Annotated in this window: 40 protein-coding genes, 3 tRNA genes and 1 pseudogene (1 of these 44 cut by a window edge); 24 read left to right on the forward strand and 20 right to left on the reverse strand. The window is 43.5% G+C overall.

Annotated features, from left to right (window positions below):
* Together WCW_RS09270 and WCW_RS09275 are read right to left on the reverse strand one after the other, a co-directional pair.
* Positions 1-19 carry the 5' end (the start) of a hypothetical protein gene (locus tag WCW_RS09270; protein ID WP_143876385.1) on the reverse strand. It extends 1,067 nt beyond the left edge of the window, so only the first 19 of its 1,086 coding nucleotides appear in the window; the start codon lies at positions 17-19; its stop codon lies off the left edge, out of view.
* 88 nt (positions 20-107) lie between these two features.
* Positions 108-3,461 (reverse strand): penicillin-binding transpeptidase domain-containing protein, encoded by a 3,354-nt coding sequence (locus WCW_RS09275; RefSeq protein WP_041941620.1) that lies wholly within the window; start codon positions 3,459-3,461, stop codon positions 108-110.
* A gap of 110 nt (positions 3,462-3,571) precedes the next feature.
* On the opposite strand from WCW_RS09275, the gene WCW_RS09280 reads away from it, so the two are divergent.
* The 9 genes from WCW_RS09280 to WCW_RS09320 all read left to right on the forward strand — a co-directional run bounded on the left by WCW_RS09280 (position 3,572) and on the right by WCW_RS09320 (position 8,861).
* Positions 3,572-3,642 (forward strand) — tRNA-Gly (locus WCW_RS09280).
* Between the two features lie 98 nt (positions 3,643-3,740).
* A complete protein-coding gene (rpsB, locus tag WCW_RS09285) occupies positions 3,741-4,568 on the forward strand; it encodes a 30S ribosomal protein S2 (protein WP_049767170.1) in 828 nt (275 codons plus the stop codon).
* A gap of 2 nt (positions 4,569-4,570) precedes the next feature.
* The gene (gene tsf, locus WCW_RS09290) at positions 4,571-5,407 is read left to right on the forward strand and encodes a translation elongation factor Ts (protein WP_013182962.1); all 837 of its coding nucleotides are present in this window, start codon (positions 4,571-4,573) and stop codon (positions 5,405-5,407) included.
* Positions 5,408-5,541: 134 nt separating this feature from the next.
* Entirely contained in the window at positions 5,542-6,276 is a 735-nt protein-coding gene (pyrH, locus tag WCW_RS09295; protein ID WP_079891183.1) for a UMP kinase, read from the forward strand.
* Positions 6,277-6,280: 4 nt separating this feature from the next.
* Positions 6,281-6,832, forward strand: coding sequence for a ribosome recycling factor (frr, locus tag WCW_RS09300; RefSeq protein ID WP_013182964.1), 552 nt, complete (start codon positions 6,281-6,283; stop codon positions 6,830-6,832).
* A gap of 57 nt (positions 6,833-6,889) precedes the next feature.
* A tRNA-Glu gene (locus WCW_RS09305) sits at positions 6,890-6,964 on the forward strand.
* Positions 6,965-6,973: 9 nt separating this feature from the next.
* Positions 6,974-7,046: transfer RNA gene (locus tag WCW_RS09310), tRNA-Lys, on the forward strand.
* A 200-nt stretch (positions 7,047-7,246) separates the two neighbouring features.
* Positions 7,247-7,801 carry a UvrB/UvrC motif-containing protein gene (locus tag WCW_RS09315; RefSeq protein ID WP_013182965.1) on the forward strand — a complete coding sequence of 185 codons (555 nt, stop codon included), beginning with the start codon at positions 7,247-7,249 and terminating at the stop codon, positions 7,799-7,801.
* Positions 7,794-8,861, forward strand: a complete 1,068-nt coding sequence (locus tag WCW_RS09320) for a protein arginine kinase (RefSeq protein WP_013182966.1) — start codon at positions 7,794-7,796, stop codon at positions 8,859-8,861. Before WCW_RS09315 ends, WCW_RS09320 begins: the two co-directional genes overlap by 8 nt.
* Positions 8,862-8,979: 118 nt before the next feature.
* On the opposite strand, the gene WCW_RS09325 is transcribed toward WCW_RS09320, so the two are convergent.
* The 3 genes from WCW_RS09325 to rpsT all read right to left on the reverse strand — a co-directional run bounded on the left by WCW_RS09325 (position 8,980) and on the right by rpsT (position 11,555).
* Positions 8,980-10,605: a CocE/NonD family hydrolase gene (locus WCW_RS09325; protein WP_143876386.1), complete on the reverse strand. Its 1,626-nt coding sequence runs from the start codon at positions 10,603-10,605 to the stop codon at positions 8,980-8,982.
* Between the two features lie 152 nt (positions 10,606-10,757).
* A complete protein-coding gene (locus WCW_RS09330) occupies positions 10,758-11,207 on the reverse strand; it encodes a hypothetical protein (RefSeq protein WP_013182968.1) in 450 nt (149 codons plus the stop codon).
* 60 nt (positions 11,208-11,267) lie between these two features.
* A complete protein-coding gene (gene rpsT, locus WCW_RS09335) occupies positions 11,268-11,555 on the reverse strand; it encodes a 30S ribosomal protein S20 (RefSeq protein ID WP_013182969.1) in 288 nt (95 codons plus the stop codon).
* Positions 11,556-11,710: 155 nt separating this feature from the next.
* Here rpsT and WCW_RS09340 point away from each other — a divergent pair, with 155 nt between their 5' ends.
* The 4 genes from WCW_RS09340 to WCW_RS09355 all read left to right on the forward strand — a co-directional run bounded on the left by WCW_RS09340 (position 11,711) and on the right by WCW_RS09355 (position 15,177).
* On the forward strand, positions 11,711-12,565 hold the full coding sequence (locus tag WCW_RS09340; protein ID WP_013182970.1) for an RluA family pseudouridine synthase: 855 nt from the start codon (positions 11,711-11,713) through the stop codon (positions 12,563-12,565).
* Positions 12,562-12,996, forward strand: coding sequence for a hypothetical protein (locus tag WCW_RS09345; protein ID WP_013182971.1), 435 nt, complete (start codon positions 12,562-12,564; stop codon positions 12,994-12,996). The genes WCW_RS09340 and WCW_RS09345 overlap by 4 nt, the downstream gene beginning before the upstream one ends.
* 7 nt (positions 12,997-13,003) lie before the next feature.
* Positions 13,004-13,906: an aldose epimerase family protein gene (locus WCW_RS09350; protein ID WP_013182972.1), complete on the forward strand. Its 903-nt coding sequence runs from the start codon at positions 13,004-13,006 to the stop codon at positions 13,904-13,906.
* Positions 13,907-13,986: 80 nt separating this feature from the next.
* Positions 13,987-15,177: a hypothetical protein gene (locus WCW_RS09355; protein ID WP_041941621.1), complete on the forward strand. Its 1,191-nt coding sequence runs from the start codon at positions 13,987-13,989 to the stop codon at positions 15,175-15,177.
* Here the strand turns inward: WCW_RS09355 and WCW_RS09825 are convergent.
* On the reverse strand, positions 15,152-15,955 hold the full coding sequence (locus WCW_RS09825; protein ID WP_013182974.1) for a competence protein CoiA: 804 nt from the start codon (positions 15,953-15,955) through the stop codon (positions 15,152-15,154). The genes WCW_RS09355 and WCW_RS09825 overlap by 26 nt on opposite strands.
* A gap of 190 nt (positions 15,956-16,145) precedes the next feature.
* On the opposite strand from WCW_RS09825, the gene WCW_RS09365 reads away from it, so the two are divergent.
* The 5 genes from WCW_RS09365 (at position 16,146) to WCW_RS10305 (ending at position 21,673) form a co-directional block, all read left to right on the forward strand.
* A complete protein-coding gene (locus tag WCW_RS09365; protein WP_013182975.1) occupies positions 16,146-17,813 on the forward strand; it encodes an RNA polymerase sigma factor in 1,668 nt (555 codons plus the stop codon).
* Positions 17,814-17,828: 15 nt separating this feature from the next.
* The gene (locus WCW_RS09370; RefSeq protein ID WP_013182976.1) at positions 17,829-19,952 is read left to right on the forward strand and encodes an ATP-dependent DNA helicase; all 2,124 of its coding nucleotides are present in this window, start codon (positions 17,829-17,831) and stop codon (positions 19,950-19,952) included.
* A 242-nt stretch (positions 19,953-20,194) separates the two neighbouring features.
* Positions 20,195-21,046, forward strand: a complete 852-nt coding sequence (locus WCW_RS09375) for a hypothetical protein (protein WP_143876387.1) — start codon at positions 20,195-20,197, stop codon at positions 21,044-21,046.
* A 196-nt stretch (positions 21,047-21,242) separates the two neighbouring features.
* Positions 21,243-21,494, forward strand: a complete 252-nt coding sequence (locus WCW_RS09380; protein ID WP_013182978.1) for a hypothetical protein — start codon at positions 21,243-21,245, stop codon at positions 21,492-21,494.
* Between the two features lie 5 nt (positions 21,495-21,499).
* Complete coding sequence (locus tag WCW_RS10305; protein WP_013182979.1) at positions 21,500-21,673, forward strand: hypothetical protein; 174 nt, start codon at positions 21,500-21,502, stop codon at positions 21,671-21,673.
* Between the two features lie 14 nt (positions 21,674-21,687).
* On the opposite strand, the gene WCW_RS09385 is transcribed toward WCW_RS10305, so the two are convergent.
* Together WCW_RS09385 and WCW_RS09390 are read right to left on the reverse strand one after the other, a co-directional pair.
* Positions 21,688-23,265, reverse strand: a complete 1,578-nt coding sequence (locus WCW_RS09385; protein ID WP_013182980.1) for a 4-alpha-glucanotransferase — start codon at positions 23,263-23,265, stop codon at positions 21,688-21,690.
* 203 nt (positions 23,266-23,468) lie between these two features.
* A pseudogene (locus WCW_RS09390) lies at positions 23,469-24,445 on the reverse strand (IS256 family transposase).
* 55 nt (positions 24,446-24,500) lie between these two features.
* Between WCW_RS09390 and WCW_RS09400 the strand changes: the two are divergent.
* Positions 24,501-24,719 (forward strand): hypothetical protein, encoded by a 219-nt coding sequence (locus WCW_RS09400; RefSeq protein WP_013182986.1) that lies wholly within the window; start codon positions 24,501-24,503, stop codon positions 24,717-24,719.
* Positions 24,720-24,837: 118 nt separating this feature from the next.
* Here WCW_RS09400 and WCW_RS09405 read toward each other — a convergent pair whose 3' ends face one another.
* The 12 genes from WCW_RS09405 to WCW_RS09450 form a co-directional block, all read right to left on the reverse strand.
* Positions 24,838-25,092: a hypothetical protein gene (locus WCW_RS09405; protein WP_013182988.1), complete on the reverse strand. Its 255-nt coding sequence runs from the start codon at positions 25,090-25,092 to the stop codon at positions 24,838-24,840.
* Entirely contained in the window at positions 25,089-25,262 is a 174-nt protein-coding gene (locus WCW_RS10310; RefSeq protein WP_013182989.1) for a hypothetical protein, read from the reverse strand. The genes WCW_RS09405 and WCW_RS10310 overlap by 4 nt, the downstream gene beginning before the upstream one ends.
* Positions 25,259-26,551 carry a cbb3-type cytochrome c oxidase subunit II gene (locus WCW_RS09410; protein WP_013182990.1) on the reverse strand — a complete coding sequence of 431 codons (1,293 nt, stop codon included), beginning with the start codon at positions 26,549-26,551 and terminating at the stop codon, positions 25,259-25,261. The genes WCW_RS10310 and WCW_RS09410 overlap by 4 nt, the downstream gene beginning before the upstream one ends.
* Positions 26,548-27,972 carry a cbb3-type cytochrome c oxidase subunit I gene (locus WCW_RS09415; protein ID WP_013182991.1) on the reverse strand — a complete coding sequence of 475 codons (1,425 nt, stop codon included), beginning with the start codon at positions 27,970-27,972 and terminating at the stop codon, positions 26,548-26,550. Before WCW_RS09415 ends, WCW_RS09410 begins: the two co-directional genes overlap by 4 nt.
* Positions 27,947-31,822, reverse strand: coding sequence for a c-type cytochrome (locus WCW_RS09420; protein WP_013182992.1), 3,876 nt, complete (start codon positions 31,820-31,822; stop codon positions 27,947-27,949). The genes WCW_RS09415 and WCW_RS09420 overlap by 26 nt, the downstream gene beginning before the upstream one ends.
* A gap of 11 nt (positions 31,823-31,833) precedes the next feature.
* Positions 31,834-33,159, reverse strand: a complete 1,326-nt coding sequence (locus WCW_RS09425) for a cytochrome b N-terminal domain-containing protein (RefSeq protein WP_013182993.1) — start codon at positions 33,157-33,159, stop codon at positions 31,834-31,836.
* A gap of 21 nt (positions 33,160-33,180) precedes the next feature.
* Positions 33,181-33,693, reverse strand: coding sequence for a QcrA and Rieske domain-containing protein (locus WCW_RS09430; protein WP_013182994.1), 513 nt, complete (start codon positions 33,691-33,693; stop codon positions 33,181-33,183).
* Between the two features lie 11 nt (positions 33,694-33,704).
* The gene (locus WCW_RS10060; protein ID WP_013182995.1) at positions 33,705-33,836 is read right to left on the reverse strand and encodes a cbb3-type cytochrome oxidase assembly protein; all 132 of its coding nucleotides are present in this window, start codon (positions 33,834-33,836) and stop codon (positions 33,705-33,707) included.
* Positions 33,836-35,671: an FAD-dependent oxidoreductase gene (locus WCW_RS09435; protein WP_013182996.1), complete on the reverse strand. Its 1,836-nt coding sequence runs from the start codon at positions 35,669-35,671 to the stop codon at positions 33,836-33,838. The genes WCW_RS10060 and WCW_RS09435 overlap by 1 nt, the downstream gene beginning before the upstream one ends.
* 162 nt (positions 35,672-35,833) lie before the next feature.
* Positions 35,834-36,115, reverse strand: a complete 282-nt coding sequence (locus WCW_RS09440) for an acylphosphatase (protein ID WP_041941625.1) — start codon at positions 36,113-36,115, stop codon at positions 35,834-35,836.
* Positions 36,102-37,082: a tRNA dihydrouridine synthase DusB gene (gene dusB, locus WCW_RS09445; protein WP_013182998.1), complete on the reverse strand. Its 981-nt coding sequence runs from the start codon at positions 37,080-37,082 to the stop codon at positions 36,102-36,104. Before dusB ends, WCW_RS09440 begins: the two co-directional genes overlap by 14 nt.
* On the reverse strand, positions 37,083-37,343 hold the full coding sequence (locus tag WCW_RS09450; protein ID WP_041941626.1) for a YggT family protein: 261 nt from the start codon (positions 37,341-37,343) through the stop codon (positions 37,083-37,085).
* A 194-nt stretch (positions 37,344-37,537) separates the two neighbouring features.
* Here WCW_RS09450 and WCW_RS09455 point away from each other — a divergent pair, with 194 nt between their 5' ends.
* The 5 genes from WCW_RS09455 (at position 37,538) to recA (ending at position 42,850) form a co-directional block, all read left to right on the forward strand.
* On the forward strand, positions 37,538-39,256 hold the full coding sequence (locus WCW_RS09455; RefSeq protein WP_013183000.1) for a type IV pilus biogenesis protein PilM: 1,719 nt from the start codon (positions 37,538-37,540) through the stop codon (positions 39,254-39,256).
* 3 nt (positions 39,257-39,259) lie between these two features.
* Positions 39,260-39,880, forward strand: coding sequence for a hypothetical protein (locus WCW_RS09460; RefSeq protein WP_013183001.1), 621 nt, complete (start codon positions 39,260-39,262; stop codon positions 39,878-39,880).
* A gap of 65 nt (positions 39,881-39,945) precedes the next feature.
* Positions 39,946-41,163 (forward strand): toxin-antitoxin system YwqK family antitoxin, encoded by a 1,218-nt coding sequence (locus tag WCW_RS09465; RefSeq protein ID WP_162268180.1) that lies wholly within the window; start codon positions 39,946-39,948, stop codon positions 41,161-41,163.
* Complete coding sequence (locus tag WCW_RS09830) at positions 41,160-41,696, forward strand: 5-formyltetrahydrofolate cyclo-ligase (protein ID WP_013183003.1); 537 nt, start codon at positions 41,160-41,162, stop codon at positions 41,694-41,696. Before WCW_RS09465 ends, WCW_RS09830 begins: the two co-directional genes overlap by 4 nt.
* Before the next feature lie 101 nt (positions 41,697-41,797).
* Positions 41,798-42,850: a recombinase RecA gene (recA, locus tag WCW_RS09475; RefSeq protein WP_013183004.1), complete on the forward strand. Its 1,053-nt coding sequence runs from the start codon at positions 41,798-41,800 to the stop codon at positions 42,848-42,850.

The following is a 42,850-nucleotide window of genomic DNA, read 5'->3' on the forward strand; positions in this document are numbered from 1 at the left end:
GAATGCAAATTGATCTCATAATATCATCCATAAATTTTACAAATTTAGGAGAAAAATTTACTAAATTTTGAAAAACTTTTCAAGAATATTCGATAGATTCAGGTTTATTATGATCGGGATAGATGTTTGGATTTGATCTCGCGCCATTTTTGAGCAACTTGAGCCGCCAGCGGAGAAGCATCCTTGCCCCAGGCTCCAAATCGCAAATACACAACAACAACTAACTCCGGCGTGCCAAAGCGATCATTAAATACAAATGTTTTTGGTTCACTTTTTTGATCCGGAGTGTAAAGGATTCCTCCAAACCAAATATGGTTATACAGATTGGTCCCTAAATTTTGATCCAGATCCAGCTGTTCCATCGACTCCGCCGTACTGCTTTTGCCAACCAGTTGATTCTTTAATTCAATAAAATCACTGATCGCTTCCGGATAATTTTCATAGAGATGGGAAAGACTTCCCAAACTAGCTGTTTGCGAGCGGAAGACTGCACGGTACATCCCTTCCAAAAGAACTTCACGCACAGCATCAGGCATAAAGATCCGATTGTTGACGACCGGATCGAAAGAGAGAATCGTTCCTTCGTTCTTTTCATTTTTACCCACAATCATATTGACGATTTTAGGTTTAAGCACTTTCCCTCCATTCGCAACCGCCGACAACATCACTGCAGTTTGCAAAGGAGTGACGACCAGCGAGTGCTGACCGATCGCCATTGCATACAACCCATTGCGGTTGACAGAGAGATCGTATGGAATTTGACCGGGAATTTCCGCAGGAAGGTCGATCCCTGTTTTTGAGCCAAATGAGAAATCCCTCGCAGCTCTTGCCAAATCCTCCGGATTAGCAAGAACATCAACAGCAAGAAGGGAAAAATAGGGATCGCTAGACATTTCTATAGCTCTAACAAGATCCATTTTCCCCATTCCGCTTCGATGGCTGCGAGGAATCCTTCCTCCCTTATAGAACTGCGGAATCGGCTTCCCATTCTTATCATATCCAACAAAAGTCGCTTTGCCACTCTTATAGATGTCGTCAACCATAATCAGAGGATTTAAATGAATCTCACCCGCCTGCTTTCCCTGAAACGCATTAAATGTTTGCACAAGCGCTTCATAAGCTGTGACGATTTTAAAAATAGATCCTTGCACAGCAGCCTGGCGATAAGCGTGCGATCGAGCAAAACCGTATCCATAATTCGGATAAAATCCAGCAGCCAAATGTTTTTCAAGCTGCTGACCATCTTGAGAACGCAGATGACGGTAACGCCCAAGCAGGGATCGATTCAACCTGTCAAACCCCCGAAGACCTGCCAAATAATCCTGCACCATTTCCGGAGATAACCCATCCACCGACTGGTGTAATTTCCAATAAGACCGACTCCAAGAAAGCGCTTGGTGAGCTCCTCCTTTCAGCTCTTTTTCCCAGCTTGCCAACATTTCCTGATACGGTTTGATTTCCGGATAATCCTGAAAACTTACTCCCGTCATAAAAGTCGCAAGAAGGGCATACCGATGCTGCTCCCAAAATTCCTGGAACATCAGCAATTCCTGCTGCTCCAACAAATCAAGGTAGGGCTTGGCGTAGCGCACCTTATTGATCTTCTCCTCCCGCCGTTTCTGTTTCAAAAATTCCTTTTGATAGAGATCCCTCCATCTTTTAAAATGCACCTCTCTGAACAACTCCCAGATCATCTGACGCACAGTTTCCTCTATCAGGACAAATGCCGACTGCGCATTGCGGTACTCTACCAAGGACTGGCTGCCAATCTCCTTTAATAGAGTGTCCGAAATCCGTTCCGGGTCAACCACAATACGCACCAAATCTAAGAACATCACCTTGTCATAATTGCTTTCCAGCCCATTAAAAAAGGGATCAAGCGCTTTCTTATGAAATTGCACAGTTTCCCTGTGCTTTTCAACCGCTTCTTCCAAATGCTCCTGCTGCACAGCCGGCAAACGTCTTCCATACAGCTGATGGGGAGGATCGGAATAAAGTTGATTAAATAGCGCATAAGCGGACTGAGACGGAGAAAACACAAGCAATTTTTCCAAATGTTTTTGGATAATGACAGCATTTTTCACGCTCCCAACGCGATTGAGCGCTTCAATGATAGGGGAGTCAATCGGAAGAATCATTTCGAGATATGTTTGCCAATCCACCCAAATCGCCTCTTCTGCAATCTGCTCAGTCTTCAAATCGAAAAATTCCCGATCCAAAGGGCGTTTCTGATTCCAAACGTCAGCAATGTATTCTTCAGTTTCAAACCATTTCCGGATATTAGCGGTTTTTCTCGCTCTTTCCTCCCCGTTTCCCGAAGAGATAAAATCGTTCGGATCACACCGAGGATAAGAGGCTAGTGCCAGCACGTCTCCGGAAAAAGGATCCATTGCAACGATTGCGCCCCCTTTGATCCAGTGCTGCTTCTCTTCCAGTTTTTTCCTCGACTGGGCATTGACACGCGATACTCTTGGAACCCGCACAGCCTCATTTTGAATAAGCAATTTTTCAGCATATTCCTGCAATTCCTGCGAAATCGTCAACAAGACGCGGCTGCCGGACTGCGGCTCTTTTCCTTCGAGCAGTTCCTGGATGATATTCCCTTGCGCATCGGAAGCAAATGCTTTTTTTCCATGATATCCACGCAACACCTCCTCAAATTTTCCTTCAATCCCCATTTTTCCAACGTAGTCATTGATGGAATAGGCATGCTCAACCATTTCTTTATACCGCTTCTCGACCCCCTCTACCGTTTCTATGCCTTCGGGAAGCTCGGGATCTTGACCCATCTCATATTTTCCCAGCCATTCTTCAAGAGATTTGATCTCCTGGACAACCGACTCGTATTCCTGTCGGCTGATCGCCCCTATATAGCCGATCATTTCTCCGCCAACTTTCCCATATGGGTAATAACGCTTGGGTACAGACTGTGTATGCAATCCGGGATAATCTCTTTCCAACATCTTCAAACGGTAATATTGCCCTTCCGAAATATCCTCTTTCACCACGTAGGGTAGATGATGAAACAGAGCTGCCTTCGAGTAGATCAGATCTTCAACGTAGTCGGGATCCAAATGCAGCTCTTCCCCAACCACAGCAGATAATTTTTCAATGTATTCCCGCCTTATATAGCGTTTAACCTTTTTCCCATTTTCCTTTTCCCAAACAACTCCGGGAATTTGACGGATTTGCGCATAGGAAATCGCAAGGTTGTACTGCATTTTGTTGATCGCCAAAGGGATATTAAAACGATCGCGGATCGTTCCCCTTTTTGAAGATTCGATCACGACCCGTTTTTGCGGCCGTCTGGCCTCCTCCAACTTTTCTTCGTGTAAAATAACGGAAAGATGCCACGATCTAAGTGTAATCAGAAGAAATCCGATGAACACGAGGTTCAACACTTTAGCAGCTTTTTCCTCGATCGTAAGCCTAGGTCTTGCGCGTCGTCTCCGTTTTGGCATGGGCATTTATTTTAGAAGTTCAACCGACTGTTGAGATAAAGTGTAGGCATTTATTTGTTTATTGGCCATTGCAAAAAAAACAGAAGGTATGGCAGTATGTATGCACAAATGCGCCTGTAGTTCAATGGTAGAACAGTAGCCTTCCAAGCTACGAGTGTCAGTTCGATTCTGATCAGGCGCTATCAAACTATTATTAACCAAGACCAAAATCCTGCCGCAGTTAAAATTTCCATTTTGATCGAAAGGCAGGATGCCGTCGTCAACCAGGAGGGACAAGGCTTGGCTGAAATCACCATTAAAAATTTATTAGAAGCCGGCGCTCATTTTGGGCATCAAACGAGCCGTTGGAACCCAAAAATGAAACGATTCATTTTTGAGGAGCGCAATGGGCTGTACATTATTGATTTGGCAAAGACTTTGCAGCAGGTCAGAAATGCTGCTGAAATTGTCAAAGAGTGCGTCAAGAAACATAAATCCATTCTTTTTGTCGGAACAAAAAAGCAGGCAAAAGGGGTGGTTAAAGAACTTGCTGAAGAGTGCGGCGAGTTTTACGTTTGCGAAAGATGGCTGGGAGGCATGTTGACCAACCTGTCAACCATCCGCCAATCCATTAAAAAACTTGATCGCATTGAAAAGCAGATCGCTGCAGGCGGCGAAGGATTGACCAAGAAAGAGCTTTCGCTGCTGACTAAAGAGCAGCTCAAGCTAGACAAGAATCTTTCGGGCGTACGCTCCATGCGCAAGCTTCCGGGTCTCGTGGTTGTTGTCGACCCTTCCAAAGAGCACATTGCTGTTGCAGAAGCGAAAAAATTGGGCATTCCTGTGATGGGACTTGTCGACACGAACTGCGATCCCGATCCTATCGACTACGTTATCGCTTGCAACGATGATGCTCTCAAAAGTATTAAATTGATTATCAATACTTTGACAGATGTCATTGCGAAAGAAAAGAATGAGATGCGCCTCGTTTCCAGAAAAGAGGGATCCGAAGAAGAGGACAAGAAGATCGGCGAAGAGATCGCTGTCGGCAAAGTCGACCTCGCCAAAAGCGGGAAAGAAGATGCTGAGTTGAAAAAAACCGCAGGCGCTGCAAAAGAGGAAAATTAATCATGACCATTACCCCCCAACTGATTAAAGAGCTTCGCGATCGCACAGGCGTTGGCATTGGAAAATGCAAAGAGGCATTGGAAGAAGCAAACGGCGATCTTGAAATAGCTATTGAAAACCTCAGAAAATCGGGCATGGCAAGCGCTGTAAAAAAAGAGGGGCGCGCCGCCAACGAAGGGATGATCGCCATTGCAGAATCGGGAAGCCGGGTCGCTTTGGTTGAAATCAACGCGGAAACGGATTTCGTTGTTAAAAATGAGCGCTTTCAACAATTCCTACAGGAAGTTGCTCAGGAAATTGTTGAAACAAACCCCGTTTCACTTGAAGATTTTCTCGCACAGAAATTTTCTAAAGATCAAAACATGACTATCGATGAGTACAGAGCAACGATTGTCCAGGCGATCGGAGAAAATATCCAAGTGCGTCGTTTGAAGGTGTTTGAAAAAAGCAGTGATTCCTCTCTGGGTGTTTACTCTCACTTGGGTGGAAAGATCGTCACCATGGTCAAAATCGACGGTTCGGGAGATGCAGAAAATCTCGCCAAAGAGATAGCCATGCATGTCGCTGCGGCACACCCTGAGTACATCAGGCCGGAAGATGTTCCAAGCAAAGTGATCGATCAGGAGAAAGAGATTGCCAGAACACAAATGGCAGGAAAGCCTGACCACGTCATCGAAAAAATTCTGGAAGGAAAAATTTCCAAATATTTCGATGATGTGTGCCTAAACAAACAATTTTTCATCAAAGACGACTCACTCAAAATCGAAGATCTGGTCAAAAAACACGGCGACAACCTCGCCATCAGCCACTTCGAAAGATGGACAGTAGGTCAAGGCTAGCCTTCTAGACAACATCCTTAAAGAAAAAGCGGATAGGGAAATTGATCCTTCTCCGCTTTTTTTGTTTCAATTTGCTTGCAAACGGCATAATTTATGATAGAATTTTATTCGCATTAAGGAACCAGTACCCAACTATGTCATTGCCAAACAACCCCTACAAGCGAATTCTCTTGAAAATTTCAGGAGAGACTCTGATGGGATCTCAACATTTTGGAATTAGCCAGGAAGCATGCGAACAATTAGCAAAATCGATTGACAAAATGCGAAACAGCGGACTGCAAGTAGCAGTTGTGATCGGAGGAGGAAATATCTTCCGAGGAATTCATCTGGAAAACTTGGGATTAGAACGAACTCCGGCTGATCAGATGGGCATGTTGGCGACCATGATCAATGGCATCGCCCTTCAGCAAGCTCTTGGGCAAATTAATTGCAAAGCAATTGTCATGAGCTCTTTAAGCTGCCCAGGCCTCGTCGACAACTTTGATCTTAGGCGTGCTATCGATCACCTGGAAAACGAGAATGTGATCATCTTTGTCGGAGGGACCGGCAACCCCTATTTCACAACTGATACCGCCGCCGCCCTAAGGGCCAGCGAAATCCAGGCAGACATTATTCTTAAGGCAACAAAAGTAGACGGCGTCTACGACAAAGATCCCATGATCCATGAGGACGCAAAAAAATTCGAAACGCTTACCTACTCAAAAGCCTTGTCGGATAATCTCAAGGTCATGGACGCCACAGCAATCGCGATGTGTAGAAATTCCAATATTCCCATCTTTGTTTTCAATATGAAGCATTTGACTGAGGATAAAATTTTATCAGCCCTCTCCCAAGAAGGCTTGGGAACGTTAGTTAAAGGAGAAATGTAAAGCCATGTCAATTATTGATCAAACTGAACAGAAAATGAAAGCGAGTATCGATCACTTAACGGATGAACTCAAAAAAATCCGTACAGGCCAGGCGAATCCAGCAATGCTGGAAAATGTCACTGTAGAAGTTTACGGCACCAGCATGAAGCTGCGTGATGTTGCATCCATCACAACTCCCGAACCTAGACAGCTGCTCGTTACACCATACGATGCCAACAACACTCAGGTGATCGGAAAAGGGATTGAAAAGGCTAATTTAGGATTTAGACCTATCGTTGATGCCAATGTTGTTCGGATCACTATTCCTCAAATGGACGAAAGCGTTAGGCAAGAAATGGTAAAACTCTGCCATAAAAAGAGGGAGGAAGCTAAAGTCAGCATCCGCAACGTCCGACGTGATTCGAATGAAGCTGTTCGCAAGCAAAAAACAGATGGAGAGATCGGAGAAGATATGGAGAAAAAATTTGAAAAAGATATTCAAATCCTTACAGATAAGTACTGTAAGATAGCCGATGATGTTTCATCTGTTAAAGAAAAGGAGGTTTCTACAATTTAGGCATTGCAATTTAAGATCCTAAATTGTAAGATGGTAGCTCTTAAACGAAAGATAACCGGCCCCATCGTCTAGTCAGGCCTAGGACACCGGATTTTCATTCCGATAACAGGGGTTCGAATCCCCTTGGGGTCAGTATAGTGTGAGCCTTTAGCTCAGTCGGTAGAGCATCTCACTTTTAATGAGAGGGTCGTTGGTTCGAGTCCAACAAGGCTCACATCTTTTTGTTATGATTCGTCATCAAGTGCTCCACAAAGGCATCTGATTTTCGACATGCCTTATCTAATCTTAAATCCTTAACTGTATTTTTTTTAGAAAAATCTCTGGTCTGTTTTAAGTTGATGTCCTATGATTCAGATATGGGAGTAGTCATCTGACAAACCGTTATATTTTGAATAAAAAAAGAGCAGAAATCACATGGAAATCCATCCACGAAAGGAAAACGTTCATCCTGACCGACCTCTTGAGTGCAGCGAATGCAAAAATCCAATCACCGTCCACTACACAGAAATTGTCGGAGGAAAATGCACCAATACAGGGATGTGCGACACGTGCCCTCAGTTACAAAAGAAACTCAAAGGGATCCCTTTTGAAGAGCATGAGTCTCCGACAAAAGAGGGAACCGGACTTGTTTGCGGCGAGTGCGGAACAACTTTGGCTGATGTCAAAGTCAGCCATCGTGTTGGTTGCACAAATTGCTATTCCGTCTTTGGAGATGTCTTGATTAATGAACTGATTGCGGCGCACGCTCTTTTTCCCGGCATTGTCAAGCAAGGAAAATCCGTTCCTATGCATGTGGGACGCGCTCCAGGAGAAACTCACGAGATCAGTCCATCCTTGAAATTGATCGCTCTCAATGAAGCTTTAGAGGAAACGTTAAAAAAAGAAGATTACGAGCAAGCCGCCTTGCTCAGAGATCAAATCAAGGAACTGACAAAAGAATCTAAAAAAACAGAAGATAAAAATGATTAGGAAAACTCAATCCCATTCAGCCTTATATCAAAACAAGCCTTGGGCAAACAACGAAAATAATATCTGGCTGGCTTCAACTATTTCGCTATTGAGAAACATTGACAAATACCCTTTTCCCAGAAAACTGGAGGGAAACAAAAGGGGGCAAATCATTTCTCTTGTTAGCCGCCCTATCCTACAATCCTCCCATTTAAACAAGCCTTTCATGATTAAATCGGAAGATGCCAGCCCTGTTGAAAAGGAATATCTAGTTGAACACTTCCTCAGCAGCTCCAGTTTTCAGCAGGCACACTCCGGAGAAGCTTTCATCTTAGACCACTCAGGAAAATTCTTAACGACAATTAATGTCGACAATCACATTAATTTCGAACTGATTGACTGCGAAGGGGAATTGGAAACAGCCTGGAACAAAATGATTAAAATCGAAACTAGCTTGGGGCAAGCAGTCAATTACGCTTTTTCTAGAAAATTTGGCTTTCTCACTTCCCATCCAGTTCAATGCGGCACGGGATTTATTTTGACAGTGTATTTGCAGCCCTCCGCTTTGATCCATTTGGATTTATTGGAGGAGAAACTCGTGAAAATGAAAACCGATGGGATCCAAATTACCGGCCTTCAAGGGAACCCTAATGAAGTTATCGGCGATATTTTGGCAATTAAAAACAATTATACCCTGGGACTGACTGAGGAAAACATTATTTCAACTCTAAGGCTATTTGTCACCAAGCTGATGGTTGAAGAGAATAATGCACGCGCTCACCTGCGAGCAGCTCCCGAACCGCATTTAATGGACAAAGTCAGCCGCGCCTATGCAATTTTAGCTCATTCCTATCAAATGGAAACCATTGAGACTCTCAATGCTCTCAGCTTATTAAAGCTTGGATCTGCCTTAGAGTGGCTTTCAGGAGTCACTCCTCATGAATTGAACCGATTATTTTTTGATTGCCGGCGTGCTCACCTTTTAGCACGGTTCAATGAAGAGATTCCCAAAGAGGAGATCGCACATCGTCGAGCAAAATTCATTCATGAAACCTTGAAGAAGGTGAAATTGAAAATTTAGTAAATGTTGAATCATGGTCAGTATTTTGAGCCAGACGAAGCGGGCGGGTCAATCAGCGTGAGCCTGAATAGGCTCCCGCGATGCAAGCGGGTCTCAAAATCAAAGGTTAACGATGACGTCAAAAACCGAATCTTGAAGTTGATTCGGTATATACAGGCAATAAAATCTGCGAGGGATACTCTTCACTCATATATAAGCAATTGCGGGCAACCGCATACCGTCCTTTATGTGCACCGACAAACCCCAAATGACAATTTAGATCATATTTTGGATAGTTAGAACCGGAAACTGAAATTCGAATCCGATGCCCCTTTCCAAAGACAATGCTTGTCGCTCCCAAATCCACATCAAGAGCAAAAGGAACTTCCGCTTCATGCGTTCCCATACCTGTTCGATACATGCCGTCAGAAATCAAAAGACTTTTCCCATCGGGATACACATCCGTCAGCCGCACAACAACATCTGTATCGCTACAGCTAGAGGAAAAAAACAGACGCGCTGTCACATGTCCAGTCACCTCTAAATCCTCTTCTAGAGGCGGAGAAGTGAAAACAAGGACGTCTTTTCTTTTCTCAATCTCTTGCTGATCCTTAGGCCCTGATTCGATGAATAAATTCCTTCCCCCCACAGTTGGAACAGGATCGCGCGGATCACTCATATAGGTTAATGTTTTTCCCTTTCTGTTAGGACGAAAAAAAGAGGTCAGCTCGCCGTCTACTGTCAGAAAATAAGGCGTCATCTTGCTTGGCGGCGGCCATCTGTCTGCAAAACGCCAAAAATTTCCACTGCCATGCGACTCGTCGAATGCTCCCATTACGTAGTAAACGACTGTCGGCATCTTCTCAACACTGTTTTTTATTCCTTTCAAGTGATAATCAAACCAAGCAACACAACTCATATCGATTGGAGGCTGTTGTCCTCCTGGGGGGATAGAAAAATCTCCTAAACGATTGGATTCCGGCCAAAAATGGGTCCAAGGGCCAATCACCAACTTTTGCGTCCCTTTTGCTCCCTCGCCTCCTTTTTCATTTCTTGAGAGAAAACCATCGATCGTACCTTGCAGAAAGGTATCGTACCATCCTCCATAGTGAAGAGCCGGCACTGTCACTTTCTCTGCTTGTTTCACCGTATTGAAACCCTCCCAAAAATGATTGTAGAATGGGCGGGTATAGGCAAACGCATGCACACCGGTATCTTTGGCATAGAGCCCCAACCATCCTTCAACCTGATCTTTAAGGATTTCCCCTCCGGGCCGCAATGCATGATGGTACATGCTGGATGCTGCTACTCCAATATATTGACATTTTAAAGAGGGGGGAGCTGTAGGGGCAAGGAGATATTGGGTAATGCCAAGAGCAGAAACGCCTGTTGTTCCTATCTTTCCATTCGAATAAGGGCTGGCAGCAAGCCATTCAACCGTATCGTATCCGTCTTGCAGAGCTCCCCAACCATCGCTTAACCCCGGAAAAATTTTTCCCTCTTTATCGATAGCGCTTCTCGTATCCTGAATAGCCACCACATATCCATACTGAGAAATCGCTGCATAACGGACTGCGTAAGAATTTTTTCTTCCTGCAGGACTTCTCAACAGAACACAAGGACAATTTTCCACAGCCTCATTCGGAGGAAAATAAAGATCTGTTGACAACATGCACCCATCCCGCATGGGAATCTGCACAGTTAACGTCGGCTCAAGAGCGTTAACGGAAAATAGACTCAATAGAAATAAACAAATGAGAATCATAAAAGTTTCTTTCAAATTGAATGATCATTCGAAAGAGAAAAATGTATCAAAAATTTAAATCGAAAGAAATGTAAAAAAACGAAGCGGGCGATTCTTCCCGCTTCGATCAGGAAATCAATTTAGTCCTTAAAATCTTCTTCTTTCGAATCAACTTAGTCTTCGTTAACTTCTATAGAGGGTTCATCAATCTTCCGCTGATCTTTCAGTTCAATCCCTTCTTCCTCATTGGATCGGACCGTCATCACTTTCTTGTCCGCCCAATCTGCTATAGTCGGACTGATCACTCCAAGGAACCCTTTCAACGCAGAAACCAAGTGATCGCCAAAATCTTTCCAAGATTGTACAGCAAAGTGACGAGCCTCTTTATCTGTAAAAAGCTTTCCTGCAGTCATTGACCATAACGTATGGAAAATGGCTGAAGCCAAAGAATGGATTGCAGCAACCTGCGCTTCGTATGCAGCAACAGCAAATCTTTCCCGCGGCTCAATCCAACTACCGGAAAATTTGTGCACTTTTCCTAAAACACGACTTTTTGTATGGCATTCGTACTCATAATTTAAAGCCGAAGCCAGCGAATTGTGAACAGACAGTGTATTCGCCATTTCTTTCTCCTTGTAGGTAATTCTTGCAGGCCAAACTGCAAGGATTTAATAAATAAGGAATTACTTTGCCCTAGCAGCTTTTGCAGCTAAACGGGATTTTGTACGGCTAGCCATATTCAACTTATACAGCCCTTTCTTCACCCCTTTGTCCATGAGGGCATAAACAACGCTAAGCGTTTCCGCAACTGATTCCTGTTCATTTTTCGCAACAACTTCCTCAAAACGGCGAATCGCTGTTCTCACACGTGACTTAAACACACGATTATCCGCCCTTTTTTTTCGATTTTGAAGATCTCGCTTAAACGCGGTGGATCTTTTTTCTTTCTTTTTTGCTTCTTTTTCAGCCATTGTTCCTCTGCTACAATTTATCGAACCTTCAGGAAATGCTCTCCCGGAGTTCCACTACTTTTTAGTTGAGCAGTATACAACGTCTTGGGGGATTTCGTCAAAAAGTATATGGGTGTCAGAAAAATACAAGATCAATTATAGTGATTTCTCCGTTTATGAAAAAGATGATTGACCAGGATCAACCTCTGCTCGAAGCTCTCCGGCTACTTTATCCGGATTCTTCAAAAACTACTCTCCGCTCCTTATTGAAAGAGGAGCGGATCAAAGTGGATGGACAAACATGCAAACTTGGAACCCTTTCATTAAAAAAAGGACAAATTCTCGAGGTTGTCAAAAAGCAGAACGTGATCGCTGAAGGGGTGAAGATCCTTTACCAAGATCCTCACCTTGCAGTTGTCTTCAAACCTTCCGGCCTATTAAGCGTCGCAACTGATTTTGAAAAAAATCTTACTTTACACAAAATTCTCAAAGAGCATTTTCAGCCGAAAACTGTCGAAGTGGTGCACCGCCTGGATCAGGACACCTCGGGAGTGATCGTTTTTGCATTAGACAAACAAACCTGTTTGAAGTTGAAAATTTTATTTGAAAAACATGAAATCGAAAGATGCTATACAGCCATTGTCGAAGGGAAGTTGACACCTCGAAGCGGCTCTTGGCGCTCTTATCTCCACGAAGATGAAAATTATGTTGTGCATAGCACAGACAACGCTAGAAAAGGGAAGCTGGCTATTACCCATTACGTCGTCGAAGGCTATTCAAAAAAATTCACACGGTTGAGGCTAAAATTGGAAACGGGCAAGAAAAATCAAATACGAGTTCACTGCAGCGATGCAGGACATCCGATTGCGGGAGATACTAAGTATGGCGCGTCATCAAATCCCGGAAAGCGGTTGATGCTGCACGCTGACCATCTGGGATTTATCCATCCTGTGAAAAGAAAAAAAATGCAATTTACCATTGACCCTCCGGAAAGTTTTGATAAAGTCGTACTCAAAAAAAGAAATCCATGAAAAAAAAGCAGCTATGGGTAACATTCCTTTCTTGCATTGCATTGGTTGTTCTTTGGCTCTCCTTCGATGCCGGCTATAAAACCTACCAATGGGCCATGCAAACACGCTCTACGCATCCTATATCGATAGAATGGAAGATCGAACAACAGGCAAGCGACCGGTTTGCGCTCTCAGCAAACTATATTTTTTTGCACAAAGGTCAAAAAGCCGAAGGAAGCACAACGTTTCAAGCCGAACGGTACCGCAACAGAGAAGCTGCCAATCATTTTTTAAATCAGCATAAGGAAAAGGAATGGGTTGTGCGGTATTCTCCTTCGCAGCCCCAAAACTCAACGATTAACCGGCATTTTCCATTGAAATCCAGCATCTATACCGCTATTGTGTGGTGCATACTGATTTATTTTATTTGGCTAAAGCGTGCCATTACATAGGAAAGCAATGAAAACGGTCACATTATCTACCCAAACTGAAGAAGGAACGGCTCTGGAAGCTACTTTTCTTCCCGATAAGGGAATGACACTTGCAAGCTACAAACTGGGCGCTATTGAAACGATCGATCAATCCACAAAAGAAGACTTTAATCAATTCCGCAGCGGACTAGGCGCACTCATCGGCCCTCACTTCTACGAAAGGGCAGCCCGCCTTGTTCCCAAAATCAATCACGAATTTGCTCATGAAAAAGCGATGCGGGAAAAGAAAAAAAGCGACGTTTTTTCTCATGGCGTCGGACGCTACGCTGCCTGGAATGCAGAAATCAACGGAAATTCTATCCACGCCGAGCTATCAGGAAAAGACTTGCTTGAGGGCATCCCTCTTTCTGAAATCGAAGGGCAAAATTTTAAAATGATTTTCGATATTCTCTTGGATCCGAAAGGGTTGAAACTTAACTTATCTGTTTCCAGCGACACCGATTCCGTCGTCGGCTTTCATTATTATTATGCAATCGGCAAGGAAGAATCGGCCTGTGTACGCGCCGCTGTGCAAAAGACCTACTTAGACAACCTAAACGGCAATAAACAACAGCCCCTTCCTTCGGACTGGAACGTTGATTCTCAGAGGGTCTTGACCTATCCCCTTGCTCAAGAAACTGACTGCACATTCCATCCCTATCCGGACCTCTTGGCAGGGAAAATTGTCCTGGAAACAGAATCCCATTCGCTAACCATCAACACCTCATGCCCTTCGGCAGAAAACAGCTGGCAAGTTTGGCATCCCAAAGGAGCATCTTTTGCTTGCATCGAGCCAATCAGCTCCCAGAATCCCCGTCGACCCAATCTAACAGTTAGCCAGATATCGGCAGCGTTAGAGATCTCAAAAAAAAACCGATCTAACTCAAACTAAATAGATTGGGTATTAAAATTAGAGATTGGCAACGACGCCGAAAACTAAGTTTTGAGTTCATTTCAGTATAAAGAGGAAAGTTGTATAATGATCTTTTATACCAAATTAACTGTTATTTTCTAATGCTGTTAGCGTTGCGTCGACGACTACAATTATCAGGATTAATCATAGCTCTCTACTTTGCTTCGATCCTGATTATCTCGATTTATCCTGACGCCAGCCTGCTCAAATTTGTTTTTGGATTGTTCATCGCATCAGTAGGATCGATTCTCGCTTTTCTATTGCTAAGACAATGGGAAAAGTCCAAACTTGCAGAGCAGCTTCCTCTTCCCTCTTCCCCCGAACCGATGCAAAACGCGCCCTCTTTTTCCAGCCCGGAAAATATCGGGGAACTGGAGCAGGCCTTAAAAGATGCGCAATCAAAAAACCACGACCTCATCCAAAAACAGAATCAACTGGAAGAAACACTGCATAAGCACGAACAGGAGAAAGCGCAGTTCGAGTTGAAACTTCAGGATATCCAGCATCAAATAGAAGCTCAATCATTGGAAGCGGATGAAGAGATCAGACGCAAGACCACTTTGCTAAGCGAGTACCAGGAAACAATCAACCAACAGCGGGAAGTGATCAAGAAAAAGCAAGAACAGATCAGCGAGCTAGAAAGCAAGGTGCGCGATCTCAACTACGAAGTCAAAACACTTCTTCAGCTAGCAGAAATCGGGAATTCGAAAAAAGAGTCTGCTTACTCGGAAGAAAAAGAAAATGAGCAACCTTCGTCATCTTACGTCTATGGAGGATCGATGGTAAGAAGTCCGGAGGAGGCCTCCGTGCTTCTTGGAAGGTGCATCAATATCGCACAAAAAATTACAACTTCTAACCGTTTCAACAGCAACAGCCGCTTCCATCACATGCCTCTTGATAGTTCCGCTCTTGATTTCAGACGGCTGTATGACAGCTTACGCAGCGAAACATCAAGCGGCATCATTGTCTATTCCCTCAAAGAAAACAGATTAATCTTTGCAAACGACCAGATAGAAATGATCATGGGCTGGAATTCGGAAACGTTCACCAGAAATTTTTCCGAAATCATTAGAGAGGGTTATGAAGAATGGAACGCTGCTTTAGGGCAGCTCTCTCCACATACCGAATCTAAGGCGCGCATGCTGTTCAAAACAAAAAACGGTCAAAATATTTTGATCAACTGCCATCTGAAAATTATTCCCACCGGCATCTTCCGCCATTACGTCATCGGCACCCTTTACCCTGCGTAGAATTTTCCTCTAACAAAAGTCTCAGAAGATTGAGATACCATCTTTTCAATTCGTGCATCGGCCTGAATTTATAGGAGGGAAACTGCTGTTTTTTCCTTTTTTCCCATTGGTTCCAAACATCGAGAGCGCAAGGGTCGCGCAACATCAGTCTGTATTTCCAATCTCCTTCAAAAGCAAACTTTCCCTTCACCTTTGAAGGCAAGGAAAGATTGACTGCTGTTTTTTTCGAAGAATAGCTTCTAAACCCGCCGCTGAATAAATGAAGCTGGTCATAAATTTCACCTCTCCCTTCTTCGTCAAAATTGGTGTAGTAGCAAAGATGATCTTTCAGCCACTCTTCTGCGGCAGCGACCTGTTTCCGGACAAACCGTCTTTCGTGCAAAATCCACACAACTTCATATCCAATGCTGGCATAATCCCGGTTTCTTTCCTCTACCTCCCTTTGGGAAATTGGAGAACATTGCACCTCAAAAATGAGCTTGCGCCTCTCCCATGCCACATCAGCAATGCGGGAAATTTCAGGAAACCTCCTCTCTAAAACAACCTCATCATCGGGAAGAAGATGAAAAAGATGCCATTGGACCTGCAAGTGATTTAAACTTTTTTGGCTTTGACGGCAGCTAGGGTCGGGATTTAAATGATAAAAATGATCCTGGCGATGCCGTCCTCCTCTAAGTCGAACAGGCTTACTGCATTCCATGCAGTAATACTCGGTTTTTTTCACCGCATCTACTGCAGCAACAACCTCTTTTTCAACGGTTAAAGCAAAAAGTTGCATTTAGGACTTGTGGAAAAGATAAAAGTATTCTAATAATTAAACGAGCTTGACAAAAACAAGATCCTTAGAGGACAATTGTCGTACCCTTTATTCGGCTTTTTCTATGTTCTTAAACACTATCATGTTAATCAATTTCGCGCACCGAAATTTTTGACGCAAGTCTTGCCACCACCGAACATCTTAGGAGAGAATGAAAAATAATAGCACCCCTAAAGAAGCGATTTCCCAACAACATCAGCAAAAGATTGACGAGTTGGTTGCAATCGCAAAAGACCAAGGTTTCATCACTTACGAAGAGATCAATGATGTCCTTCCAATGACAATTGACACCGCGGATCAGATCGACCAGATCTTGATTTTCCTAAGCGGTATGGACGTTCAGATCTTGAACCAATCCGAAGTTGAGCGCCAAAAAGAAAAAAAGAAAGAGGCAAAAGAGCTTGAAGGGCTGCCTCGCCGGGTGGAAGGCACACCTGACGATCCTGTCCGGATGTATCTTAAGGAAATGGGATCCGTCCCTCTTCTTACCCGGGAAGAAGAGGTTGAAATTTCAAAGAGGATAGAAAAAGCGCAGCACCAGATCGAAAGAATCATTATGCGCTTTCGCAACTCGTCAAGAGAAACGATTGCGATCTGTTCCGCTCTCATCAATAACAAAGAGCGGTTCGACAAGTGCATCACAGAAAAGGAAATTGAAAACAAGACGGAATTTCTAAAATTGCTGCCCCGTCTTAGCGACCTTCTGCAAAAAGATGATCAGATCCTTGAGAGCCACTTGATCGAACTCGAAAATCCCAAACTGACAAAGGCAGAGCGCGCTTATTATCTGGAAGAGATTGAAAAAGCCAGGATCAGAACGCAAGCCTATCTGAGAAGGCTGCACCTGCGCCATAACATTATCGATGATTTCGGCGAGGTGATCATGGAATCCTATGACAGATTCCTTCAGCTGGAAGAAGAGATTCTTGAGCTCACCCCGCGTGCAGAAAGAAACAAGTACGCTGGATTGAAATTGGCAGCGGCCAAGCGGAAGTTAAAAAAGAAAGAGCTAGCAGCAGGACGTTCTCTGGAAGAGTACAAAAAAGACGTGCGCATGCTGCAGAGGTGGATGGACAAAAGTCAGGAAGCCAAAAGAGAGATGGTCGAGTCCAACCTCCGCCTCGTCATCTCTATCGCTAAAAAGTACACCAACCGAGGCCTTTCCTTCCTCGATTTGATCCAGGAAGGGAACATGGGGCTGATGAAGGCGGTGGAAAAATTCGAGTACCGCCGAGGATACAAATTCTCTACATACGCGACATGGTGGATTAGGCAAGCCGTTACCCGCGCCATTGCCGATCAGGCGCGCACCATCCGCATTCCAGTCCATATGATTGAAACCATCAATAAAGTCCTTCGCGGAGCGAAAAAGCTGATGATGGAAACTGGCAGAGAGCCCACTCCGGAAGAGTTGGCAAACGAATTGGGACTTTCTGCTGAAAGAATCAGAGAAATTTACAAAATCGCTCAACACCCGATCTCTCTTCAAGCTGAAGTCGGAGATGGCGGCGAAAGCCAGTTTGGCGATTTCCTGGAAGATACAGGCGCGGATTCCCCTGCGGAAGCTACAGGCTATTCAATCTTGAAAGACAAGATGAACGAAGTTCTCCTGACGCTCACTGATCGCGAACGGAAAGTTCTGATTCAACGTTTCGGACTGAATGACGGCAAGCCAAAAACTCTCGAAGAAGTTGGTGTAGAGTTCAATGTAACGCGCGAAAGGATCAGGCAAATTGAGGCGAAAGCTTTGCGTAAAATGCGCCATCCGACACGATCAAAGCAGCTCAAAGCGTTTCTTGACCTCCTTGAAGTGGAATGATTTGCATTGCATGACGTGCTTCAGAAAATTTTATCTCCTGAAGGTTCGCTCAGCCAGCTGATTCCAGGTTATGAAGAGCGCAAACCTCAGCAGGAGATGTTGATTGATGTACTTGAAGCTTTCGAAAGCAGAAAAATTGCTGTGATCGAAGCAGGCACGGGGGTGGGAAAAAGCATAGCTTACCTGCTTCCCAGCCTTCTTTGGGCAATCAAGCATAAAGAGCGCGTTGTCATTTCCACCAATACAATCACTTTACAAGAACAGCTGCTGTTTAAAGATCTCCCGCTGGCGCAAAGAGCACTCGGATCCGATATTAAAGCCGTCCTGGTTAAAGGGATGTCAAACTACCTTTGCCTACGCAAACTCGAAGAGGCAAAAGTTGAAAAGCGCACGCTGCCGGATAAAGAATATGAGCAGCTGTCCCATATTGAAGACTGGGCAGAATTGACAGCAGACGGCACACTTTCAGACCTTTCGATCACTCCTTCATACCATGTTTGGGAAAAAGTATGCGCGGAAGGGGATACATGCAGCTTTCGCAAATGTCCCTATTACAAAAATTGCCACTTTTTCCGCGCACGCAAGGAAGCAGAAACAGCGCAGGTGCTCATTTCCAATCATAGTTTGCTTTTCGCAGACCTTGCGATTCGGGAAGGAGGAGGGTTGATGCCTGAATATAGAAGAGTTGTTTTGGACGAGGCCCACCGTATTGAAGATGCTGCCACAAATTTTTTTGCCGATCGCGTATCCTACATTTCACTCATGCGTTTAATGGGAAGATTGGGAACAGACAGACAGGGAAAACTCGCAGCTCTTAAAGACCGCATCATGCTCCACTATTTGAAGCAGACACCGCCGGAGATCACACCGATTCTTTCCCGATTAAACATCGATTTGCCTAGCCTAAGAAAAGATCTACAAATCCATCTTGCCAATTTTTTTACGGTCCTGATTTCATTCGCACAAAGGCAGAAAAGTGATGAAGAAGCCAAAATTCGCCTGATTCCCAGCCATTATCTCCAATCTGACTGGAAAAATGGGATCGTTCCATTGACAACAACCGTTCTAGACAGCAGCAAAAAATATATCCAAAGCGCAAATCAACTGCTCAACGAACTTTTGCACATTGATGACGCTCAGCTGCAAGAGAAAACAGAAGGGCTTCGACTAGAAATTCAAGCACTTTTAAACCGGCTGATCCAAGCTTCCGAAATCATTGGAACAATCATTCTTAAAGAATGTCCTTCAACGAAAGTGCGTTGGATCGAAACAAATCGTTTAAAAACATCCACAAATATCCATTTAATTCAAGCCCCGTTGGAAATCGGAGAATTGATGGCGCAAAAATTATTCTCTTCTTTGGAGACAACGATTTTAACTTCTGCAACCATCTCAACAAATAAAAATTTCCATTTTTTTCAAGAAAGGATCGGTTTAAAAGAGTCGCTGTTAGACGGGAAAGGGATGATCGAAAGACAGTATCAGTCGCCATTCGATTACGAAACCCAAGCAAAGCTGATTATCCCCCAAGATATGCCCGATCCACAAGATCCCTCCTTTTTTGACCAAGCTGTGGCTGCGATTTGGAACGCAATCACAGCAAGCCAAGGAAACGCCTTTGTGCTTTTTACTTCGTATGGCATGATGGAAAAGTGCGCTGGTGCACTCGAAAAACGGTTGCAAGAATCTCGATATCCCTTATTCAAACAGGGGACAACCAGCCGTAAAGAGATTCTCGATCAATTCAAAAAGACAAAATCCTCTGTTCTCTTTGGCACAGACTCTTTTTGGGAAGGGGTAGATGTAGCAGGAGACGCGCTTCGTTGCGTGATTCTTGTCAAGCTTCCGTTCCGGGTTCCCAGTGAACCTCTGCTTCAAGCGCGGACTGAGTTCATTAAGGAAAAAGGAAACAATCCCTTCTACAGCTATCATCTCCCTTCTGCCATTGTGAAATTCAAACAGGGATTCGGAAGACTCATTCGTCATAAAAAAGATCGCGGCTGCATCGTTTGCCTTGATTCCCGGCTGATTACCCGTTCCTATGGGAAGCAATTCTTAAGCAGCCTCCCGCCTTGCAACTATTCCATTATACGTTTAGAAGAAATCAATAAAGAAATGAAAAGTTTTTATAAAGAATAAACACATATCATTTGATTTAAAAAACAGATATAAATATAATTTAAACTTAATAAACTTTTAATAAAACTTGGGTTTAAATGAATATTGAATTAAACGATATGAGTTTCACGTCTCCAGCTTTCATGGGGACAACGGAAAAAAAATCTCATCAACTTTGGAAAAAAGTCGATACTTTATTCACTAAATTCCGCGATGTTCTTTGGAGCTACATAAGAAACAGCTATCAAATTGCAAGAAGAGGAATGAAGATCATTGCGATTAAAATTCCTAAATTTCAGCCGAAAATGCTAAAAGCCATTGCGGCTTTAGGGCTGGCACACGCCGTTAACGCGGTATTAATTTTGAGTCAATATCCATCGGACATAAAAAAATTTTTACAAAATTTATCGATTCATGATATCGAGGGACTGGTGTTAAGTGGATTTTCACTATTGACGACCCCTTTGAGTGCTTTGGATTCGGCAATCACTTTTTTTGAGTCTGCTAGCACTTTAAAACTTTTTCCTGTAGTAACGGCATTCAGCGTAATCGCACTGCCAATCGCCATCACTTTGCTTGGTTACGCTTCAATTAGAGGAATCTACGACCTCATTAATAAAGGCATACAAAAACATCAAATTCCTAAAGAAGTCAAAACGATGCACGATCTTCGAAAGCTTAGAGAGGATTTGGAGAAAAAACTACGGGTCACATTGGAAGAACAGAATAAAATTGAAGAAAAATATTCAGGAAACTCCGAAAAAATTCAGCGCAAAATTGAAATATTGAGAACGAAAAAGATCAACAAAGTAAAAAGACACACCGACGAAAAAATCTTGAAGATCATGACCCAATTACTCGATCAGTTAGAAAAAGGATCTAATTTAACAAAAACAAATCAAAAGCTTTCCGATATTCATTTGTTAATGAATAGAAAAATCACAGTGGGTGTGATTGGAACAGCCTCGAATATCGCAATGTTAACGACTCTGGCGATTGCTATCGTATTTCCAATCAGTGCTTTGGCAATTCCAACTATTGCATTAATAAAGCATACAATTAATATTTCCCAACAATTATATATGGAAAATTTTTACACAAAAGGAATAATTTAAATTATTATTTAATCTTTATTATTACTTAATAAAACAGTGTTAATATAAAACTTAATCAAAAGATAAAAAGTTCCTCCTATCCTCCTCCTAGGGCCCTTATCTATAAAAGGGCCCGTTTTTTTTTTAATTTGATTATATAAATAATTTTAAATATAATTAAATTGAGAAAGTTTTAATAAATTAAGAGGAGGGAGAAATGAGTTTTACCGACAATCAAAAATGGCATCTAGACAGGATCATCATGGAATGGTGGGATGCAGAGTCTCGGGATGAGAAGCGTTCAATCGAGCTTGAATGCTACAAAGAATTTAAAAAGATGGATTTCGACGGCACCTTCGTTGATTACCTGAGAAGCAACAACGCGAAAGCGTTAGCAGACGAAATGGAACATTTTCTGGATATCTATGGCAGGGTTCCTCATACGCACGAAAAGCACAAGGTTGCATAAGAGCTATGAACCTATCCCGATATTGCTATTTGTGCAAATATTTTTTCTTTTTATTTCTCATGCTGACTTACCCGCTTTTTTCAAGCGATGTCCGCAATAGCAATGAGATCCAAATCAGGAACGGACAGCTCTACCTCAATGAAGAGCCGTTCACCGTTAAACCTGTGATTGCGCCCTAATACCCGGACAAACTTCAAGAACGAATAGATGAAATTTCCTGCATGACTTTTTGCAACTCTTGATGCGACCTGATCTCCTCGATTGTCGGCCGCAAACGATAAGTCCAGTTGTCGGCCGAATCCACTCCAGGGGTATTGATCCGCTCATCCGCAGGGTCAGAATGGGACAACTCATCAAATAGGCTAAGATATTCCTGAATCAGATTGATATGAAACAGACTTGGGGTCGCATGGCATGCTTTGAGAACGTGCAAATGACGCGCAAATGTCAGCTCCGACTCATCTTCCCATCCCATAAAAAGGGAGAAATTGCGCGCATCTTCCCTGTGCGTCTTCCACCAGGAAGCCAACGTTTCCGAATCGTGAGTCGACAACGTAGACATGCTCAAAGGCTCATACTCTTCAAAAGGGATGTATTTACCCGATGCTTCAGTTTCCCAGCGCAAGACTTTAGTTCCGCAAATGCCCAAGTGTTTCAGAGACTTTTTAACTTCTTTTGGCACAGTGCCCAAATCCTCTCCAATGGGAAGTAAATCACTGCTCTCTAACAATATCTTTAATCGACTTTCACCATCAGAAATCCACACAGAAGAATCCTCGGGTATAAAACCGCTTTTGCCCTCACTCCATTTTGCCCAAATTCTGTAGAAACCAACGACATGATCCAACCGATAGAGATGGCAAAAAGGCTCTAAAGCAGCCAGACGGTTTTTCCACCAGGCAAACCCTTGCGCAACATGCGCCTCCCATCGATAGAGAGGAAATCCCCAATCCTGCCCGTCGGGGTTGTAATAATCAGGAGGAGCACCCGCCCGATAGTCGACTTTAAAAAGGGATCGATCAGCCCAAACATCCGCGCTTTCCTTTCCGATCAAAATCGGGCAGTCCCCTTTGATCAAGACGCCTTCTGAATCGGCAAATTTTTTCACTTCCCCCATCTGAAGAGCACAAAAATACTGGATTAAGCAATGCTTATCTAGCATTTGACGGTGATCCTCATATAGCCTATCCCAATTACCCGATGGATCCCGCCATTGCTGTTTCCACTTTTTCCAATCAGAAGTTCCGGAAAGAGATGACAACGCTTTGTACAATGCATAAGGTTTCAACCAGCTTTGAGAACAGACAAATTGCTCAAAACTGCGGCTTTGAAAGAACTCCTCCCCCTCGTTTAAAACATAGTCGTCCAAAAACGCTGTTTTCAGTTGATCGACAAGCGCATAATCAACACGGGGCAAGGGATTTAACTCACTTAATCGGGAAAGAACTTCCTCTCTCTTATCTGAACGTTTTGCATTTGGTAAATCATTCAAATTTAAATAAATCGGATTTAACGCACAGGAAGAAACAGGAGCATAAGGGGAAGCCCCTCCATGTGTGTCGTAAAGGGGAAGGAGCTGCAAGAGATCAAAATGCACCTCCTTTAACCACGAAATCAGAGGAATAAGATCCAAATATCCTCCAATTCCTTCTCCTTTATGTGTTCTCAGAGAAAAAAGAGGAACGCACACCCCGTGATGATGCCGCACACCAATTGTTTCCCATTGACGCGCCGCCGGTGTGGAAGATAGGAAAAATCTTAGATTATTCATTCATTTTCATTTTTTAATAATAAGAATTTGAAAGCAAAAATATTTTTTGTTTATGCTCTGGTGTAAAAAAGGACAATGTCTATGAACCAGCCGAGAAAAGCTAGAAAAATCGCCTATTTTTCCATGGAGATTGCCTTGGAATCCGAGATATTTTCAAATGTTGTGTTTCGAATCCTTAAACGCACCCTAATTTAAAAATTCTCTTAATCTACTTTTTCTTTTTCCAGAACCTCTTCTCCATCTTTAAAGACCACACCGTTGATTACTTTTTCAATCATTTCACAACCCTTGAGTTTTCTCCGTTTTTTCTCGGCTGTAGTTTGTCAAAGTAACAGTCACTGAACCGCAGCCTTTGGTTTGCCTTGTCCGGTGTCTTATTGTTGCAAAAGTCGATTCAATCGGGTTAGTTGTCCTGACGTGCTGCCAATGGATCGCCGGAAAATTGTAGAAGGTAAACAGTTGCGCCTTATCCTTCTCAAGACAAGCACAGGCTTTGGGGTATTTGCCTCGGTATGTTTTCAAAAACACCTCAAACGCCGCCAGTCCATCTTCTTTGGTAGGGACCATATAAATTAATGGCCTTTTTCGCATTCACTTGAATACTTTTGGGCATTTTATCCAGCACATTGGCCGTTTTATGTACCCAACACCGCTGCTGCTTTGTCTTCGGAAAAACTTCCTCTATTGCCGACCAAAATCCAAGCGCACCATCTCCTATCGCAAGCTCAGGAGCTGTACACAGCCCGCGCCGCTTCAAACTCTCCAATACTTTTGCTCTCTCTATAACCATTGTGGATCGCCACAAGTTCCTTTTTACCATTGGGAAGAGCGCCAAGAATCACGAGAAAGCAAATTCGGTCATCTCCAAGACGAACATTCAAATAGATCCCATCTACCCAGATGTAAGCGTAGCGCTTTCCTTCAAGAGAGCGCTTGTTCCAGTCTTTGTATTCCTGCTCCCAAGATTGTTTTAGTAGAAATCCCCCTGATCAAGATTTGTACTTCTCTTTCAGAGGTAGCCGTTGCGGACAAATTGTTTTCTTCCCTCGAAATCCTTCCTGCCTTTCATCGATTCCAGGTATTCATTGACTTCATTTTCAATAGCCTGTTGAAGCAACAGGCGAGCTCCTTCCCTCAAAGTTTGTTCCAGAAAACTCTTCATTTCAAACGAAAAGATCATTCCCGCCGAACCCGGTGACATCAACCTTCTCAATCAGCTTTGTCCGGAAGGGCAAATGACCGAACTTCCAGATAATGGGACTCTTACAGCATTATATATCGAAGGCCACTGGGAAGATATCGTCAAACATCACCCAATCGCAGCCGGAGGGATCGTTTTTGAATGGCAGGATGAATACTGGAAAGCGGGAAATAAACATCAACAAACGCCTTCAAAAGCTGTTAATATCGACTTTCCCGGAGGATGCTGGACGAAGAAGGGTTTGGAATCATGAGCGTCAAGCTGAAAAGAAACTCATCGCTTGACTGGCCCTATCCATTCGTCCCTGATGAAAGAGTTCCACGCGCACAATATGAAACACTAAAAATGCTTGGGAAAGAATAAAAAGGTGTTTAGGGCGTGTCGTTCTTTTCTGCTGGCTGATTTGCATTTTGCAAAGGAAACTGGGTATTAGCAACTTTCTCCAACTGATTCCAATGGCCTCGGTCAACCCATCCCCATGCTCCATTCCAGTAAAGAAACATCCAAATGACCCCCCAAATCGGAAGAAGCAAATAACTTAACTTCAGCCAAACAGGAATTTTTTTATCCTTAGTATAAATTCCTGTTTCTCCATATTGCTCAATTTCGTTTTCTTGATCGCTCATTTCTTTTCCTCTTCTTCATCCATATGCATCATGTCATACTTAGGTCCTTCACCCATCCCTAATAATCCTTTATACCATAAATACAAGAACATAAAAAGCGTGCTTCCAAACAAAACAAACAGAAAAGAATAGTTGAAAATGCTTCCATAGATACCGATTCCATCTTTCATTTCACACTCTCATCTTTATTGTATTGCCCTTGAATAATTTCCATCGTCTGCACGGGATCTTTGCCAAGCCACCACGCTTCCGTAGGGGGAGTGATACGCGTTCCCTTGGTCATGAGATATTGAAAAATTGCTTCAAATTTATAATTGGGAAAAGAAACTCCTCGTCCCAAAGTTCCTCTGGGATCGTCATCGAAAAAGTGCTGAAAAGCAGGCATGATCGATCCTTTGCTCTCTGTCTTTGGAGACCAAAAATGGGATTGATGCCAATCACGAGAAGGGCGTTTGATTCCAACTCTCGAAAGATCCGGCCCAATACGACGTGTCCCCAAAAATGTGATTCTCTCATAAATATACTCATTAGCCGATGAAGGTGGAGCCGGATACGATTCTGTTCCATTTAAAACAACATCCTGAATAAGCGTGCGGGTTTGATCTGTATGGCAATACCAGCACCCTTCAATCCGATAAAGGTCTTCCCCTAATTGAATCAAGTTTTTTCTTGAACGAAATCCAAGCAGATTTCCTTGAAGTTCCTCAAGATTTTTGATCGATTCTCCACTCGGATCAAATCTCCATTCTTCTTTTCCACCAGACTCAAAGTATTTTACACGGTATTCATGGGGATTGTTGATATAGACCACTCCTTTTGAAGAATGCCACGGTTGTTTTTTTTCTTCGTCGAGAATGATAAAGTTTTCATCAACCCAACTCTCTTGCACTCTGTCAATAGGAGCAATGGCGAAAGCTTCACTTCCTTCAGGTTCAAAAAGCTCAAGAATATGAAAAAAAGGTCTTTGCAATCCCTGATCGCGCCAATCAGAATGTTCCCGTTCCCATGAAGCCTGCAGCTCTTTCTGCAAAGCTTCAGCCCTCTTTGCTCCATCAAAAGGGTTGCCGGCCAAAGCAGATTCCGGATTGCGCAAAAGAATCAGGCGGGAGCTAAGCTTCAATGCATCATCTCCATAAAAAGTGATGTATTTCTGCAAATGGGGAGGGGCAACAAATCTAACTGTTTTCGATTCTTTAAAAGCTGTGAGAGAATACCCATCTTGCAAATGATACACTGCCTGAAGCTCCGAATCATGACTGCTGAAATAGATATTGGGATCGGCCACTTCATACATCTGCACCTGATAATCACTCGTTGGCTGCACCCACGTGTAATCGATATGCCTTGGAGCGATCAATGTCACGATCACAGCCGAAGAAAACAAAATGAGAATTCCTATGATCGTCAGCCACGCAGACCATTCAATTTTGTAAAAAAAATTACCTTGTTTTCCGCTCACGCCGCCACCTCTAGATGTTGAGTCTTTTTCAGAACGATCGTATTAAACATATTCCCAACAAACAATAAATTCGAAATTAAAATAATCAATCCACCGACCGCACGCATAATCCAAAACGGATGCATTTGAGCCACAGTTTGTAAAAACGATAAGGAAGTCAACTGACTATGAAACTCTGCATAAGTGGTGCCATCAGCCCAGTGAGACCACAAAAGCCCTTGATAAAACCCGCCAAACTGCAGCGCCATCATGAACAGGATGGAGCCGAACATACTCAACGTGAAGTGCACATCAGCCAATCTTTCGGACCACAACGGTTTTTTAGTGATGATAGGAATCACATAGTAAATGGCACCTGTTGCAAAAAAAGTAAATGCTCCGTAAAGCGCAACATGGGCGTGTCCAATCACCCAGTCCGTTTTGGAAGTGATCTCATTGACATTGCGCAAAGCCATCACAGGTCCCTGGATACATGTCACAAAATAAAACATCACTCCCATCATTAAAAAACGCACAGCTGCACTCTGCGTATATTCTTTCCATTTAGGCAAGAGCGTGGAAAAAAGATTAAATACCACGGTCCACACAGGAATAAACATCAAAATAGAAAAAATAATTGAGATTGTTTGCAGCCACTGAGAAATTGGCCCATGGATCATATGGTGAGCGCCAATCCATCCATAGATAAATGCAATCGACCAAAAACCGATCATCGACAAACGATGGCTATAGATAGGAGTGTCTGTTGTTTTTGGTAAGAAGTAATAAACTGCAGCCAACCCCATTGGAGTAAAAATCAACCCAACAATATTGTGCACATAAAACCAGCTGATATTCACTCTCGAAATCCCTCCTGGGACCCACATCACAGCATAACTCCCTGCAATATAGATAAATGTTGTCCAAATTAACGTCCCCATGACATACCAAACAGAAACGTACATTTGTTTGTATTTTCGATTAAAAATCGTTGCGAACAGGTTAACAGAGACTAAGACCCAAGCTAAAACAAACAGAGGCTTCACCGGAATATACCAAACCGTATTGGGAATTTCAGCATACTCCCACCCGAAATTCGTTCCAAACGGATAAGAGTAAACGGCAACAATTAATGACAACCACCAAATGGCAGCAGTGAAACAAGCAAGCCTAGGGCTCCATAAAGGCACGCCGCATAACCGCGGAATAAAAAAATAAAAAAGGCCTACACCAGAAGAAAGCAACCATAAAAAAGTGACATGTCCGACATGAATCGGACGAATTTTGCCAAAGTGAATGTATTCCCCTGAAAAATAATCGGGAAAGACAAATACATTGAACGCCATGAACACTCCGATAATCATTCCAGCAATCAGAAAGATCAACGAAGGATAAATCATCAATTTTACGGGTAAATCATTGTATTTCGTTGCCGATGTCATTTCTCTTTTTCCATATTTTCAATTTTTTTTCATAATTTGCGTAGAGTTCAATCTGTTGATCTCTCAAACGTTTAGCCTCTTCCTGCCCGGAAGCCAATGCTTTTTGCAAAAGTTTATATTTCAAAATCTTCCCGTTCAGATCTTCAAGAGATTCGCTTCTCTCATTGGAGGGTAAGCGCCCTTCCACTAAGATTTTCTCTTTTTCCAGTGTTTGAAGCGTCTCCAGAACTTCCTGAAGCATTTTCTTACTCAGGGTTTGGATCTGTAACTCCTTTTCTGCATCATGACTGAGCTTCAATTGACCATCTGCAAGAGAGTAGTGGATGGAATTGAGACTGATTAACTGCAAATATTGATCAAAAAGCGCTTTTTCTTCTTGGATTCCCAGCAATTGGACTCCGACATTCCGCAAAATGTCCGACTCTTTTTGAAGCTTCTCTCTCATATCCACAACCAATTGATCCACAGCCTGCAGCATCTGCATCTTCTGACTCAGTGACAGCTCTTTTTTGTAGGCGTCTGCCGCTTCCGCTTCGGAAAGAGTCCCTGTTAACAGAGCTCTCTTGGTTTCTTTAATCGCATTTTTAAGTTCATTGACCCTCTGATATTGATCGGTTCGAGACTGCTCCAGCACCAGCCCTTCCTCCTCATACATTTCGTAAATAACAGTCGTCAAACGATCTCTTTGTTTCTGTTCATTTGACAGTGAACGGATGTACATGACCAGCTGCAGCCGCTGCAGAGCACTCGTTTGATCACCCCAAGGAGTCATGGAAGTGCCGGGAACCCCATATTTGATCGATCTCAATAAACGGAGATCGTCTCTGGTATTGATCCACTCAAAATTTGTCAGCATTCGAGGTTTTGCATCGAACATGGTTCCTGCTCGATACCCTTGGCCGTCAGCTTCTTTTCCGTGGCAAACAGCACAATTCAACTCAAAAAATTCACGCCCTTCCTCTAAATTGTGCTGGGTGTAGTATCGTTTTTTAATGTAGTAGAGATTGTTTTCTCCTTCCTTATAAGGATTGGAAACGACATCAAACACCTCATCAACGCGTTCTTCCTTAGCAACGGGCCTCAACTTACCCCTTTCTTTTTTAAGTTCTTTAAGCAAATCTCCAGGCTGATACTGCCATTTATCCACCTCTTCCGGTGTTTGGTAAATGCTTGCACCTTCCAATGGCGCATACAGCCAATCGACTAACTGATCGATCTCGCTTTCGGTCAAAACTGGAACGCTTCCGATGATTTTCTTACCATCGGCAACCTCTCCCCAAGGAGGCATCGGCCCTCCAAGCACCCCATGAGTGATCGATATGACAGCATTATCGCGCGTCAGATTTCGCAAGAAATCCGCATTGGTTAAATTTTTCGGAATTGGATAGATCCACTCTGCCACAGGGCCGTTGCCGCGCTTGTGATCTCCATGGCACTGGGAGCAGTGGAGATCATAAGCCATAGCGGGATCGAAACCGAATGTATCCCAAATTTTTCTCACTTCATCGCGGTTTTCAACAGCAATTCGATCAAGCATATAAGTCAGGGCGTAAAATTTACTATCATCAAACGGCAGAACAGGCATGATGGAACGCGCAACATGCTTGGAAGGTTTTCTAAAATGCTCAATTAACCATTCATCTGAGCGATAAATTCCCGACCAATTGGGACGAGGTCCAACTAATCGACCAAGGCCATACTCCTGAACATACATCATCAGGACGCGGTTGACCCGCTGCTGCCATTGATCCCACTCTGCTTTTATTCTTTTCTTTTCACTTGGATCGCTTGCTTGAGAAAGTTTTTCTTGATAATGATGATTTTTCGCACGCTTGGCATATTTGAATGCTGTATTGTAGGACTCTATCAACTGCGGATGCGTACTTTCCAACTCTTCAAGAAGCGAACCGGATCTAACGTCATTGACAATGCGGGAGTCGATCTCATCGCTTTTCTTATCTAAGATTTTGGCCAGTTCCGATCCGGAAATCTCCTCAGCAATCGTCTTTCTAAACCATTCCCTTTCTTTAAAAAGCGTTTCAAACGAAGGAGTTTTCCCTTTTTCTATTTTAAAGCCTATATTGGACGTGAAACCTTTCAGCCGATGGCAGGCAGCACATCCTTCGGTGGCAAACACCGTCATGGAATAGCGGAGATTGTTGAGATTTGCCGGATTAATCGGTTTCTCCCAAGGGAGCTTGTATCCCGATTCCCATTCCATCAAACGGGTTTTATAAGCAGGTTCGGAAGTGGCAGGGCGCCTTCCCTTCTGCGCGAGAAGAAACGTCGTTAAGTCTTCTAATTCCTCATGATCAAGATGAAAATTGGGCATCGTAGATGTTTTAAGATCAGCCTGAGGCCAAACCATCGATTCTTTGATATACCAAGGATAGAAGTTCCCAATATTCGTCAGCTCAGGACCCACTCCTCCGCGAGCAAGTCCATCAATTCGAAGGCATGCGTAGCAGCCTTGAGAAAAATACAAATTTTCTCCACGGTGGAAATCCGATATGAGCATGTCGATTTCAGACTTCAGAACTCCTCGGATGTTTTCATCGGCAACCGTTTCTCGAATGGTAGACTGCGCTGATTCTGCATAAGCCATCAACACCTTATCTTTTTTCAAAGCTGATTTTTTAACGAACAATGTACCGCTTCCCGAATGCTTTTCGAGAAATGTATCGATGCTGCCGCTATTTTGCGCGATCTGTTCTACGAGTTTCTGCGATCCTAATATTTCCTCCATCCGCTCATCAATTGCTGAAATTGCTTTTTCAGTATTTTCCGCTTTTCTAACAAATTCAAGTTGCGATTTCACGGCAGCAATCTGCTCATCGGATGATCTAAAATCCTGGGTTCCTTGCGTTAAATACTCAACTGTCTGATTCCAACCACTTTTTTCCAGCTCTTTTTTCAGGGCAATTAATGAGACAAGCGCTTTTTTTTCATTTTCGTACGCGTCTTTGATAATTTTTGATTTTTCTTCGCGCCGTTTTTCGACAATACTCGTTTCTCTAGCAGCATCTTCCAATGCTTCAGATGTTGAATTGTGGCATTGGACGCAGTTAGCCTGTAGAAGAGCGCCTACATAAATGGGAGTTGTTTGAAAGAGAAGCTCATGACCGGGCTTATGATTGAACACTTTTGAAAACTGCGGATCATTTAAAGGATCTTTTTCAAGAAACTCAGGTTCCGGCCCCATGTATTCAGCCTCATATTGACCATCAAATACAGGTCCATGCGCCTTTTCTGTCGTCAGCCCTCGACCGTTTCCACTGTGGCAAACGGTGCATCCATACTCGTCAATGGAGTGGTATTCAAAAGGGCGAGTTTCCCTACCGATTAAAGGGTGCGCGCGAAGCACTTTTGTCATGTCGTAAACATGCTCGCCAACTTTAACCGTTTTCAGCGCCTGCAGATTTTCCGCTTCCTTGTCATTGCCTTCTTTTTTAAGAGTATCGATTTTTTGATCTAGTTTTGTCCAAATATAACTCGGATTCGGTTCAAGGACCGGCAGTCCCGATTCATCATAAACGGGATTCCCATTGATATCGGCAGCTTGCTGAGTGGGGGAAAAGTGGGAGAACTGGACAGCAACGTGGCACGAAGTGCAGCGATCGATGACGGGAGGGCCGTTATCCGGCTTCTCCAACACAATCTGCTTGATCTTTGATTCGAAAGGAGGAGGAGGTTGACCGGTATAGCTGGAGCGGAATTCTTCAAGTGCAATGTAGGTGTTCTGGTAGATTTTATATTCCGGAAAAAGTTCTTTATATAAAAATCCGCCAAAAAACGCCGTGACAATCACCGCTAAAAAAATCAATGAGATTTGATACCAATCACCACGCATCTTTGATCACCCTAATGCCTTGCAAAATTTTCCGTCCAAGGCCACACCCAGCCCCAATTCGCACCTCTGAAGTAAGTGCCGACAATAATCAAAATTCCTTGCCAAGTCATAAATAGAGTGTACAAGAAAATTCCCAAATACCTGCTCCGATGGAACCAAACCCCCTCTCCTCGAGGATTGCGATCCAAATAGGGGATCGACATCAGGCCAACAATAATGAGGCCTGGAATGCCTACGCCTCCCCAAAACGCATCATAAGCGACCATCTCCTGCAAACCGAGAAAGTACCAGGGCGCTTTCGAAGGGTTAGGAGGTTTACTCGGATTTGCCGGTTCTTCAAGGGGAGCATTAATAAATGAAAGACCGAGAACCAGCACAAGAGAAAGAAAAAAGCAAACAAGCTCAGCCCTTAGAAGATGGGGCCAGGTAAACACAAAGTTGTAAGGCCCTTTATCCACTGTCGGACAAGTCCCTCTGACAAGCTCCATCAAACCGTAAGTGCGCTTCACTCCAGGAGCAAACGACTCTTTCGTATCGGAACGCTGCACAACGCGGTAAGGATCCGGGCGCAGGCGATCAGGAGGACGGGCCAACCCGCCATCTTTCCTGATCCGCCAAAAGTGAACACCAATCAACGTCCCGGTTATTAATGGAAGCGCGGCCACATGAAGGACGTAAAAGCGGATCAAAGCATCCTGTCCAACAGAGGTTGACGCAAGCAGCATCACACGGTTGACGTTGTGTTCAAATCCAGGAATGTTGGGAACGTAGCCTGCGATGTTGGATCCGACTGTAACCGCCCAAAACGAAAGCTGGTCCCAAGGGAGCAAATATCCGGTGAACGATAAAACCAGAGTCAACACCATAAGAATCACTCCAATTACCCAATTGAACTTGCGTGCTCCCTTGTAAGCGCCGGTATAAAACACACGGCTCATGTGAAGAAAGACAAACATCACCATCAAATGCGCAGCCCACCTGTGCATGTTGCGATACATCATGGCAAATGGTGTCGTATCCTGCCAATCCTTCATGATATCATAAGCGCGATCCTCTGCAGGGATATAATAAAACATTAAAACCACGCCGGTGAATACAAGAATCAAAAACATGCTGGCAGTGATCGTTCCCAAGCCAAGTGTTTGAAATGGGTTCAGGGAACGCTTATGACACTTCACAGGATGAAAATGTAAAAAGAAGTTCTTAAACACAATTTCCGAGCGATCGACATCATTATTCGGATAATTGTGCCGAAAAATAGAACGGATAAAATCCCGAGGCAAATTGGCAATATGCTCAGCCCAGGTTGTTCGTCTGTTTCCTTTGTATACAGCCATTACTTCAATCCATGTATTATATTATACGGCAGGCGTGAACCACGCAGCCTCCCAATCAAGAGTAGCCTTCGACTTGTCAACCATTAAATCCCCAGAAGCGCCTTTGTATATCTCGAAAAAAACCAAAGGCAAAGGAGCAGGCCCTCCAGTATTGCGCCCAAATTGATCGTATGTCGACCCATGGCAGGGACATGCATATCCCGTATCCACCATATTCACTGTACATCCCAAATGCGTACAGACTGCTGTCTGCACACGCACTTTCCCAGTCTTTGATTCGATAAAAACTTTTTGTTTAGCATTGAAAATTTTCCCGTCAAAAGAAAGCACATCCTCCGGCCTTCCAATAGAAAAAACGCTCGGCGGCACTTTCATCGCATTAGGATATAAATATCCCAACAAAGAAACATTGACCATTTGGGCGGCGCCTAGAATGCAAGCGCCCACACCCATCAAAGCTAAAAAAGAACGCCTTGAGATCATAGGATCCCTTTCATCCTTATCGACATTTAGAGAATTCCGATATTTTGGCATAAACTTATCTGCTATTCCTCATCTCGAAACATTTGGTATTTCACATCTTCCATATCATCAAACTGTCCATTGCGCAGGTAATAGATATAAATCAGCATTCCAGCTAAAGCAAATAAAATTGTCACAGCCAAATACCAAACCATTATCCAATCCAGCGAAATGTGTAGTTCATCGCATCCATCGTCACAGCCTGTGTAGGGCATTTTTCAGCGCACAAACCGCAGCGGATACAAAGATCCTCATCTTTCAGCATTGCAGATCCCATTTGATCCATCTCATCTTCTTCCATTTCATAGGAATCGACACCGTAGTAATGATCGACAGCCTTTCTCAAGTTGCCTTCACCGGCATCCAAATTCAACTGACTAATCGGAACAAGTTTTAAACAATTGCACGGACAGACATCGACGCATCCATTGCATTTAATGCAAAGGGATCCATCAAATACAGGGCTGACATGGCATTGTAAACACCTGTTCGACTGTTCATGCGCCTCTTGGTCCGTGTAGTTGTTTTCAACCATATTTAAATTAGTTTTACGTATTTCGGCCGGTTGAAGAGAAGGCAGGGCCCACTTTGTCCGTAAATAAGTCTTATCCCGCATGGGAGAAATTTCTGTAAATTCCCCAACAAACTCCCTATAAGGGGTCGTTCCTAGTAAATCATGATCGATCGCGCGGGCAGCCTCTTGCCCATGTCTAATTGCTGTGATGAACAGAGCCGCTCCAAATGCAGCATCTCCTCCTGCATAAATTCCTTTAACAGAAGTTCTTCCAGTTCCTTTTTCTGTTTTAATCACCCCTCTTTCGATCGCAAGCGCATCCCGCTTCTTCCACCCATTTAGGAAGCTTGTATCCATAGATTGGCCAATAGCCAAGACGACGCTGTCGCAAGGGATGATCGTTTCTGTTTCAGGCACCAATTGAGGATTGAATTTTCCATCATGATCAAAAAGGCGGTGGATTTGCTGCACCTTCAAACCGCAAATGCGACCGTTTTCATCTCTCATAACAGCTTTCGGAGCAACGCGGTTGATGATCTTAACACCTTCCTCCATCCCGTCTTCAATCTCAAATTCATCGGCCGTTTGCTCATCCCTTGACTCCAGACAGACCATTGTCACTTTTTCAGCCTTGTTTCTTATAGAAGTGCGAGCGGCATCGAAAGCAACATTTCCCCCTCCGATCACAACAAGCTCCTTTCCGATTTTCCAAGGTTGATCAGCGCAACGCACACGCAAGTACTCGATCCCCCTGATAATGTCCGGCTCATCCGCCCCATCGATCGGAAGGTCTCGCGACTTCCACAATCCGACGCCAAGGAATATGGCATCATATTTTTCTTCCAGCTCATCAAGGGTAATATCCCTTCCAAGCTTCATGTCATAATAAATCTTTGCTCCCAGATGTTCGATTGCAGCAATTTCATTCAGGGCCACTTCATTCTTCAAACGATAAGTAGGAACACCGTAAGTCAACATCCCGCCGGCCATCCGCATCATTTCATACACATCAACAGCATAGCCAAGGCGCAACAAGTCGTGAGCAGCAGTCAATGATGCCACGCCGGCTCCTATGCAAGCGACCTTAAGGCCATTCGGCTTCGGGTTCGTGCTTCCGCGAGCATAGCTCATTTCCAAAGACTTGATGTGAGCCTCTTTATCGAGACCAAACCATTCGTCCAGATATCTTTTTTGAGCCCGGATCGTCAAAGTTTTATCCACTCGGTCGCGGCGGCAGCTTATCTCGCAAGGGGCTCCGCAAATGATTCCGCAAATCGATGCAAATGGATTAGGACCGCGTGCGATTTTATACCCTTCCAACATCTTTCCTGAGTGCAAAGCCATCATATACCCTCGAGGATCTGTGTTGACAGGGCATCCATCGCGGCAATCGATTTGTCTCAAGTAGTAATCTAGATCGGGGATAACAACGTCGAACAACGTTTTAAATGTATTTTCATTGTCATCTTCAGACACAAAAAAGTTCCTTCTCTCATAGGACGCACCGTCAGTTGGATAAACACGATGCGCCCTGGCTCAGAAATGAATTGACGCGGCATCTGCCACTCTATCAAATAAAATTGATTATTTAAAGTTGAAAAAATTTTTGATTTGATAATTTTGAAGATGATGAAATTTTTATGAGAAAATTATCCTGAAACCATCATAGACGTGTGCAGGTTCCCTAAAAGAAATATCTACGTTTTTGACATAGCCCGGGCCTTTTTTTCCCGAAAGCTCTTCGATCAAATTCTCAAGATCTTCCCGTTTTCCGATAGCAAAAATCTCCACCGTTCCGTCCGGCAAATTTTCCACCGTGCCGGAAATTCCCATTTCAGAAGCTTTGCGTTTTGTCGTGTCGCGAAAAAAAACACCTTGAACTCTTCCGTGAACAATCGCATGCATCTCAACAGCACCCATAATTTTCAATCAACTCCCGCACTTCCTCTAAATTTTTTGCTTTGCTGATTAAACCGCGGAAATCACGTGTTCCCGGAGATTTTTTCAAATACCAACACCCCACCTTTCGCATTTCAAGCACGGTTCTGCGGTCGCTATGGTAGCGGCTGGCAAATCGGTAGTGTTCAAGCAACGCCTTTCTATCGTCTTCCAGAGTTCTTTCCACAGGTTTCAAACCGCACAAATGACGCTGAATATCCTCTGCGATCCATGGTTTTCCCATTGTTCCTCTTGAAACGAGAACAGCATCGCAACCGGTGTACCTGAACATCTGTTCCGCAGCTTCAGCGTCAAAGACATCGCCATTTCCGATCACCTTTATCTTCCCTGCCGTTTCTTTGCAAGCCTTGATATAATCCCAATTAGCGTCTCCACGGTAAGCCTGTTTCCGCGTCCTGCCATGGATCGCAATCGCTGCAGCTCCAGCCTTCTCTGCCAAGCGAGTAATCTCCTCGGCAATAATTGACTCATCATCCCAACCGGCGCGAATCTTCACCGTAACAGGAACGCTTACCGCAGCCACCATTTCAGATAAAATTTCCGCGATTTTTTCCGGCTGTTTTAACAAACCGGATCCACTTCCATCTTTGGTTACCTTATCGACAGGGCAGCCGCAATTCAAGTCAATCACATCAAAGCCAAGATCCTCAAGAATTTTAGCAGCCTTACCGGCCAATTCAGGCTTGCTTCCGCAAAGTTGGGCGCCAATCGGATGCATGCCTTCTTCATAATCCAAAATATGAAAAGTCGCCGGATCGTGCCGAATCAACGCATCCATCTTGACCATTTCACAATAGATAAGGCCTGGGTTGTATTGAGCGCACATTTGCCGAAAAGGAAAATCGGAACAACCAGCCAACGGCGAGTAGAAAACATTATTTGGAAGGGAGATATTTCCCAGCTTAAAAGGAGTTTGAATAAATTTCATTTAATAAAAGAGAGTGTAGGCCAACCATTTAGTGAAATGTTCGATGATCCCCAAACACAAAAAGGCAACAATCGGGCTAAAGTCGATCATGCCCAAAGGTGGGATGATTTGACGAAAAACGTTTAGATAAGGATCTGTGTAGTAACGGACGAACTGCATAAATTTATATTCGTTTAACTCTGGAAGCCAAGAACCCAAGATCCTTACAAACAACATAATCATGTAAACGAGGAAAATCCGGTCTATCAATAAAATCAGCATCAATTCTCCATAAAACTTGGCAGAAGACTATTTTACAGGAAAAACAGCGTACCGTCAATCTCTAACAATAATCATTGAAACATAATCAACTTATAATAAACAACTTAAAACAAAAACATTCAACTTGAACGCCCTAAATTTTAAGTTGATTCGGTATATAGTAAAAATCAACATCTGCTATAATATCCAGCATTATGACCACAGAAAAACCAACCTCTTCCCATACAACCGGATTGGAGATCGATGAAAAAGAAATCCGCGCTGTGCAGATCAAGTGGAAAAAAGGACGCCTCTCTACAGGAAAAATCCTCTCAATCCCACTAGATCTCGAACCTCCAAACCATGTAAAGCCGCTTTACACGGAAAAATCGGAGAAACAGTTGCGCTCTCTGTTGAACAAGGATCTTATCGTCACAGGCATGCCGGCTTCCGATGTGATGGTGAGAAATTTGACTGTTCAGCTTTCCAAAGAAAAAGATATTGACCAAGTTTTGGAATTTCAAACAGAGCCTCTATTGCCATTTCCTGTCAAGGATGCGATTGTCGACCGCATGATTTCAGGAAAAGGATTGGATCACACGGACTTGACAGTTTGTGCAGTGAAAAACGAACTGATATCCGAACACATAGCAATTTGGCACGAAGTTGGGGTTGAGCCGGAAGTTATTTCCTGCTCACAAGCAGCTTTGAGCACTTTTTCAAAAACTTTCTCTCCCATTGACGGCCTTCACTATCTGCTACACCTAGGCCGCGAAGAAACAATCTGTTTACTGGTAAATAACGGAATATTATTAAACTCCCAAACCATTGGAAGTGGAATCAAGGATTTGGAAGAGGCTTTTGCCGTAGACAGCGGCTTGATCGATAAAAAATTAGAGAAAGAATTAAAAAATTGCGATGCGAATGCAGTCACTACAACATCCCACCCCAAACTTTTTCAAAAAATTCAAAAATTAAGCATTGAAATTACAAAGTGCTTATATGCTCTGGCAAAGCAGCATCCCGCCCAGGAGATTGATCATCTTTTACTCACAGGAAACAGCTCTGCATTGATCAACCTTCCAGATCGTTTGAATCAATCATTGAAGAAAAAACTGCACACCCCTAAAAACACGAAAGGATTTTCTTTAACTCCCTTAGAACTTCAACAGTTTGCTCTGCCCATAGGCTTGGCTCTTCAAGCAGTTTCCGGTTCAAGCCATCAAATCAACTTCCGGCAAAAAGAATATCTCTACCCATATCCATGGAAGCGAATCAAGAAGCCCATCGCAATCTATTTTGCTTTTTGCGCATTGTTATCCGGAGTTATCCTATTTTTTGGAAACGCCTATATTGCATACAAAGAAGATTCTTTACGCAAGGAATACCTGAACCTATTGGAGTTGATGAATAAACCGTTCAACGAAATGGAAGCAGAAATCAAAAAAAAGACCCCTTATATCAAAACGTTCGAAAATGGCTCGGATGTTCTCTTAAAAAAAATGTCTCAGAGTGATATCGCTTACCGAATTCAACTCATAGAAAATGAAATCAAAGAAACCCCTGATACATTTCCTTTGCTCCCAAACACACCTAATGTTAGCGATTTTCTGGCATGGCTAAGCAATTATCCCCACATAAAACCTTCTAAAGAAAAAAACGGCAGCGACACAATTTCTCTTGAAAGTTTAAGCTATAAAATGGTCAAACGGCCAGATATCAATAAGAAAAGAGAGCGGTACCAAGTGAAGGTAGAGCTGGAATTTTCTACCCCTACACCTCGATATGCCAGGGAATTTCACGACATTTTACTAGCACCCAATGAAATGGTCGATCCAAACGAGGATGTGAAATGGAGTGCAGAAAGGGGCCGCTACCGCGCTTCATTCTTCCTGAAGGATCGCACTCTATATCCTACAGGGAAAAGGAAGTAGCCGATGAAAGGAATTCCTCAATCACGCATGATTCTTTATCTTCTTGTGATCGGCTTTATTCCCATTTTCTTCACAATATTTTATCTTTCAGGCCAACTGACGGAAGTGGAAAATTTAAAAAATTCGCTAACTTTAGTAGAAGCGCAAGCTTTTAGCCGAGAAAAGAAACAGGCCCTTAACATGGCTGTCAAAGAGCACTTTAAAGGAGCCGATCATTTTTACGTCGATAAATATCTAGAGTCGCAGACATTTCTTTCTCCGGAAATCGAGTCTCTGCAAAAACTTGTTAATAACCGTTACTTTGCAGGAGACGAAAGCGTACGCAAAAGATTGGATTACATCACTAGCCAAAAAAACTCTTTACTTTTTTCAGAAAGCAATGTCCAAACATATCCCTTTTTTCAAGAAACAACAGCCACTTTAGTCCACCCGATAGAAATTAATATCAATGACCTTAAAAGAATCCTTTCCCTGGTTGAGGGAAGAACAATAGGAACAAACAAACCAGGGCCCAATCGCCCGCAAATGATCATTTTAGACTTCAAAATCGATAAAAAAGAAGCTTCGGAAAATAACGAAGTTTTGTTGTTGAATATGAAAATTTTAAAACGCGAATACTTATAGCCATGAAATATTTAACTCACAGCCTCATTTCCCTCACCCTTCTCAGCGGATGTCAAACCTCTCGCATGATGCAAAGAGACGAGACACTGCGATCCATCAGTTTTATCGACAGAAACGGCATGGCAGAAACCGTCAGTAATAAAGAGCGGTTGAAACAATACAAAAACACAAATTTTTCAGATCCTCAATCCTACCAAAAAATCCTACGGATCTACGATAGGGATAAGAGCGGAAACATCAAGGCCAAAATGACGAGCTATTATGAAAACGGCCAACCCAAACAATATCTTGAGATCGTTAACTCACGCGCTTACGGGCCTTATATCGAGTGGCATGACAATGGGCAGATCAAACTTCAAGTTTGCGTGATCGGAGGAGAGCCTGATTTAAACACTCAGGCAGAAGAGACCTGGCTTTTTGAAGGACATGCAATTGTTTGGGATAGAGAAGGCAGGCAAACCGCCGATTTTAACTACGAAAAAGGAAAATTAAACGGTATATCAAGTGAGTTTCACATTAATGGAAATCTCTGGAAACGGACACCTTTTAAAGGCAATCGTCCGCATGGAACAGAGGAAATTTTTTTAGATAACGGAGACCTTCTCCTCTTCGTCAACTATGAAAACGGTTCCCGCCACGGCACCTCTAAAAGATTCTGGGACTCTGGAGAACTCGCTTCTGAAGAGTGCTTTAACTACGGCCGCTTAGAGTTTGGACGCTATTTCGACAAGCAAGGCCATCTTGTTGCTCAAATCAACGATGGCGAAGGCTTTCGCGCAACCTTTAGCCGTTCCCATATTTCAGAGATTCACCAATTTAAAAATGGAATTCCGGAAGGCGAAGTGAAGGTGTTTGGATCTGACAGAAAAATATTTCGGACCTATTATGTGAAAAACGAAGCCAAACATGGTGTAGAAATCGAATATTATGAACAGCCTCACCTAAGAGATCAGCCGAAAATGTCTGTCACCTGGTATGAAGGAAAAATCCAGGGAATAGCCAAAACATGGTATGAAAACGGTGTACAGGAAAGCAATCGAGAAATGAGCCGCAACGCCAAAAATGGCCTCTCAACAGCTTGGTATATGGATGGCAGTCTGATGCTGATTGAAGAGTACGAATTTGACAAACTCTTAAGAGGCGACTATTACCGCAAGGGAGACAAACAGCCTGTCAGCCAAGTACGCGATGGAAAAGGGACAGCAACCCTATATGATCCGGAAGGAAATTTCCTTCAAAAAGTGAATTATCAATTTGGCGAGCCTGCGCCGCAAGCCTCATGAAACGTGCCTTGCGTGATCACTGGATTTCCATAAGAAGCCAAATACAAAAAAGCCGGCGGGAGGAAGCTCAATCCAAACTCTTCAAAGAATTAACACAACAGACAGAAAATTTTCGCTCCGTTCTCTCTTTTTTTAGCTTTCGTAATGAAATTTCAATGGATGAATTCAACGATTATCTCGCCAAAAACGGCAAGCTTTGCCTGCCCAAAATACATGAGGAGCATCTTGATCTCTATCGAGTGGAAGAAGTCGATCATCAATGCGTTCCGAATGCATGGGGAATCGTAGAGCCAGATCCAGCCTTGTGTGAAAAAATTGTAGAAGATGAGATTTTTTTGGCATTTATCCCAGGAATTGCTTTCGACAGCCAATACCATCGACTTGGCTATGGCAAAGGGTTCTATGACCGCCTCCTAGCCCGTTTAAATGACTCTACCCTTACCTACGGTATTGGATTTAAGGAGCAGTATTCCCAGACACTACTTCCCATCGAAGCACACGACATTTCTCTAAATCGCCTTTTATTATTTTAAATTCGCGGTACAGATCCGTTCCGTCATTTTCTCGTAGAATATCCCCATGCATTCCTGTATGATGATCGCTTCACCCATCGATCAAACAGGAGAAGATAACAATGGCGCAACCACCCGATAGTGAACGAAAAAAGGCTTTAGACTTAGCTGTCAGCCACATAAAAAAACAATTTGGAGAGGGAGCCATTATGTCGTTAGGCTCACGCGCCTCTCAACAGGAAATAGGGGTCATAAAAACCGGAACATTGGCATTAGATGTAGCTCTTGGAATTGGCGGTGTTCCACGCGGACGCATTGTAGAGATTTACGGTCCAGAATCTTCCGGTAAGTCAACCCTTGCTTTACATATCGTCGCAAATGCTCAAAAATCCGGCGGGCTGGCAGCTTACATTGATGCCGAGCATGCGCTTGATCCAAGCTATGCAACGAAAATCGGTGTCAATATTGAAGAATTGTTGATTTCACAGCCGGATTGCGGCGAGGAAGCCCTTAACATTGCAGAGACACTGGCGCGTTCCAATGCTGTCGATGTGATCATCATCGACTCAGTTGCAGCACTCGTTCCAAAATCAGAATTAGAAGGGGAGATAGGAGACAGCTTTGTGGGATTGCAGGCGCGTATGATGTCGCAAGCTCTGAGAAAATTAACGGCAACTCTTGCAAGAAGCAACACCTGCGCTGTTTTTATTAACCAGATCAGGGAAAAAATTGGGGTAATGTATGGAAATCCGGAAACGACCACAGGAGGTCGAGCGCTGAAATTCTACTCTTCCGTCCGCATGGAAATTCGGCGAACAGGAGGCATTAAAGGTCCCGACAACAATGAAATGGGCAACCGTGTAAAAGTAAAGGTCGTGAAGAACAAAATGGCCCCACCTTTTCGAGCTGCGGAATTCGATATTTTGTTCAACGAAGGCATTTCCCGTACAGGATCAGTCATCGATATGGCGACAGAGTACCAAATTATCGACAAGAGAGGAGCTTGGTTCAGCTATAAAGGCGATCGCCTAGGTCAAGGACGAGAAGCGGTCAGAGAACAGTTGAAGGCAAATAAAGATCTTCTTGAAGAGATTGAAAAACAAGTGATTGAAAAATATCAACTCAAACTGAATCCACAGCCTCAAGAAATGGAATCCGCTCAAGCAGATTCTTAA

Origin of the sequence: Waddlia chondrophila WSU 86-1044 (assembly GCF_000092785.1) — a bacterium.
Classification (GTDB): Bacteria; Chlamydiota; Chlamydiia; order Chlamydiales; family Waddliaceae; genus Waddlia; species Waddlia chondrophila.

What these genes read in the sequence shown, in the direction of transcription:
- WCW_RS09340 (WP_013182970.1), top strand. Translation starts at nt 11,711, where the DNA reads ATGAAAAAGATGATTGACCAGGATCAACCTCTGCTCGAAGCTCTCCGG.
- WCW_RS09315 (WP_013182965.1), top strand. Translation starts at nt 7,247, where the DNA reads ATGGAAATCCATCCACGAAAGGAAAACGTTCATCCTGACCGACCTCTT.
- rpsT (WP_013182969.1), bottom strand. Translation starts at nt 11,555, where the DNA reads ATGGCTGAAAAAGAAGCAAAAAAGAAAGAAAAAAGATCCACCGCGTTT.
- WCW_RS09440 (WP_041941625.1), bottom strand. Translation starts at nt 36,115, where the DNA reads ATGGGTGCTGTTGAGATGCATGCGATTGTTCACGGAAGAGTTCAAGGT.
- tsf (WP_013182962.1), top strand. Translation starts at nt 4,571, where the DNA reads ATGACCATTACCCCCCAACTGATTAAAGAGCTTCGCGATCGCACAGGC.
- WCW_RS10310 (WP_013182989.1), bottom strand. Translation starts at nt 25,262, where the DNA reads ATGAAAGATGGAATCGGTATCTATGGAAGCATTTTCAACTATTCTTTT.
- pyrH (WP_079891183.1), top strand. Translation starts at nt 5,542, where the DNA reads ATGTCATTGCCAAACAACCCCTACAAGCGAATTCTCTTGAAAATTTCA.
- recA (WP_013183004.1), top strand. Translation starts at nt 41,798, where the DNA reads ATGGCGCAACCACCCGATAGTGAACGAAAAAAGGCTTTAGACTTAGCT.
- dusB (WP_013182998.1), bottom strand. Translation starts at nt 37,082, where the DNA reads ATGAAATTTATTCAAACTCCTTTTAAGCTGGGAAATATCTCCCTTCCA.
- WCW_RS09420 (WP_013182992.1), bottom strand. Translation starts at nt 31,822, where the DNA reads ATGCGTGGTGATTGGTATCAAATCTCATTGATTTTTTTAGCGGTGATT.
- WCW_RS09365 (WP_013182975.1), top strand. Translation starts at nt 16,146, where the DNA reads ATGAAAAATAATAGCACCCCTAAAGAAGCGATTTCCCAACAACATCAG.
- WCW_RS09380 (WP_013182978.1), top strand. Translation starts at nt 21,243, where the DNA reads ATGAGTTTTACCGACAATCAAAAATGGCATCTAGACAGGATCATCATG.
- WCW_RS10060 (WP_013182995.1), bottom strand. Translation starts at nt 33,836, where the DNA reads ATGGTTTGGTATTTGGCTGTGACAATTTTATTTGCTTTAGCTGGAATG.
- WCW_RS09275 (WP_041941620.1), bottom strand. Translation starts at nt 3,461, where the DNA reads ATGCCAAAACGGAGACGACGCGCAAGACCTAGGCTTACGATCGAGGAA.
- WCW_RS09350 (WP_013182972.1), top strand. Translation starts at nt 13,004, where the DNA reads ATGAAAACGGTCACATTATCTACCCAAACTGAAGAAGGAACGGCTCTG.
- WCW_RS09830 (WP_013183003.1), top strand. Translation starts at nt 41,160, where the DNA reads ATGAAACGTGCCTTGCGTGATCACTGGATTTCCATAAGAAGCCAAATA.
- WCW_RS09450 (WP_041941626.1), bottom strand. Translation starts at nt 37,343, where the DNA reads ATGCTGATTTTATTGATAGACCGGATTTTCCTCGTTTACATGATTATG.
- WCW_RS09330 (WP_013182968.1), bottom strand. Translation starts at nt 11,207, where the DNA reads ATGGCGAATACACTGTCTGTTCACAATTCGCTGGCTTCGGCTTTAAAT.
- WCW_RS09465 (WP_162268180.1), top strand. Translation starts at nt 39,946, where the DNA reads ATGATGCAAAGAGACGAGACACTGCGATCCATCAGTTTTATCGACAGA.
- WCW_RS09400 (WP_013182986.1), top strand. Translation starts at nt 24,501, where the DNA reads ATGACCGAACTTCCAGATAATGGGACTCTTACAGCATTATATATCGAA.
- WCW_RS09325 (WP_143876386.1), bottom strand. Translation starts at nt 10,605, where the DNA reads ATGATTCTCATTTGTTTATTTCTATTGAGTCTATTTTCCGTTAACGCT.
- WCW_RS09455 (WP_013183000.1), top strand. Translation starts at nt 37,538, where the DNA reads ATGACCACAGAAAAACCAACCTCTTCCCATACAACCGGATTGGAGATC.
- WCW_RS09825 (WP_013182974.1), bottom strand. Translation starts at nt 15,955, where the DNA reads ATGCAACTTTTTGCTTTAACCGTTGAAAAAGAGGTTGTTGCTGCAGTA.
- WCW_RS09430 (WP_013182994.1), bottom strand. Translation starts at nt 33,693, where the DNA reads ATGCCAAAATATCGGAATTCTCTAAATGTCGATAAGGATGAAAGGGAT.
- WCW_RS09415 (WP_013182991.1), bottom strand. Translation starts at nt 27,972, where the DNA reads ATGACATCGGCAACGAAATACAATGATTTACCCGTAAAATTGATGATT.
- WCW_RS09405 (WP_013182988.1), bottom strand. Translation starts at nt 25,092, where the DNA reads ATGAGCGATCAAGAAAACGAAATTGAGCAATATGGAGAAACAGGAATT.
- WCW_RS09345 (WP_013182971.1), top strand. Translation starts at nt 12,562, where the DNA reads ATGAAAAAAAAGCAGCTATGGGTAACATTCCTTTCTTGCATTGCATTG.
- WCW_RS10305 (WP_013182979.1), top strand. Translation starts at nt 21,500, where the DNA reads ATGAACCTATCCCGATATTGCTATTTGTGCAAATATTTTTTCTTTTTA.
- WCW_RS09460 (WP_013183001.1), top strand. Translation starts at nt 39,260, where the DNA reads ATGAAAGGAATTCCTCAATCACGCATGATTCTTTATCTTCTTGTGATC.
- WCW_RS09385 (WP_013182980.1), bottom strand. Translation starts at nt 23,265, where the DNA reads ATGAATAATCTAAGATTTTTCCTATCTTCCACACCGGCGGCGCGTCAA.
- WCW_RS09375 (WP_143876387.1), top strand. Translation starts at nt 20,195, where the DNA reads ATGAAGATCATTGCGATTAAAATTCCTAAATTTCAGCCGAAAATGCTA.
- frr (WP_013182964.1), top strand. Translation starts at nt 6,281, where the DNA reads ATGTCAATTATTGATCAAACTGAACAGAAAATGAAAGCGAGTATCGAT.
- WCW_RS09320 (WP_013182966.1), top strand. Translation starts at nt 7,794, where the DNA reads ATGATTAGGAAAACTCAATCCCATTCAGCCTTATATCAAAACAAGCCT.
- WCW_RS09425 (WP_013182993.1), bottom strand. Translation starts at nt 33,159, where the DNA reads ATGGCTGTATACAAAGGAAACAGACGAACAACCTGGGCTGAGCATATT.